Genomic DNA, 57671 nt, shown 5'->3' with positions numbered 1-57671 from the left:
AGTAATTTTCTTCCGTCATAAAATGAATCTACCTGAATCGTATTGTTTCCTACAGTAAGCCCGGTAAAAATTACTTTTGCCCTGGATTGGTCTTTTTCAGACATTTTATTTGGATTCAAAATAGTGTATCCTACTGCATTGCCCAGCAGGATATCTCCATTTTGTAATTTGCAAATGGCATGGCTGTTAAAATAATTATCCATAAGACCATCCTTAACAGAATAATTTTTACTTGAAAAAGTAAATTCTCCGTTTGGTGCAGAAGTAACTGTCAGTATCGAAAGACCATTACTTGTAGTTACCCAAATATTATTAAGATTATCTTCAATTATACCTTTTATTGAATTATCACATAGTCCTTTCTCTTTGTTAATGTAATAAAGCTTATCTTTTGTTTTATTCCAAATGGTGAGCCCTTCGTTACTGCCTAACCATAAAAGGCCTCGTTTATCTTTATAAATATTTGAAACTTGATTATTTTGGGCAAAAGACTGATTTCCTTTTTTATTCCCTTGATAGAAGGTGTCTTTGTAATTTAGGATATCGATGACTATAATACCATATACAGTACCAATATACATTTTATCGCCGCCATCATAAAACATATCCTGAACATAAACTGTATAATCAAATGGTGTAATTACAGAACTAAAATTATCAGAGCCGGATTGCAGCACCTGAATTTTACCGCCTAATGATCCTATCCATACATTTCCATTTCTGTCTTCTTTTAAACTCCAAATATTGTTACTGGTTAATTTACTGTTCTTGGTTGTATATTGGGTTATTTTGCCATTTTCATAACAAAATAGCCCTTTTTGATAGGTCCCAAACCAAATACGTTTTTTCTTGTCTTCGAGTATGGAAATTATTGCCATGTTTGGAAGAGGGAGCTTCCTAACGATTTCTGAGTTTTTTTCTTTTATATATAATCCATTTCCATCTGTTCCTAACCAAATGTTTCCATGATAATCTTCCATCATAGAGCTGACATCCGAGCATTCAGGGTGTCTGAAATTGATGAAATTCCGGAAACTTTCATGATAAAACGAAAGCCCTTTTTTATTATACCCCACCCATATGGTTTCATTATTATCCTTGTAAAGACACGACACACTGTTTGAGGCCAAACCTGTCTCTATCCACGGATTGTATACTACATTTTTAAACAAGTCTTGTTCTTTATCGTACACAAACAATCCTTTGTGGTCTGTTCCTATCCAGATTTGTCCAAATTGATTTTCGCTGATACTGCTTATAGCATTGCTTACCGTTTTTAATCCTGAAATTAATTTATAACTTTTCCACTCTTCATCTGCGTTTTTTTTATAGAAAACCTGTTCGTTTTTATAAGAATAAAGCCATAAACCTTTTTTACTGTCACTATAAATTGTACCATTCGCATTAGCAACGTCTTGCTTTATAAAATTAGGTAAAGCTACAAATGTAAAAACTCCTGTCTTTCTATTCAATTTCAAACAGGTACCTGAATCATCAATTGCATAAAGAAACTCGCCATTATCAGTAATAGAAATATCTTTATTTAAAGAGATTTTTGATTTGAATACAGCTGTTGTTTTTTTCTTGATATTATGAAAAAAAACTTTCTTTTTGTTAAATATCCACAGATTTTTATCTTTATCAACAAAAATTTTAGCGCTATTATCTGACTTTATTCCCAGAGTTAACAACAACTCTTTGGTTCCTGATAAAAAAGAATCTTTATCTCTTTTATATACCATATAGGCATATCCTAAATCAATCCATATATTTCCTAAGCCATCCTCCTGCAATCCTAGTATATCATCAGTAGGCAAAGCATTGGAGACACTGGGATGCATTGCAAAAACCTTAAATTCATATCCGTCATATCGATTTAACCCAGACTCTGTACCTACCCAAAGAAACCCGTAACTATCCCTTAGAATTGTTCTTACATTATTATTTGAAAGACCTTCACTGGTCTCTAAATGATGAAAAACATAAGAGGACTGTCCTATAATACTTTGGAAAGAAAAAATCCAAAATATTACAAAAATATAGGTGTACAGCTTTCTTGTGTGTTTTTTCATTTTAAAATGGTTAGCAGAATTTTCATCTCAGTATCCCACGGTTGAAATCGCGGGTTATAATTCAAATATAATAAATGTTTAGTCTATCTATAATCTCTTTAATGAATTATGGTATCGCTATACTTCATTTCATTGTGAAAGTATAGCGATACCATAATTGCAATTTATTCATCAATCTGCACTTTTATTTCCCTTCTAAAACTACAACAGAAAAAGGCGGGATCGTGACTTCTAAAATATCATTCTTTATAGAAAATTTATTAAAAATAACCGGAGCGATCTTGTCTGGATTCTCAAAAGTATTATAATCCTGAACTTTTGAAGAAGACAGTACTGATCCTTTAATGTTTTTGATTCCTAGTTCTTTTAAATCAATTTTAACTTTGTTTTCTTTCTTTAAATCAATATTCACAAGTGAAATATGAGTTAAACCTGCTTTATCTTTTGAAGCTGAAACAGAAACCGCCGGTAATTCTTTATTATCAAAAACATACTTTGGAGATTCAATTTTTAAAGGAATCAGCTGGGCATCCTGATGTACATTATACATTTTCATTACGTGATAAGTAGGCGTAAGTACCATTTTTTCTTTATCAGTCAAAATTACTGCCTGTAAAACGTTTACTATTTGAGCCAAATTTGCTCCCTTTACTCTATCGGCATGATTGTTAAACACATTAAGGGTTACACCAGCAATCATAGCGTCTCTCATAGTATTTTGCTGATATAATGCGCTTGCTCCTTCCTCGGTATCATACCATCCTCCCCACTCATCAACTATCAAGGCAACTTTCTTTTCCGGATCGTATTTATCCATAATTTCAGTATGTTTTTGAACCAGCTCTTCCATTTTAATGGCCGCTTTCATGGTCTCAAAATACTGGTTTTCATCAAATTTTACAGATGATCCTTTCTTTTCCCAATTGCTAACCGAGTACCAATGTAATGCGACAGCTTCTACTAATCCTTTAGGAATGTCACGCATTAAAACTTCTGTCCAGTGATAATCGTCGCCATTTGCACCCGAGGCTATCCTAAATAGCTTTTTATCCCCTTTTCCATCTGGCATAAAAGTAGCATACTGTCTGTATAAATTAGCATAAAATTCTGCCGTCATATTTCCGCCGCATCCCCACATTTCATTTCCAACTCCCCAAAGAGTGACTTTCCAAGGCTTTTCTCTGCCGTTTTTCTTTCTTAATTCTGACATTGGAGAGCCTGATTCATAATTTACGTACTGAACCCATTCTTCTAGTTCACGAGGAGATCCGCTGCCAACATTTCCTGCCAAATAAGGTTCTGCTCCCAGAACTTCGCACATATCTAAAAATTCATTAGTTCCAAAACTATTGTCTTCTACAGTTCCTCCCCACCAGCGATTTACAATACTTGGTCTGTCTTTTTTAGGGCCAATTCCATCTTTCCAATGATAAGTATCGGCAAAACATCCTCCAGGCCAGCGAAGATTAGGAACTTTTAAGTCTTTCAATGCTTTAATGATATCGTTACGAACACCTTTTGTATTCGAAATATTACTGTCTTCTCCCACAAAAAGCCCTCCGTAGATGCATTTTCCCAAATGTTCTGCAAAATGACCATAAATATGTTTATTGATGATGGTTTTATTTTCTGTTTTGACGATGGTTACCTCTACAGCTTTATTTTGCGAAGAAACATTCTGGAAAATAAAAGATATAAAGGTTAATAAAAAGAGCTTTTTCATATCTGAATTATTGGTTATTGGTTAGTATTTTGTAAAGTTTAAGAGCAAAATATTTTCTTTTTTAATATCTCTCGACAGAAGCTGTCTTATTGTTTCACAAGATTTAATAGGAAAACATCATTTTCATTTATGTCAAAATCTTTGCTGTAACTTCCGTTTGAACCAATTGTTATTTTTTCTGCTGTAATTGGTGAGCCGTCATTTAATTTTTTAAGCTTTTCAGCCTGTTCTCTGGTTAACTGGTTTGGTTTGCCCATAACCAGATAGTCTGCGTAAACATCATTTACTTTGTAACCTACTTTGTAAATTTCTAAATTATAATTTCCCTGCAGAAGATTTGTGATTTCGATTTTAACCCTGCCTTTTGGTTTTGACGGCAGATCTTTCAAATAATACGTTTGATTAAGTTCTTTATCACCAGGATGTGTATTAGTAAAATCCCAAAACAACACCTGAGTATCTCCGTTTGCCTTTTTACTTGCCCATGACATCGGGTCTGTATTTTTAAGTTCGGTCTCTCCTAATTTGTTCATTAAATAATAAGAGAAATAAGCCGGTTTTTTAATTCCCTGCGTATTTACCAATCCAAAACCTCCGTGAAAAGGTGTAAACCTGGGTCCGGCTTCTTCAAAAATATCTGTAAAAACCCAATATGACATAGAATTGGCAGCTGTTCCAATTTGTTTCATTTTTTGAAGAATATAGGCTGCAGAATGATAACTGTCGTGAATTGGGTCAGCAGGTGTATAAGATGTACTCCATTCTGTATAATGCAATTCCAGATTTGGTTTTGTTGAATTTGATATTTGTTTACGGGAATTTAAAACCTCACCGCTAACACTCCATTCATCCTTACTTAAAATTGTACCAGAAGTTCCATATTCATCTAAATAACCATGTTTAACACCATAACTATGGGTTGAAATAAAGTCTATTGGAACATTATTTTTTTCGCAAAACTCAATTGTTTCAGGAACCCAGGCCGCACCGGCAGTTGCGGGTCCTCCAACTTTAAAATCTTTGTTTACACTTTTAATACCTTGTGCAGCATATTTATAAAGTTTAAAATAGTCTTCCTGAGTACCTGTCCAGAATCCTGGCGATAAATTTGGTTCGTTCCAAACTTCAAAATACCATGATTTAACTTCATCAATACCATAACGTTCTGCAAAATGCAGCGTTAAATTATGAATTAAATCTTCCCATTTTTTATAATCTTTTGGAGGTGTTACATTTCCTCTCCACCAAAAAATAGTTTTATCACCGCTGGCAAGTCTTGACGGCATAAAACCCAGCTCTACAAAAGGTTTCATTTTAATACTTACAAGATAATCAAACAATACATCAATATATTGATAATTATAAATTGGATTTCCCTTGTCATCTTCGCTGTAAACAGCCATATCATCTGTTAATAAACCATGCATCCTAATGTACTTAAAATCACAATCTTTCTTAACCATGGCTAGTTGCTGCTGCCAATCGGCACGCAGTCCTTCATTTGCTCTTCCGGCACCAATACACTCCTTAAACATGGTATTTAATGCCCCTGCTTCATTCTTATAATCTATTTTTATAGTGCGGGTATCAGAAGTATTTTTTTTAGGCTTTGAATTTTGTCCAAACAATACAGCATTATTGAGAGACAACAGAATAATAAGTAGTAAAAAGGTTCTTTTCATTTTGTTTTTGGTTTAATAGTTAGGATTTTTTCAATCGCACAAAAAAATACTCTGAGAATAACATTTACATTTTTTTTTAGAATTGTTTTGCCTCCAAATCCTCTTAAACGCAATTTTAAACTATCAGCAGCATTTTAAATTACAACAGTTTATAGCAGTGTGCCTTGTTAAAAAAATTAAACTAGGGATATGCTGCCAGAGTTCCCTAGTTTAAAAGTAAAATTTAAATTAACCATCAATTTAAAAATTGCCATACTCAATATACATGCTCAGTGCATATTAAAGTTCTACCCTGTTTGTGCAATAAAAAAATATCATTGCAAATGTCCTTAAAACTTGATTTTAACATAGTGCCTATTTGTATCAAAGAACTAGCTCATTTGTTGCAATTGTCAAATTTAAATCTGGAGATACCTTTTATTTTTCCAAAAAAACCAGGGCAGCTTTGTAAAATACCGGAAGTTGTAACTGCCTTCTAATTTGCTGCAAAAAGTTAAAGCACCTTCTTGAAAACATCAAGAAAGTTAAAAAGGGGACTTGGTTATTTAATGGTTTTAAAAAACTATTTTATTTCCGGAACTATTATTTGATATTTTCCGCTGAGATGCATTAGACTAAAAAGATACATCAGCCCGTCATAGTAGGGATCAAAATAACCGTCTTCATAAGGCTCCAATTTGGCATTCCAGACAGCATGAACAAAATCCATACTTGCTTTATCTTTATTTACCAGCGATGCCGTAGCTGCAGTCGCCACTAACCCAATTGAATGTCTCAGTTTTTTTACCGGACCTGCCTGAAGAATAAAATCAGGAGTAGAACCATCCAGATTAAACTGATCTTGATAAGTATCTAATCCTTTTGATCTCAGGAAATTTTGAAATCTTTCAGCATAATCTTCCTGCCATTTTTTATCTTTTCCATACCACGTATAATCCATTGCAATATTCATAGGAACGCGCCAGGAATCATAACGAAATCCGGGCGGCATCCAGGGCGTTGGATGCGGTTCGCCGTTAAATTCGGTATAATCTGAATTTAACCCTGTTACAGGATGACAGGCTTTATGTAAAAAATTACGAGAAACATCTGCACATTCTTTATAAAACTGTTCATGGCCGTCTTTGGCATATAATGCCCAGATTTCGTAAAATGCAGGAACATGATAAGAAGGATCTGTCCAGTTGTAGCCGCCTCCTTCCGGTACAAAAGATATTTGCTTGTGTTCGGTATTTATAATATTATAGATATTTCCGGTACCATCTTTTTTCCACATGGCATCTAATATTCTTCTGGCTTCTTTGTAGTAATTTATTCCTGTATCATTGCCCCATTTGTTAGAAGCAAAAAGCAGACTGGTTATATAATATAATTCCCCATCTGAAGCAGAACCGGGAGAATTTTGTTTTTTGGTCTGCGGATTTACACTCCATGCAAAATAAGCTTCTCTTGATCCGTCCTGATGCTGCATGTATTTTACAGACCATCGCCAAAGACGATCAAAAACTTCTTTTTTATTGAGCTGAACAGCAGCCATCATTCCGTATGACATTCCTTCGGTACGGGCATCTTTATTTTTAACATCAGAAACATATCCTAACGAATCTCCTTCTTCAAAATATACTTTGTTTGGCCCTTCAAAAATATCATAGTAAGCTTTTGTTAATTTCTTATCAATATCAATTTGACTATAACCTGCTTCTTTGAAAAGATTGCGGTATTGAGGTTTATCTGCTTTCTTTTTGTTTTGACTAATAGCAAAAGCCGGAATAAGGGTAAAAACGATAATAAAAAGCCGGATTCTAACCAGATATTCATTTGTAATAATTTGATATACAGTCATATTTTCTGAGTTTATTTGTTAGTCTTTTATAATAATTTAAATATACGCAAAAACAACAAATACACAACTGGTTGCATAAAAATAATATCAATAAAAACAAGACATTAAAATAATATATACATTTTAATTTACAGTATTAAAACAACTGGTTGTGTTTTAAATTAATCATTTAATAGATTTACTGAAACTATCCCATGCTTCAAATATGTTAATATAGGCTTCAAAAATGATACACTTTTTTCAACTTTCAAGCTATTTTTACATTAAGCATTCTATATCAGATAGAATGAAAATGAAGTGTTGTTTTTTTATAGAAATACGCCTCAAAAATAATTTGCAATTAAATATGACAGGGTATAAACCCATTAAAGCAACCATTATAATTTATGAGCAATACATCGCAAAAGCTTTCTATACTAGAAAAAATGGGTTACGGTTTAGGTGATTTTGCAGCGAATTTGATTTTTCAGACTCTGCTGACTTTTTTAGCTTTCTTTTACACAGATGTTTATAAAATTCCTGCCGGAACAGCAAGCGTTATTATCTTTACCGGAGGTTTTATTGGTGCTTTTTTTAATATTATCATGGGAGTTATTGCTGACCGTACTCAAACCCGATGGGGAAAGTTTAGGCCTTGGATATTATGGACTGCCTTGCCTTTTGGAATTGCTGCTGTGCTTTCTTTTTTGACTCCGGGTTTTGGAATAACAGGTAAGATAACTTATGCATTGCTGACTTACTTTTTTTTAGTGCTGCTTTATTCTGCAAATAATTTACCGTATGTTGCTTTAAGCGGTGTTTTAACAGGTGATATGAAAGAACGAAACAGTCTTTCCTCCTATCGTTTTGTTGCTGTTATGATAGCACAATTTATAGTTCAGTCGCTTTTACTTCCATTTGTTTTAATTTTAGGAAATGGTGATAAAGCAGTTGGTTTTAAAAACACGATGTTACTATTTGCTTTTATTGGAGTAATTTGTCTTTTAGTTACTTTTTTTACTACCAAAGAAAGAATCATTCCTGCAAAAAATCAGGAATCTTCTGTAAAGCAGGATTTTATTGATTTATGCAAAAACGGTCCCTGGCTGGTTATGTTACTGGTTACTATTCTGGTATTTATAACTTTGTCTTTAAAGGGCGGTATGTACGTTTTTTACTTTAAATATTACTTAGATCCTGTGGCTCAGATCGTTTTTTTGAATGATATTGGTTTTACAGGCTTTATTGAAAGAATAAATAATTCATTAACAGCAATGGGATTTGTAGATTTTCAATGGCCTAAAGATGCTCCAACTTCTGCTTTTAGTCTTTTTAATGGCGGAGGGATTATTTTTATGATATTCGGAATCATGTTTTCAAAACCTCTTGCAGATTCATTTGGCAAAAGAAATATTTACATCACTTTCATTTTTTTATCTGCTCTGAGTTTACTCCTGTTTAATTTTTATAGCAGAACCGCAATTGCAATGGTTTTTTTGACTCAATTACTGCATGGATTTATTTACGGAGTAACTATTCCCTTATTGTGGGCTATGATTGCGGATGTGGCTGATTACAGCGAATGGAAAAATAACCGAAGAGCAACTGCTACTGTTTTTTCAGCTATGATTTTTGGATTAAAAATTGGCATAAGTATAGGCAGTGCTTTAGGTGCAGCTTTTTTATCTAAGTATGGTTATGTCGCCGAAGAAGTCAATCAGGTTCCGGCTGCTGTTGAAGGAATTAAACTTTCAATAAGTATTTATCCGGGCTTTATATTTATTATAAGTGCCATTCTATTATGTTTTAATGTAATAGATAAGAAAATGGAAATTCAAATTGAAACAGATTTGAAGGAAAGAAGAGATGGATTTTAGATTGTAGATTGTAGATTTTAGATTCCAGATTTTAGATTGCAGATTTTAGATTGCAGATTTTAGATTGCAGATTTTAGATTGCAGATTTTAGATTGTAGATTTTAGAATTCAGGTTTCAAGTTTCAAAATCTATAATCTACAATCTAAAATCTAAAATCTAAAATTAATTCTGTTCTTGCCAAAAAAATAAACAGCGCATTATAAATGCACTGTTTATCAAAAAAAATACTAACTTAACTTAACTCAAACTAACATAATTTAATCATTAATAACCCGGATTATTATCGCTTGGTTTTATATTGGGATTAGAAGATGTTTCTCTGTTAGGTATTGGCCATAACTCGCTCTTACCAGCGGTAAAGCCTGTTCCCTGCAATTCGGTATTTGCAATACCCCATCTTATAATATCATCAAAACGGCTTTGCTCACCTGCGAATTCTACTTTACGTTCGTGAATAATTGCAGTGAAAACAGCCTCTTTTGTCGGAGCAATTGCAGTTGTTAAACCTGCACGATCCCTAACTTCTTTTATAAAGGCTATAGCTGCTGTTTGTGAACCGCCTGCCCTTTGGTTTTCACATTCGGCTTTCATAAGCAGTACATCTGCGTAACGCATTACTTTGAAGTTAATACTTGAGCGAGTCGCTTCATCTTCTCTTATGTAATAGTTTTGATATTTTTTCCAGCCTGCTCTTCTAATACCTGCAGAGGTTGTAAAATTACTTGCCAGCATTACCTTCGTTCCTTTCAAATAGCTTGAACCCGGTACATAAAAAGTATCTCCAAAACGTTCATCACCTGCTTCATACGAATCTAACAAATCGTCTGACGGATACACATTATACCAGCTTAGGTTACCATATTCCTGTCCTCTAAGTGTAGACTCTTCAAAACCAGTTCCCTGGCTATCACCAACTGCACCCCATTGATCACCTGTTCCATTTTTCTCGTCAAACTCAATCTCAAAAATGGATTCTTTACCGTGTTCTGTTTCGGCCATAAAGTTGTTGTAAAAACTGCCTTTATCCTCCAGACTGAATCCTGTAACACTATTAAAAGCAACTAAAGCTTCGTCATATTTTTTTTCATATAACAATACTTTCCCCAGATAGGCATAAGCCGCTTCTTTATTAGCTCTTCCTGCTGCTTCTGTTGCTCTTGGCAAAAGATTTTGAGACGCAAATACAAGATCTTCTTCTATCAAGGCATAAACATCTGTTTTAGGGCTTCTTGCATTGCCGATAATAGTCCCTGTTTTATAAATTGGTAAATCTCCAAATCGTTTCACTAAAAGGAAATAATAATAGGCTCTTAAAAAATGAGCTTCTCCTAAATATTTGTTCTTTTTCTCTTGTGATAAAACAGAATTTGGAAGAGCATTTATTTTTGCCTCATTATCCAGTACAAAATTAGCTCTCGATATCCCTATGTAACAGGCTTCCCAATAATATTGAATAATATCATTTCCTCCATTAAAAGAAAAATCCTGAAAAGGTTTTTTATTTCCTTCTAATTGTGGGTTTCCTAAAGCATCATGAGCCATTAGATCCATTGCAAAAGAAAAATTTCTTCCATAAAGTCCTCTTGTCTGTAGACCCGCATAGGATGCATTTACAGATGACTGCACCTGTGATTCACTTTTAAAGAAAGTTTCAGGTGATAAAGTGTTGGGATTAGTTAATTCTAATTCACCAGTGTCACATGAAGTTATGGTTAAAACTCCGGACAGAACTATAAGTATATATTTTATTTTTTTCATTATCTTTTATATATTAAAATGTAACATCAAGTCCAAAAATCACAGATTTTGGCTGTGGATATCTTCCTAAATCAATACCTGCAGAATTTGCATTTGCATCTGCACGTCCAATCTCAGGGTCTAAACCGTCATATTTTGTAACTGTAATTAAGTTTTGCCCGCTTACATAAAATCTTATTTTTGAAAAATAAGCCTTAAATGCATCTCCGGAAAATGTGTATCCTAAGGCTATATTTTTTAGTCTTGTATACGATCCATCTTCAATATAACGCTGATTTGCAGACGACCAGTTGATATCTGCCCCTTGTGCCCTTGGTAAAGTAGCAGATGGATTTGTGACAACACCATTTACAACAATTGCTCTGTCTAATACAGCAGTACTGGCATTAAACAAACGATTCATCCCTTCCAGGTCAAAAGTATTTGCGTTGTAAATATCGTTTCCTTGAACTCCAGAAATAAAGCAGTTAAAGTCGAAATTTTTATAAGCCGCATTAAGGTTTAAACCGTAAGTAAAATCCGGATATGGATTTCCAATATTAGTTTTGTCATCAGAATTAATTATCTTATTACCATCGCGGTCAATAATTTTAATATCTCCTGGTTTAATAGTAGTTTGACCTGGTCCGAAAACGGCATCTACTTCTGCCTGGTTTTGATAAATTCCATTGGTTTGATATCCATAAAAATAGAATAACGGCTGGCCTACTTCTAGTCTCGAAAAGTTTTCAAGACCAGCTCTGGCCGATGGCCCGCCTAAAACACTGGTTACTCCCGGTGCTAAACCGGTTACTTCGTTTTTACTTGTTCCTAAATTAGCTATAGCAGACCATGTGAAATCTCCTTTTCTGTCATTGTAGCCTAGTGATACTTCAAATCCGCTTACTTTTACATCGGCAATATTTTGAATTTGAGTTCCGCCGCCAGCAGATCCTACAGAGGCAGGAAGAGGCACTGCAAAAAGAATATCACTGCTTTTATTGTTGAAATATTCAAAAGAACCTGTGAATTTTTCATCAAATAAACTAAAATCTAAACCTATATTTCTGTCTAGTTTTGACTCCCATTTCAAATCTGGGTTGGAAGCAACTCCTAAAGATACACCAGGTGCATTTGCTCCGCCAATTGGGTAATTATAATTTGCAATTAATGTTGCACTATATTGATAGTTATCTATTCTGTCATTTCCTGTTGTACCAGTACTGGCTCTAAGCTTTAATGTGCTGAAAATAGAATTTTCCATAAAACTTTCTTTTGCAATGTTCCAGCCTAAGGCAACTGAGTAGAAGTTACCCCAGCGGTTATTGGCACCAAAACGAGAGGAAGCGTCTCTTCTGCCGGAAACAGCAAGGAGATATTTCTCATTGTAATCATAATTGATACGGGCAATGTAACCAATGTTTTTTTCTACAAAATTGGCTGAACCTAAACTGCCTTCATTATATCGCAGCTGATCTATTTCGTTTGAAATACTATAACGGCTTCCTGCTGTTAAAGTTTGCGATTTTCCATCAATTTTAGTAATAACTCCTAATACTTCAATATTATGTTTTCCTGCAATAGTAGTTTTATACGTTAAACTATTATCAAATACAATAGTCTGACCTTGTCCATTTGTTTCATTTGTTGTAGAAAATGCTTGTTTATGATAAGAACCATCCTGAAAACTAGGAACAAAAGTATGGTCCTTACTTGTGTAATAATCTAAGGAGACCTGTGACCTGAATTTTAAGCCTTTGTAAATTTCCAATTCAGCAAAGATGTTTCCAATTATAGATAATCCGTTAATTTTTTGATAACCCAAATTGGCTACACGCACAGGGTTTTCTGCATCGTTACCATCAATAGCACTAGGTCCTTGATATCCGCCTAAATTATTTGCATTGTATATAGGGAAATAAGGTGCCATTTTAATAGAATGCTCTAATAATGTTCTACCTCCTGCACTACGCTCCGGATTGGTAGTGCTGAAAGATACTCCGATATTGCTTCCCACTTTAAGTTTTCCAATATCCTGCGTATTATTAGCTCTAAAAGAATAACGTTCAAAACCAGTGTTGACAATAGCGCCTTCTTGTTTCATGTATTCGGCAGAATAACGGCTTGTTGAAGTCTCTGTACCATTTGAAAAACTTAAATTATAATCCTGCATAAGACCAGTTTGAAAAATCTGATCCTGCCAATTGGTATTTATATTTCCAAATTCAGCAGCTCTTGCTGTTAAATCACTCCCTAAGTCTTTTGCATATTGCAGATATTGCTGTGTATTTAATACATCATATCTTTTTGTAACCGTTTGTCCGCCCACATAGGTACTGAAAGTTAACTGCCCCGGACCTTTTTTTCCTTTTTTTGTAGTAACTACAATAACCCCGTTAAAAGCTTTTGAGCCATATAAAGCGGTTGTTGAAGCATCTTTTAAAACTGATATACTATCAATATCATTAGGGCTTAAACCTGAAAGGTTACCTGCTAAAACGCCATCAATTACGTACAATGGAGCACTGTTACCCATTGTGGCTAAACCACGAATACTAACGGCAGGACTTGAACCCGGCGCACCATTTACAACAGTCACACCTGCTGCACGTCCTTGCAAAGCCGACTCAGCATTAGTAATAGGCACAGCAGCAATATCTTTTGAACTTACTGTTGAAATTGCTCCGGTTACCTTGGCTCTTTTTTGAGTACCATAAGCTATTACTACTTCATTTAAATTTTGTGTCGATTGCACTAATGTTACATCAATTATACTTCGACTCCCTACAGTAATAGTCTGCGAAATTAATCCTACATAAGAATATGTAATTTTATCTGTAGGGTTAACTCCTTTTAAAGAGTATTTACCGTCAAAATCTGTTGAGGCACTATTCTGCGTACCTTCTACATTAATACTGGCACCCGGCAGAGGAAACCCTGAGGGATCTGTAATCACCCCCTGTATGGTCTTTGACTGTGCCATCATATTATGACTGCTGATTATCAGCAATGTGATTATTGCATATTTTAATTTTAACATCATTTCAATTGGTTTTTTGATTAGTTTAAATAGTTATTTTGGTTGCAAAGTTTTAATTATTGCAATGCTTATTCTAAAATTTAAAAGTGGTTTTTATGCCTCTTAAATTTTAATAGAAATTAAGGATTCAATGCATCATTTGGTTTTCATTTCATATTGTAATTTTTAAAAAGATTAATACTTGTTTTTTTAGGTTATTTAATTTTTCTTACTTCCAAAAATATAAGCTTAACATAAATTTTGTCTATTAAAAATGATGCAAAAACTATCAATTTTGTAGCATGATAACTACAGAAACAGGCATATTGACGGTTTTTAAGTGATTTATCGAAAAAAACAGAAATAGGATTTTAATAATAATGTTGTTCCTTTTTTAAGCATGAAATAAAAAAAGGATTCAATTACAATTATTCAATAATTACTTAAAAAGGATTTTAAGTGTTAATTACTTTGATTTTTAATATTTAAGGCATTGAAAATCATAAATAAGAAGTCTATTTATTTGAACAAAAAAAAGACGGCATAAACCGTCTTTAAGTCTAATTCAAAATGAATAAATTATTTGCTGTGTGTAGGCAGCTGCCCGTATTTTTCTTTATAACATTTTGTAAAATAAGAAGGAGAACTAAAACCAACCTTAATACTGATTTCGGTTATATTGTCATTGCCCAGCTCTATTAATTCTTTTGCTTTTTCTAAACGAACATTCCGTATAAATTCATTTACAGAAACACCTGTTAATGTTTTAATTTTTCGATACAGCTGGCTTCTGCTTAAAAATACCTTTGATGCCAGAACCTCAACACTCAACTCATATTCATTGATATTTTCATTAATATAATTCAGGACATTTTTTATGAATTCGTTATCCAGTGTTGTAGTTTTTTCTTTTGCCTTTGGAGTAATGCCGTTATAGAATTTATTAAACATAATCTGCCTGCTTTTAAGCAGCTGCACTAAACTGGACCGTAAAATATCCATATCAAATGGTTTGCTCAGATACATATCGGCACCGGAATCTATTCCTTCTAATTTATCTTTGACTAATGCTTTTGCAGACAGCATCATTAACGGAATATGACTGGTTTTTAAATCTGCTTTAATGTTTTTGCATAACTCTAAACCATTCATAACAGGCATAATTACATCGGTCAAAATCAAATCAGGCTGTTTTTGCAAAGCTGCTTCTAAGCCAATCTGACCATTTTCTGCCGTAATTACTTTATATTCTTTTTTAAGTTCATTTTTTAAATAATTCCGTAATTCTACATTATCTTCAACAATCAAAATGGTATAAACACGATCTTTATGTTCCAGATCATCTGGTGATTGAACAGTTTTTTTTTCAATAGTTGGTGTAAAACTTAGTTTTTTCTCCTTTTTAAATTCTCCCTGCAGTATTTCATTTTCATTGAAGAAATCTTTCCCAATCGGGAATATCAATTTAAAAGTGGTTCCGGCTCCTAATGCACTTTTTACTTCAATAACCCCTTTGTGCAGTTCTACAAATCCGCGAACTACTTCTAAGCCTATCCCTGTGCTTCCGTAATACGCTTTATTTAAATTGTTTACCTGATAAAAACGGTCAAAGATTCGCTTAATGTCTTTTTTATCTAATCCCGCACCGGTGTCTTCAACAATAACCGAAAAAGAAGGATTACTATAGGCAGGTTTTAGTAATGGAAAATAAATTAATTCCTCATTGATTACTACTCTTATTGTTATTTTCCCATTATCCGGAGTAACCTTAAAAGCGTTTGAAATCACATTAAAAATAATTTTCTCAAACATTTTGGGATCTACCCAATCGTTTAATGTTTTTTTATCTGATTGAAATTGCAGCTCAATTCCGCGGCTTTGCGCTTCTTCATCAAAATAGCTTACAATTTCTTTTGTAAAACCAACTACCTCTAATTGCTGTACATTCAATGGCATTTTATTAAACTGAAGCTGATTAAAATCCATCAGCTCGTTGATTAATCTTGAAAGTCTGTCAGAACTTTTTTGAATTGTCTGCAGTTTATTCAAAACACCGCCTGAAAGTTCCTGTGTATTGTTCTTGAGTATATCTGCTAAAGGATTTAAAATTAAGGTAAGCGGTGTTCTAAACTCATGCGAAATATTGGTAAAGAATTGTAATTTTTTATCATTTAATTTTTCAATCTGAGCCGCTTTTTTCTGTTCAAATTGTATTAATTGTTTCTGTTTGAACCTATTTTGATAATATTGATTTCCAAAATAAATTGCCGCCAGCACTAACAGCGAATAAAAGAGATAAGCAAATGATGTTTTCCACCAGGGCGGCAAAATTTCAATTTTTAATTCTAATGGCTTCTGGCTCCATGCTCCGTTTTTTTCAGATGCCTTAACCTTAAAAATGTACTTTCCCGGAGCTAAGTTGGTATAAGCTGCAGAGCTTTTACTGCCCACATAATTCCACGAATCTTCAAAACCTTCTAAGTAATAAGCAAATTCATTTCTGGCGGGAAAAGAATAATTTATACCAATAAAATCAATTGTAAATACAGACTGATCATGTTTAAGTATTATTTTTTTTGTTTCTGATATTACTTTTATTAACGGCGAATTTTTTTCAAGCGGCTTTACTGATTTATTGAAAAGTTTCAGATCTGTAAAATAAATGGGAAGCTGTTTTTTGCTTTTTACCAAATTTTGAGGATTAAAACAATTTAAACCTTCGTAACCTCCAAAATACAGTATTCCGTTTTCATCTTTTAGAACCGAATTGTTATTAAAATCATTTCCAAGCAAACCGTCGTAAGTAGAGTAATTGACTGTTGTTTTGTTTTTTAAATCCAGTCTGCTGATTCCCTTTTTTCCGCTTAACCAAATTCGTCCGTCATTAGATTCTATAATTGAGGCTATTGATTTTTCATGAAGCCCATTAAAATTTATATACCATTTTAGAGCATCTGTTTTTTTATTGTAGCTGAACAATCCCGCCCCGTCTGTACCAATCCAGATTTCTTTGTTTTTGGCCTGATATAAAGTATTAATAGTGTGTATGCTTTTATGATTTTTGAGCTTTTCTGACATTTTATCGCGTAAAGAAGTCACAGAGAAAGTAACAAAATCCTTTGTACTGACTTTGTATAAACCCGTTGTTGAACCAACCCAAACAGCATCATCTGAATCTACCATTACTTTTCTAATGTCTAAATTCACCATTCCATTGGCATAAAATGGTTTCTGATTGCAATGATGAAAACGACCATCTGACGGAGTATAATAGTGTAGTCCTTTTGCAAAAGTTCCAATCCATATTACACCTCTTGAATCCTCGGCAATACTCATAATATTGTCTGAGGCTAAATCAGGAGTATTTTTTGTGTTGTAATTAATAAAGTTCCGGCTTCCTTTTTTCAAAAAAAAGATTCCCTCATTCCAGCTCGCCAGCCAGACATTTTGCTTTTTATCTATAAAAACTTTAGTAATGTTATTATTCGTTAATCCCGAATAAAATTGACTGTCAGACTTGGCAATATGTTTAAAGTTTTTGGTTTCCGGATTGTAAACATCTACGCCTCCGCCTTCCATAGAAATCCACAACTGACCTTCATGATCTTTGGCAATCCCGGTAACACAATTGGTTTGCAGTGACTGCGGATTTCCGGCTAAACTCTCAATTCCTATAATCTTATTGTTTATCCTGTCAAAAACACCTAAACCCTTATTATAATATCCCAGCCATATTCTTTTTTCTTTGTCTGCATATAACGACCAGACAGAATTAGAACCTAAACTGCGATTATTGAATTTACTGTTTTCATATTTTTTTTGAACAACACCTTGTTCGTTTACAATGATTAATCCGTCATTTTCTGTTGCGCAAAGAATAGTTTCGGTATCTACTGCCAGAATTGACATAATTCTTTTTCTGGTAATAGGATAAGTAACAGCCTGTTTTTCTTTAGAATATAAATTGGCTTTAACCAGACCTTTGTATCCGTTACCAATCCATAAGTTTTGTTTACTGTCAAAAAACATAGATATAATGGTGCCTGACAGTAATTCATTGTTTTTGGCAATTTTTACCTTTTTTACCTCATTTTTTATAGGATCAACTACTTTTAAACCAGAATTAGTTCCTAAATAAATGGTTCCTTTTTTATCCTTTACTAAACAATGGATCAAATAATTTACTGCATTTGGGGTGTCTAATTTAAGGCTTGTAATTTTCCTTGACTTCACATTCAGTTTTAGCAGGCCGTTGTTAAACGTTCCTAAAAAGAGATTGCCTTTATTGTCTTCAATGATACTTCTTACAGAAATTACAGTTTCTTTTTGGCTTTGTTTTCGAAGGTCGATATTCTCAAAAGTATCCAAATTCCGATTATAAAGACATAACCCTTCATCAGTACCTGTCCACAAGCGGTTCTGCGTATCTACATAAACAGTATAAATTAAATTGCTGTTAATAGAATTACTGCGTTTTGAGTCTTGCTCGTAACCCACATAATTTATTCCATCATATTTATATAAACCTGCACCATTTGTTCCCATCCACATAACGCCAAATTGATCTTGTGTGATGGTATAAATACCGCTTTTTGAAGTCTCTTTATCTACCAGACGAAATTGATAGTTTTCAAATGTATTTTGAGAAAACAAGCTGTTGATTATAAAAAACAAAATAGCAATGGCTCTAAAACATTTTTTTGAAGACATTATAAAATGATTATTAAATTAAAATTCAATTTTATATTGTTTTATAAAACACAATATTGGGGCTGTTTTATTTTGATAAAGAAATTTAAAATGCAATATTTAGTTTATTGAATATCCATTTTAATCATTTTTAAATCTTTAGTATCAGAACTGCTGCCATAATACACCTCGTATTCTCCAGAAGTAATATTCATTGTTCTGTTTTTAGCATCATAAAACTCAAATGAAGAAGCCGGTAAATTGATTGTTACATTTTGTTTTTCGCCAGATTTTAACTCAATTCGTTTAAATGCTTTTAATGTTTTTAACGGCCCGTCTGTGTCATTTAATTTTCGAACATAAACCTGAACAATCTCTGTTCCGTCGCGTTTGCTGCTGTTTTTTATTGAAAATTTTAGCTGCGTATCTTCATTAGATTTTATCTTGCTCTTGCTTAAATTCCCTGCTCCAATATCGAATTTAGAGTAGCTTAAGCCAAAACCAAACGGAAACAAAACATCGGTTGTATAGCGGTAAGTTCTTCCTTTCAGCGAATAATCTTCGAAGTCGCCTAATTTATCTGAGTTTTTATAAAATGAAACGGGCAGTTTTCCCGCAGGGTTATAATCTCCAAAAAGAACATCGGCCACAGCCTGACCACCAGATTCTCCCGGATACCAAGCCTGCAAGATAGCGTCGCAGCTTTCTGTTTCAGGTGTTAAAGCAATGGCAGATCCTGAACAGTTTACAAAAATTACTTTTTTACCAGCTGCTTTAAGTTCTTTTAAACATTTTCTTTGTACGGCAGGAAGTTCAATATTAGTTCGGTCGCCGCCTTTAAAACCTGGAAAGGAAACCGGCATTTCTTCTCCTTCCAGTAAAGTCGAAAGTCCGCCTGCAAAAATTACGGTATCTATGCCTTTTAATTTTTGAATCAGGGTTTTGAAATCAATATCAAACTCTTTTCCAAAATCAAATTCTAAATTAGCCTGCCAATTGTTGGATTGAGCAAAAAGAATTTCGATTTTATATTTTCTGCCTGCTTCAACTGCAAACGGAATTTTGCCGGGAACAATGCGCCAGTTGGTATATTTTGCTATAGATTTACCATCAACAAATAATTCAAAAGCTCCGGCAGCTCCGGTTTTAAAAACAAGAGTATCGGTTTCTTTCGCTGTAAATTCGGTTTCGTATTTTGCCGAAAATCCTTCTAGTTTAACTCCCGAAGCAAATTCATGCTGACCTGCAGTGGTCATTTTTATAGGATTTAAAATTTGCTGCGAAACAACACTATTCCCTTCTCTATTAGGATTGTTCCAATAGGTGGCTTTCATTCCTTTTTTCCCATCAAAGGAGAATTGATCAAAATAAGTATCCGTTACTTTATCCTCGACTAAATCGCAGGATTTATCGTATAGGACTTTATTTTCAGTAAGTTTTCCTTCAATTCCTTTTTTAATGGTAATGGTTTTATTGGGTGTTCCGTTATAATTTCCCCATAACATAGGTTCATTATCTGCATTTGGACCTATAACGGCCACTTTATTTATGCTTTTGTTTAATGGAAGTATATTGTTTTTATTTTGTAAAAGCGTCATTGACTTTTGTGCCATTTCCAGTGCTAACTGCTGATGTTCTTTACTGTTAAGCACCGTTGCCGGAATCTGAGTCCAGGGCACAATCGAGTCATCATCCATTTCGCCCAAATCAAAACGGCCAATTAAAACACGAAGCAGACTTTTATTGATTTCTTCTTCTTTAATTAAATCTTTCTCAACGGCTTCGGGCAATTTTTTAAAGGGGTATTTATCCCAGACACATTCTACATCAGTTCCTGCCAGTACGGCTTTTGATGCGGCATGTACATCATCTGATGAAACTTTATGGGTGGTATAAAAATCAGTAACTGCACCGCAATCTGAAACTACCAGATATTGAAATCCCCAATCATCTCGAAGAATACGCTGTAAAAGTCTTGTATTGCTGCAGCAAGGTTCGTCGTCTAAACGCTGGTATGCACACATTACCTGACGAACATCGGCTTCCTGAACCAATGCTTTAAATGCCGGAAGATAGGTTTCGTATAATTCACGCGGATTTACATTATTCAAATTCAATTCATGTCTGCTCCATTCAGGGCCGGAATGAACGGCAAAATGTTTCGCACAGGCCAAAAGCTTACGATATTTTGCATCAGCTGGTCCCTGAAGTCCTTTTACAACCGAAATTCCCATTCGTGAAGTAAGATAAGGATCTTCTCCATACGTTTCTTGTCCGCGCCCCCAGCGCGGGTCCCTAAAAATATTGACATTTGGCGTCCAGACTGAAAGGCTTAAAAAACGTTTATTTTCATTTCCGTTTTGAATCCATTGGTTGTATTTTGCACGGCCTTCATCAGAAACTGCATCAAATACACGAAAAACCAATTGATCGTCAAACGAAGCTGCCATCCCTATGGGTTCAGGAAAAACAGTAACATTATCATTATTAGCATAACCGTGCAATGCTTCACTCCACCAGTTAAACTTTTTGATTCCCAATCTTGGTACAGCGTCACTCTGATCGCACATTAATGCTGCTTTTTCTTCGAGCGTTAATCGGGAAATTAAATCTTCTGCACGCTTTTTAGAACTTAGCGACGGATCTTTATAAGGATATTGCTGTGCGTTTAAATTGAAAAAGCATACTAAACTTAAAAGATATAGATAATTATTTTTCATGTTTTTTCTTTTGATTAAAGATTTTACTGTTTGTTTATCATTTAATTTTTATTGTCAAGATGGAAATAATCAAAATCAATATAACCTCCTAAATCTTTCTCTGCATAATTAAAAAGGCCAAATCTATAGCCCATAAAATGAGGAAGTGTGTAGGGCATTTTTATTATGTTTCCTATAGCAATCCATTCTTTTCCATCCAGACTATAGTAAAACCTGCCCAAATCTGCTTTGTCTTTAAAATTGCATGCAGCTTTAAAATAGATTTTAGTTCCGGTGAAGGAAACGCTTTGAATTTCTTTTGAAATGCCATCTATGGTTTCAACCATGACAATTCTTTTTGATCCGTTTTCGGCTTTTATGCCTACCAGACCAAAATCTTTTTGAAGTAAAGAAAGCCCTGCAAAATCGCCTTCTTTCATTTTAGAAACTTCCAACAGAGTTATTCCTGAACATTCTGGCCCAAACGTTCTTTGTGTGAGCGTATTTTTAGCCTGTGTAAAAGTGTTTGTTTTTGAAGCTGTCTTTAATCTTAAATAGCCTTTTCTTTCTTTTACTGACCAAAATGAATTATCAGGATTGTGGTTCCACTGCCAGACTAGGGGTAAATCTTTGTCTCCTTTCTTTCTGTCAAAATCATCAGAGTTCACAATCCCCGGAATTAACCCTTTACTTTCAGGTAAATCTAAGTATTGAGATACTTTATTATTTTCGCCCAAAATTGGCCAGCCGTCTTCCCATTTAACCGGAACAAAATAGGGAATTCGCCCTACGCCTCCGTAGTCTCTAAATAAGTACGAAAACCATTTTCCGTCAGGAGTATCGATTAACCCTCCTTGTGCGACTCCTAAATCCTGCAAGCCAATTTTTCCTTCCCACGGCCCCGTAATTTTATCGGCTCTGTGAATAAGCACTGTACGCATTCCGTCTTTTGGCCAGACAATATTAAATAGATAATATTTACCTTTTATTTTATACAATTGAGAACCTTCTGCGCCAAGCATAATAGCATTTCCTGCCGGACTGCTGGCATTTTCTATTAAAACCTGATCTAATCCGTTTTCTTTTATTCCTGATAAATCAGATTTTAATTCTTTGATAAAAAGTCTGCCATTTCCGTACACCATATAAACTCTGCCATCATCATCAAACAAGATACTGTGATCGTGATATGCCGGGCTAAAACTAATTTCTTTCCACGGTCCTTTTTCGATATCTTTTGTCGTGTATACATAAGTCTTTCCGGTAGTCTGGGCAAAAGTGGTTACATAAAATGTATTGTTGTGAAATCTAATATTACTTGCCCAAGAACCCCGCCCATAGTTGTTTTTATCATTATCCAGATTTAGTTCGTCTGTATTTCCTAAAGTATTAGAGGCATAATTTATTATTTTCCAATTAATTAAATCTTTTGATTTCATGATTGGAACGCCCGGGCTCATGTGCATCGTCGTACTGCTCATATAATAATCACTGCCAACTCTGATGATGGACAAATCAGGAACATCTGCAAAAATTACAGGGTTCTGTGCTTTTTGTGCAGCTAATGAAATCCCAAAAAACAGTAATATGCCACTTAAATATTTTTTCATATTCTTTCTAATTGAATTAAAAACGTTTACACTTTTATATTACTTTCGGAGACTTGTAATCTTCTAAAAAGATTTCAATTGAATAACAATGGGGCAAACTTAAATAAATCGTGTCTCCATACCGGCCAGGTGTGTCCGCCCGGATATTCACTATATTTGTATTTAATTCCCATCTCGTCGAATTTCTTCATCATTATTTTACAATTTTCATAAGCGATATCTTCTTTACCGCCCATTGAAATCCATAATTCTTTAATATTTGAATTAATTGTTGCTGCATTGTTTTTCATAAATTCATACTGAGGTTCTGATAAAGCCGAATTATTGGCCCACCATCCTGAACTAAATACACCAATGCTGGAAAACATATCTGAATTTTTAATCCCTGCATAAAGTGTCTGCAGTCCTCCCATCGACAAACCGGCCAATGCTCTGTTTTTAGGATCTTTTGCTGCTTTAAAATTAATTTCTACAAAAGGTACTGCCTCTGTTTTTAATTCATTTTCAAAGGTTTTAAGTGCATTTTCATTGAAGCCTGCACTTCCTGCTACATTTCCGTCAAGCATTACGATCAGCATTGGTTTTGCTTTATTTTCGGCTATTAAATTGTCTAAGATTAAATTTGCTTTACCCTGAGAAGACCATCCTGTCTGATCTTCGCCTCCTCCATGCAATAAATATAAAACCGGATATTTTTCGCTGGCATTTTCATAACCTGGCGGCGTGTAAACATACATTTCACGCCACGAATTGGTTACTTTTGAAAAGTATTGTTTGATTCTTACCTCTCCATGCGGAACGTTTTTTAAGGTATAAAAATCTCCTTCTTTATTGGGAATTTCAATGCCGCTGGCCATACGTCCCATGCCATAAAATGATTTACTTGCCGGATCAGCTACAGCGACACCATCAATAAGTAAAGAATAGTAATTAAACCCTGGATTTATGACATTAGTTGTTACAGTCCATAATCCTTCAGAATCTCTTACCATATCATATTTCTTACCTAAATCAATTTGCAATCTTGAGGCCTCCGGAGCTTTCATTTTAAAAATAACCCTGTTATCCGGTAATATTTGAGGATACTCAGCATTACGAATATTGGTCTGTGCCAGACTGCCTAAAATAGTATAGTCCGCAAATTTTGACTGATCGACAGGCTTAAATAAAAACTGCGAAAACATATATAATCCATTTTTCCAGACTTTAAAATCATGTACTCCCGGTTCGATGTAATAAATATGCGGTACATTATTTTTTGATAAATAATCGTGTGTACGGGTACTGTTTTCTATAAGCCAGTCTTTATCGCCGCATGAAATCCAAAGCAGTTTGAGTTTCTTTTTTGCTTCTTCGGGGTTAGGCAGTAAATCTTGCGGCATCTTAGTATTTGGCGCTGCCGAAAATGCCCCTACCCAGGCAAACTTATCTAAATTCCCTAATCCGAAATTCAAAGACTGTCCGCCTCCCATAGATAAACCGGCAATTGCACGGTGTTCCCTGTCTTTTAAAACCGGATATTTTTTTTCAATAAATGGAATTAAATCATTTAAAAGATCCTGTTCAAAAACACTGAAAGCTTTTACCTTTTCAGGGTCCATTATATTTCCTGTAGCACTGTCATCTTTCATTGCCCTTCCATTTGGCATAACTACAATCATGGGTTCAATTTTTCCTTCGGCGTAAAGATTATCTAATATAACCTGCGGATTTCCTCCGTTCAGCCATTCTTTTTCATCGCCTCCTATTCCATGTAAAAGGTACAGAACCGGATATTTTTTCTTTTTGTTGAATCCCGGCGGCGTATAAATCGTTGCTTTTCTAACAGAACCTACCGTCTTAGATTCGTAAGTTATGGTCTCGATTTTTCCTTCTTTTACATTTGGGTCAGCCACATCAAATCCAAGCGGTGCCTGAACTATAAAAGGTTCTTTGCCATTAGATAATGCATAACCGGATAACGATAACATTTTTTCGGCGTAACGTCGGCCTAATTCTCTGTAACCATCAGCATTAAAGTGCAGAAAATCAGGTTCAGCCTTACATCCTTTTGAAGAAATAACATAGGCGTTTGGTATAACCTGAGGCAGTTTTGCAATAATCTTGTTCATACTGCTGCATTTACCGTTCTGATCTTCATTTACGGTTTCTCCAGAAAGTAACGGTACTTTTTTAGGATCAAGATTTAAGTCTTTTATTAAATTATCATATACAATTTTCACTTTTTGAGGCCAAAGCGTATCGCCTGTATTCGATTCTCCCTGATGCAATAAAATGCCTTTTATGACGCCTTTTTGCTGCGCAATTTTTGCCATTGCTACTAATCTTGCATATGGATTTCCATCATATTCTTTTACAATGTTTTTTAGCCAGTCTGGAGAACCTGCAACATAAGTTTCGAAATTATTTTTATCAAAAAGTTCAATTTTACAGCCTCCAACAGCAACATTTATAACGCCTACTTTTATTTTATCGGGAAGATTAGAAATCATTGTTCTTCCAAAATAATCTATTGGAGTAAGTCCTGTTGTACATCTGCACAAAGGCGGGACTGCTGTGTACCATTTTCCCATTTCACGTCCCATTTCAGGACAGTTAACTGTGGCTAAAACCTGAAAACGCGGATTTACATTTAGCTTATCCTGTGGTTCAATTTTAGCATAACCTTCCATATTGGATTGTCCTAAACTCAAATAAACATGAAAATCTGAGTCTTGTGAATACCCTTTCTGTACTATTAAAAAAAGAATTACGAATTTTAAAAACCTAATTATTGATTTCATTTGTTTTTGGTTTGAAGATTTAAAAAATGAACAACTATTGTGGATGAGCATCATTGGCAGCGGTAGCATATAAACCTATCAACGCTCCGGTAAAACCTCCGGCGATATTGGTTGAAAGAATATCTCCGGAAACTGGTCCGCCTAAGTTTTCAAAATCAACGCCATTGACAGCATAACTAAATTCATAATTGTCTCCTTTGGCTTTTACCCGCAATCGTAATGAATTTGTTATTTTGATTTTAGAACTTGCTATAATTTTTGACTGTCCTTTTTCTGTTCTTTCTAATAAAATAAAAGTATCATTTCCTTTTTTTGTGATTCCAAATACATAATTAGAGCGCTCATTCTGAAGACAGGCAATACCTGCCAAATCTTTATCTGACTGCGGTTTGTAATCAACGGTGGCAGTAAATGAAAATGTGTTGTGCTGCTGTCTGTAAAAAAGTGTAGAAGTGGGTTTAACTTCTTTAATATTTACTTCAAATGGTGTTATTTCTAAGCCTTTTTTACTTAATGAAATAAAATTTTCCCGAGGCCCCCGCAATCCTATCCATCTGTAATCTAATTTTTTAGAGGTAAAATTTTCGGTAAAAGTGAAATTTCCGTTCGGAAAAAAACCGTCTTTTCCTGTTTTATTTGTAACTCCTGCAGGCATTTTTAATTTGGGCTGCAGGGGAATTAATCCGTTTTCAAAAACAGGAAAATCACCAGACCAGTCAACAGGCAGTATAAAAGTTTCTCTCCCTGTATTTACCCTGTTTTGATTATTAGGACGAATCCCTAAAAAAACGCCATAGTATTTATTTTCCGGCCCCTGAATTAAATCAGCATGACCTGCCCAATCTACTTTGCTGCCTCTGTCTTTTGGAAAATAACGCTGTGTGAGTATTGGATTATTTGATGCCGGTTTGAAAGGTCCTTTAGGATTATCACTTACAAAAATAACTTCACTGTGATTGTCTCCTGTTCCGCCTTCGGCACACATCAAATAATATTTTCCGTTTTTTTTATACAAATGCGGGGCTTCAATCCAGATCGGTTTTTTAGAAAGATCAACGCCTCCGTCTACAATAATTTTATCGGTGCCGGGAATTACTTTATCTGTATTGAGATCATACTCCCAAATTTTTATTACACGATGTCCTTCATACAATTGTTTTCCTTTATCAGGCGCATCATTATGAACAATATAACCTTTGCCGTTGTCATCAAAAAATATAGAAGGATCAATGCCCCCAAAATCTAATTTTATAGGACTTCCCCAGCCTTTCACAGGATCTTTAGTCTTCACAATAATATTTCCCAGCCCGCCAGAAAATGCTGTTACAATCATATAAAAGGTATCATTATGGGAATTATAAGTAATCCCGGGAGCATAAACGCCTTCACTAATTCCTGTATCATGCGGATTAAACTCTGCAGCATTATTTAAAACGCCTCCCAAATCTGTCCAGTTGACTAAATCTTTAGAATGGAAAATGGGTACACCGGGAAACATAGCAAATGAAGAACAGACCATGTAGTAATCATCGCCTTTTTTTGTAATGGCAGGATCAGGATAACAGCCTTGTAAAATTGGCGTATAAAATTCATCCGGTTTTAATGGGTTGTCGTAATAAACCTGATCGTCGCCAATATAACTGACATTAGAAAAAACAGCAGTTTTTTTAGCTTGCATTTTTTTCTGGATCGCGCTTTGAGCTGTCCCTTTAAAAAAACACAAAAACAGTGCAGCTGTTAAAAAAAAGATATTTCTTTTAATCATTTTGTATACTCTTTATTTATTAGAAAATATTAAAAGCCGGGAGAATGCCTCCCGGCTTTAACTAACAAACCCAAAACCAGTATAAGGTAACTGTAATATCAACACTCATTACTATAATTAAATTTGTTATATAAGTTAAATAATGCCCGAATTTTAATAACCGCTTTTCGGCAGCTTACGATAAAAATGTTAGTCCTAAAATTGATTTAAATTAAGTCAGAAATCGACTTATTCAATAAGTGTATTTAAAACAAATATAATAAAAAACAAAACATACACAATCGGTTGTGTATTAATTTTATTAATGATATTTAAAAAAATAAAGCGTAAATAATAATTAATTAAATTTTATAGCTAAAATTGTAAATTATATTAAAAAAAATATTTCCCAAAGGATGCTTCATTATCAAATATAAAATGATCCTTTAAAAATTTTAGTAAAAAAACAAAATGTACTAAAAAACATAAAAATTGAGAAAAAATAAATAAAAAAATATTTTTAAATAAGTTATTTCGTATAATTTATTTAAAATTCGTGCATTTTAAAAATAGAAAGCAATATCAGCCAAAACAACAAATTCAATAAAAAATCAATTAAACAATCGGTTGTTATAAAATACTCCGGAAATTAAAATATCAAAATGCATTCTACTTATTACTGCTCTATTTTTTATTTAAAGTAAGTGAAAACATTAAATACAAAATCAGTCTCGATTTTGCTATTTTTTGTTTTTATCTCTTGTAAAGATTACAAATACATCATTTCTATCATATAATGCTTCAAATCTACTATTCTAATTATTACTCCAAAACTACTTTTACAAGCTTGTATTGAAAAACTATCTAGTATAAAACCAAAAACACAATGATGAAAAAACAAATTAAAAGATATGCATTTTTACTGCTGATCGTTTATGGAAGCGGTTACGCCCAAACAAAAAAACATCTTGATACCAGTAAACCAATAGAAGACCGCATTTCACTTTTGATGAAAGAAATGACATTAGAAGAAAAGGTTGGACAAATGAATCAATATAACGGTTCATGGGATGTTACCGGGCCAAAACCGGAATCTGGTACTAACGAAGAAAAATACAATAATATAAAAAAAGGATGGGTAGGTTCTATGCTGACCGTAAGAGGTGTTAAGGAAGTTAAAGCAGTACAAAAAATAGCAGTTGAGGAAACCCGCCTTGGAATTCCGCTAATTTTTGGTTTTGATGTAATACACGGTTACAAAACCCTCAGCCCTATTCCATTGGCAGAAGCCGCAAGCTGGGATTTAGAAGCCATTAAAAATTCGGCACGAGTGGCTGCTCTTGAAGCCTCTGCTTCTGGATTGAACTGGACTTTTGCACCAAATGTTGATATAGTCAATGATGCACGATGGGGAAGAGTTATGGAAGGCGCTGGCGAAGATCCTTATTTGGGAAGTAAAATTGCTGCGGCAAGAGTTAAAGGTTTTCAGGGTGATAATTTCGGCAATACCTCAGTTATAGCTTGCGCGAAGCATTTTGCTGCTTATGGCTTTGTAGAAGCTGGCCGAGAATACAACAGCGTTGATATGAGTAATTCAAAGCTATACAATACGGTATTACCGCCTTTTAAAGCAGCTGTCGATGCAGGGATTCGTACTTTTATGAATTCGTTTAATACTCTAAATGGAGTTCCTGCAACCGGAAACAGTTTTTTGCAGAGAGATATTTTAAAAGGAGCCTGGGGATTTAAAGGCTTTGTTGTTTCAGACTGGGCTTCTATAGGCGAAATGATTACACATGGTTACGCGGCTAATGCAGCCGATGCAGCTAAAAAAGCAGCCATAGCAGGTTCTGACATGGATATGGAATCAAATGTATATGTGACTGAATTAGTTCAATTAGTAAAAAAAGGGTTGCTCAAAGAAAGTGTGATTGATGATGCTGTACGCAGAATTCTTCGCGTAAAATTTGAATTAGGTTTGTTTGACAACCCTTATAAATATTGTGATGAAGCTCGTGAAAAAGCAAACGTTGGCAGTAAAGCAAATAATGATGACGTTCTGGACATGGCCAAAAAATCTATTGTTTTGCTGAAGAATGATAAAAATCTTCTGCCTTTGAAAAAAACAGGTACTAAAATCGCTTTAATTGGTGCTTTGGCAAATGATAAAAACAGTCCGCTGGGAAGCTGGAGAATTGCTGCCGAAGACAATACCGCAGTATCAGTTTTGGAAGGAATGCAGCAATATAAAGACAACTCATTAGTTTATGAAAAAGGAACGGATGTCGCTGTAAACAAACAATCATTTTTAGACGAAGTAAAAGTTAATACAACTGATTTTTCTGGATTTGAAGCTGCAAAAACAGCTGCAAAAAATGCCGAAGTTGTCGTTATAGTTTTGGGTGAAATTGGTTTTCAAAGCGGTGAAGCCCGCAGCAGAACTGAATTAAGCTTACCGGGAAATCAACAGCAATTGTTAGAGGAAGTTTATAAAGTAAATCCTAATATTGTCTTGGTTTTAAATAATGGGCGTCCGTTAACGTTCCCTTGGGCAGCAGAGCATATTCCTGCTATTGTCGAAGCGTGGCAGTTAGGAACCCAAACCGGAAATGCAGTTGCACAGGTTTTATACGGAGATTATAACCCAAGTGGTAAACTGCCAATGTCTTTTCCAAGAAATGTAGGCCAATGTCCTATTTATTACAATTTGTATAATACCGGAAGGCCGACTGATAAAGACCAAAATGTTTTTTGGTCACATTATTCAGATGTAGAAAAAACACCTTTATATCCTTTTGGCTACGGATTAAGCTATACTTCTTTTGCCTATAAAAATTTAAAAATAGCAAAATCTTCTTTTCAAAAAGGAGAAAAAATTGAAATTTCTGTTGACGTTACCAACACAGGAAACTTTGACGGAAAAGAAATCGTTCAATTGTATATAAATGATCCCGCTGCAAGTATTGTAAGGCCTGTTAAAGAATTAAAAGGTTTTGAGCTTATCGAATTAAAAAAAGGAGAAACAAAAACAGTACATTTTACCTTAACAGATAAGGAAATAGGTTTTTATGACAACGATGGCAAATTTTTAGTAGAACCGGGCATATTCAATGTTATGGTGGGCTGGAATTCAAATGAAGGACTTACGACTAAGTTTGAGCTAAAATAAAGTATTTCAAGAAAAAAAATTAAACACATAGAAACATAGGTTTATTATTTATGAGGAAAGAAGTTAAAAAGAAACTCGTTTCTCACACATAGCTATGTGTATTAAAACTAAGTGAAACGCCTTTTTTTAAGTAAACAAAAGCTATGTTTCTATGTGTTAAAAAAACTACTCCAGCAGGTTAGTATATTTTTTTTTACAATTTTATATCCTGAGTACGATAATTCCTTATAAGGTTATTAATTGTACTCAGGATTTTGGCAATATGCCAAATTTGGACAAAAAAAATTAAGTGTTTTATTTACTTTTATTAATATTGCTTCAAATATTCTCAAAAAGAATCAATTACCCATTTTATTTTCAATGAAAATTGATAATAATAACATTAAAATGTAAATGAAAAATATCAAATATATTCTTTTATGCTTCTTTTCACTTATCAACTGCCTGTTTTCTCAAGGAAAATTTGACAGTTACCAATTTAGAAGCATACAGGAAACTACCACAAAAAGAGCTGTTTCTTCTATTATTCAGGATAACAATGGTTTTATCTGGATAGGCACAAACGGTGCTGGTTTGTATCGATATGACGGGGTAAATTATTTTGGATATAAATACGATAAAAAACCCGGATCTGTAAACAGCAACTTTATTTACACCACTTTTATTGATTCTAATAATAATTTATGGGTGGGTACAGATGAAGGATTGTGTTTGTACAACAGAGATTTAGATAATTTTACAAAAATCAATATTGAGGATGTAATTACAAAAGGATATAGTGAACCCATTACCGTAAAAACAATTATTGAAGACAATAACGGCAATTTATTCTTAGGGGCTTATGGTTTTGGATTATTCAAACTTAATATAAAGACTTTAAAAGCTTCGCTGGTTCACTCAAAGGTGTTGGACAAACCTAATTTTCTAATAAAATCTTCGGTAAAAAATAAGCAGGGAATTATTTATTTAGGAACCAGTTATGGTCTTTTAGAGATCGATTTAAACGGAAAAGTTAAACAGGTTTACAAAGACAAATTTAAAAGAGAACCTTTGCTGGACGATATAGAAAGCCTTGTTATTGATAAATTTGGATATCTGTGGATGGGAACGACTGAAAACGGTCTGATAAAAATTAAACCCGAAACTGATAATTATCAATTTGAAAAATACACTATTACCAAAAACAAAATCTTATCGATCGTACAAAGCAATCTGGATTACATTGTATGCGGTACAGAAAATGACGGATTACTGGTTGTAAATTATAAAGGACAAGTCCTTCGAAAATACCTGCACAGTAAATACGATAATTTTAGTTTAAAATCTAATTCCGTTTGGTCGTTATACGAAGACAAAGAAAAACGGCTCTGGTTAGGATATTTTAATAAAGGACTTGGTGTTTTTGATAAACCTAATAACAAATTCAATTCTCTTGAATCACTTGTAAATAATGATAATTCTTTGCAGACTAGTCATGTAACTTCAGTTATAAAAGATAAAAAGGGAAATTTATTAATAAGTAATGAAGGCGGCGGACTCGACATTTATAATCTTACGAATAAAAGTTACATTCACATTAATCAAAATAATCAAAACTATTACTCTGGTTTAGATGCTTTTGATATTCAGACCATATTTGTAGACAGTAAACAAAATATCTGGATAGGAAGCTGGGATCGAGGAATCTATTTTTTAAAAAATGGCACTACCCGATTCATAAACTACAATACTACAAATACTACAGGATTAAAATCGAATCGAATTTTTAGTTTTTCGGAAGATTCAAAAGGCCGAATCTGGATTGGAACTTTTATAAAAGGGCTGCATTATTTTGATAATAAAAGCAGCACATTTGTGCATTGTGACTCTAAACCTTTTTCAGATAATGCTTTAGACAATGCTTTTATCCGTAAAGTCTTTGTAGACTCAGATAATGTGTTGTGGGTAGGAACAATCTTAGGATTATATCAGGTAAGTTTAAAAGACGAATCCGGCTTTAAAGTGGCAAAAATGCGCGATGCAATGTTTAGCGGCATAAATAAGCACAACAGTATTCAAACTATTTTATCCATTTATGAATCTAATGATAAAACGATATGGATAGGAACTGACGGGCAGGGATTATTTAGTTATAATAAAAAAAATAAGGTATTTTCTAATTATGATGATTTTCCGGGTTTTAAAGAAAAATCTGTTCGTGCCATAATTTCAGACAATAACGGTTCATTATGGGTAAGCGGCGGATCTGGTTTAACAAAACTGGATTTTAAAAATAAGAAAAGTACCAATTTCAATAAAGATGATGGTCTTATTGATAACGATTTTAATAATAATGCCGTCTTTAAAGATGGAAACGGAGAGTTGTATTTTGGCGGTTATGAAGGCGTAAATTATTTTAATCCAAACGAAATTAAAAAAACAGAAAAAGCGCCAAGATTGTATTTTAGTGATTTTAAATTATTCAATCGATCCGTAAAACCAAATGAAGAAGCTTCGCCTTTAACCAAAGTAATTTCGCAGACTAAAGAAATTACGCTTAACTACACACAATCTGTTTTTACGATTGAATATGTGGGAATTAACTACAATTATTCTAAAAAAAATCAATACGCCTATTACCTCGAAGGTTTTGAAAAAGACTGGAATTATGCCGGAAATAACAGAACAGCAACCTATACAAATCTTGCGCCGGGCAATTATACTTTTAAAGTAAAATCAGCCAATGCAGATGGTTCCTGGAGCAATAACCAATTAGAACTAAAAATAAAAATTCTTCCCCCGTGGTGGAAAACCTTTTGGGCTTATTTAATCTACGTCACTATTTTAATTTTTCTAATTAGATATATTAATAAGATTTATCAAAATCGTTTTAAAGCGAAGCAGGCCATTATTTTAGAAAAAGAAAAAACCATTCAGTTAGAGAAATTAAACAATAAAAAATTACAGTTTTTTACCAATATCTCGCATGAATTCAGGACACCATTAACGCTGATTATTAATCCGCTGGAAGATATTTTAAGAAGCAAAAAATTGTCTCCAGAAATACATAATAAATTAAAAATTGTACACAAAAGCTCTGACAGGCTTTCCAGGCTTATTAATGAGCTTATGGATTTTAATAAATTAGAGTTTAATAAAATTTCGCTTCAGGCGAAGAACATTGAAGTCGTAGCCTTTACAGAAGGAATTATTGGCTATTTTGATGAAGAAGCCGCTGCCCGAAACATTAAAGTTAATTTTGAGTCATCACAAGATGAACTCGAAGACTGGCTCGATCCTAAGATGCTGGAAAAAATACTTTTTAATATTATTTCAAACGCATTCAAATTTACTCCGGATAATGGTTCTATAACTATTTCTATAGACACATCAGATACAGATAATGCATTGATAATTAATGGAGAAAAAGTTCCTTCGTTTTCAATAACAATTACAGATACAGGTTCAGGAATTCGTAAAAAAGATTTAAACAGAATTTTTGACCGGTTCTACCAGGTCAATAATGTAAATAAAGATTATTACGGCAGCACCGGAATTGGTTTAGAGGTTGTCAAAGAATTTATTGAGCTGCATAAAGGAAAAATTGAAGTGGAAAGTGAAGTTGGAGAAGGCACAAAATTTAAGGTAACATTTCCTTTAGGCAGGTCTTTTTATAAAAAAAGTGAAATAATAGATGAGATTTTTAAAACAGAAAAAAACAAAAATCAATTTTTATTTGACACTGCTGATAATCAAACCAATGAAGATGATTTTACGGATGAAGCCATCGACAACCCTGCAGAAAAAACTGCAAAACCTTATACAGTTTTGATTGTCGAAGACAATCCTGAATTAAGAGGTTATTTAAAAGAGGAACTGAGTAAAACCTACAAAGTTATTACAGCCGAAAATGGTAAAAAGGGCTACGAACTTGCGGTGCAAAAATTACCGGATTTAATAATTACAGATGTTATTATGCCGGTTATGGATGGACTGCAGTTGTGTAAAAACATAAAAGGAGATTTAAAAACAAGTCACATTCCTTTATTAATGCTGTCGGCAAAAGCAATGGTAAAAGACAGATTAGAAGGGATCGATTCTGGTGCAGATATGTATTTAAGCAAACCATTTGAACTGGATATTTTAAAATCAAGCCTGGCACAGCTTATTACAAGCAGACAGATCATGTTTAAGAAATTTTACAGCGGCATTACAAAACAAGGCAAAGAAAAAACAACATCGCTGGATAATGATTTCATTCAAAAAATCCTGCATTTTATTAATGAAAATATCAGCGAACCAGAATTGACTGTAGAACTTTTGTCTTCTAAAATCTTCCTGAGCAGAAGTCAGCTGTATCGAAAAATAAAAACATTAACAGGCATTTCTGTTAACGAGTTTATTAGAAATGTACGATTAGAGAAAGCAAAACAGCTTATTGAACAAGGCAACAATAATATTAACGAAATAAGCTATAAAGTTGGGTTTACTTCTCCCTCCTATTTTGCCAAATGTTATAAAGTTAAATACGGCCATTTACCTAATCAGGAAAAAAAGACAAAAGAATAAACTATACAAAAACAATTTAAAAAAGACAATAATTAACCCGTTGGGTGAAATTAATTTAACACATAGAAACATAGATTTAGAATGCTTAAAAAAGGCGTTTCACTTGTTTAACATAGTTGGCTATGTGTTAGAAACGAGTTTCTTTTTAAGCTCTTTCTTAGTAGAAAAATCTATGTCTCTATGTGTTGAATAAAAAATATATGAATTACACCCAACGGGTAATCATTAATTAGTAAAGAGCTTCGGTTTAAAACTGAAGCTCTTTTTTTGTCAGTCAATTTTTTCAAAAATCGCAGCTTTAAACTTCAAATAAAAATCAACATATAAAAAATATTGCTGCTGTTTTTTAAATAAACAATATTTTTTAAGCAAAAATTTTAGCAATAGCTCAGTACCTGTTTTTAATGCATTAGAAGCTTATTTTACTGATAACAGGGGTTCAGAAGTTTTTTTTGCATCATCTGTTGCACAATATGCATCATCTGTTCTATAATACAACATCTCTACAATTTACTTTCGTTAAGAAAAATTTAAGAAAAAAGTTCTCTTGTCAAAACTCAAAATAATCAACCGGCAAAAGATCAAAATTTTAAATGTTTTTCTAAAACTTAACGATTAACTAATTATTTCAAGTAAACTAACAACCAAATTTTATGCAGAAAAGAACATTAAAAAAACTATTGTGTTTAATAGTATGTATGTGGGGGAATTTTTTCTTCGCTCAAACTGTTAAAGGTAAAGTAACATCAGGCGGAGCCAACCTGCCGGGTGTTAGTGTAATAGTACAAGGAACAAAAAACGGAACAGTTACCGATTTTGACGGCAGCTTCGTTTTAAACAATGTAGAATCAAAAGCTATCCTGCTTTTTAGTTATGTAGGATATAGAAATTTATCACTGCCGGCAGATACAAAATCTGTTATGCAGGTTACTATGGTAAATGACCTGGAGAAATTAAATGAAGTAGTGGTTATAGGATACGGAACTTCCAAAAGAAAAGATATCAATGGAGCGGTTTCTTCTATTAAAGCCTCTGAAATTCAGGACAAGCCCTTTGTCTCTATCGATCAGGCTCTTGTAGGTAAAGCCGCAGGGGTAAACGTTACCCAAAATTCAGGTACGCCCGGAGGTGGAATCTCGGTACAGATTAGAGGAATTACTTCTATTAACGGAAATGAACCTTTGTATGTTATTGACGGAACACCGGTTTTTGCAGATAAAAACAACGATTCTTTTTCATTCAGCGCATTAGGCGGAGGAAGCGGACAAACTAAAAACTCGGCTTTGTCTGGTTTGAATATCTCAGACATCGAAAGTATTGATATTCTAAAAGATGCATCGGCAACAGCAATTTATGGTTCAAATGGAGCAAATGGTGTTGTTTTAATTACAACCAAAAAAGGAAAAAAAGGAAAATCAAAATTTGCATACGAAACGTATTTAGGTACACAACAAGTAACCAATACAGTTGATGTTTTAAACTTACCTCAGTATGCAGCTTATCAGGCAAAAATTTTCAAATTAAATGGTGAACCTGTTCCTTATCAATATCAAAAACCTAATTTATTAGGAAATGGAACAAACTGGCAGGATGAACTTTTTAGAACAGCTACAATGTACAATCATCAGCTTTCATTCTCTGGTGAAAAAGAAGGAACACGTTTTTACACCTCTTTAAATTATTTTGATCAGGAAGGAATTGTTTTAAATTCAGATTTCAACAGATTATCGATGCGATTAAATGTTGATTCTAATGTAAAATCATGGCTGAAAATTGGTAACAGCTTATCAGTAAGTAAGACATCTCAGCAAGTAGTAAGAAACGATGACAGAGGTGGTTTAGTTATGAACGCATTAAGACAATCTCCCGAATTACCTGTAAGGTTTCCTGATGGTTCTTATGCAGGGCCGACTAGTGGTTTAGGATCTTCGGCAAATGAAGCAACTAATCCAATTGCTTTGGCAGAATACAACAATTCTACTACTGAAAGATTTAAAATTAATGGTAATTTATTTGCTGATTTTACCCTTATCAAAGGATTGGTTTTTAGAACAGAATTAGGGTATGATTTGAATTTTTCAAAAAGTGCCACTTTTGTACCTAAATACACTTTAGGAAGTGTAACTGAAACTTTAAACAAATCATTCAAACAGCAGGATCAAAGCTATTATTGGAATATTAAAAATTATTTGACTTATAATAAAACAATAAACGATAATCACAATTTTACTTTCTTATTAGGTCAGGAAGCGCAGGAAAGCCGTTATGAATATTTAAGCGGTTACAGAACAGGTACCTTTTTAAATAAAGATTTTACAAACTTAAACATAGGAGATATTGATACTGCACTGAACGGAAATGGTTCTGGAAGATGGTCAATGTCATCTTATATTACGAGGTTAAATTACAGTTTTTCTGACAGATATTCTTTCTCTGCTTCTTTAAGAGCCGATGCTTCATCAAACTTTGGGCCTAACAACAAATGGGGATATTTCCCTTCATTCTCCGGAGGATGGACAGTTAGTAATGAAGAGTTCTTTCAGCCTTTATCAAACAGCATAAATTACTTAAAATTTAGAGCAGGTTACGGTTTGGTAGGAAATCAAAATATTCCGGCAAACAGATATCAGACTATTTTATCATTGCTTGCATCTCCTTTTGGAGGCGTTTCTCCAACAATTGACAATTTAGGAAACCCTGATATTAAATGGGAATCTCTTAAATCTTTCAATGCTGGTTTTGAATTGGCAACACTTAACAACAGAGTAAAATTAGATTTTGATTATTATATTAAAAATTCATCAGATTTCCTTACTAAACAAATCAATGATGAATCGAATCAAAGTGCCCTTAATTATTACCTGAATACGGGTGAAATTGTAACAAAAGGAATCGAGCTTACATTAAATACAAGAAATATCGTTACTGATAATTTTACATGGGACAGCACGATTATTTTTTCAAAATACAATAATGAGCTGACTAGTTTTCAAGGTCAGGGCAAATCTTTATTAGGAAAAGTACAATTCGATTTATATAACGTTACCAAAACTACAGAAGGACAGCCGGTAGGGCAATTTTATGGATATGTAACAGATGGTTTATTCAAAAATGCTGCTGAATTAGCTGCAGGGCCAGTTCAGGAAACTGGAACAGGAATTGGGGATATTCGTTTTAAAGACCTTAACAACGATGGAAAAATTGATAGTAAAGACCAAACTGCCATAGGAAGTGCAATTCCTGATTTTACTTATTCATTCACCAATAACTTTAAATACAAAAACTTTAATTTATCAGTTGTTTTGACAGGTAGTCAAGGTAATCAGATTTACAACTTTACACGCCATTATACTGATGGGATTTACCCGGGATTTGGCGATAGATTTGGAAATGTCAGCACTCAGGCACTGCAGGCTTTTGAACCTGGAGTAAACGAAAATACTGATGTACCGAGAATTACACTTAATGACCCAAATGGTAACGGTAGAATTTCGAATAGATTCGTTGAAGATGGTTCTTATTTAAGAATTCAAAACGTCTCTTTGAGCTATGATTTACCAAATAAGATATTTGATAACTCTTTTATATCTAAAGTAAGATTGTATGTAAACGTTCAAAATTTATACACGTTTACAAAATATAACGGTTTTGACCCTGCCCTTGGAAATTTAGATCAAAATATAACACTGAGCGGAATTGATTTAGGACGTTATCCTGTGCCAAGAACAACTTCAGTAGGAGTAAATTTAGAATTCTAAGATTGATAAAAAACATATTTAACTTAATGATTCATACTCATTAACATAAAAAAATAGTTATGAAAAAACTTTTTAAACTTTTTATGATGGGAATGCTGATACCATTGCTGTCTTTATTTTCTTGTTCAGATGATTTTTTGGATGCACCATCTGAAAATCAATTAACACCAGCTGATTTACCTGAAGGGGTTACAGCTTTTGACGGAATTGCTGAGAGTTTGTACTTTAAACCGTGGTTTACTTTTAACGATAAATTCCTGATTGCTGTAGGCGATATGTATGCCGGCAACGCTTTTACATTTGACGGTGCTTATGCGCAGTTTAAAGATGCTCAGGTAACCTCACAAAACCCAATCCTTACAGAAGGATACGTTTCGTTATTTTCGGTTGTCGATCAATCTAATAATTTAATGAGTTTAGTAGAAGCCCGAAAAAGCGAACTGCCTGAAGCATCCTATAAAAATGCTATTGCAATATCAAGATTCATGAGAGCAAATGCTTATTTCTATCTGGTAAGAACTTTTGGAGCTGTGCCTATTATTAATAAAGCAGGTTCTGCAGCACAGCCAAAAAGAAATCTTGTTTCAGATGTTTATAAATTCATCAAACAAGATTTAGAATATGCTGTCGCAAATTTACCTGAAAAAGCAGCAAAGAAAGGGTACGTTACTAAATATGCTGCTATGGGGATTCTTGCAAAAGTGCATTTGACTCTAAATGAATATGGAGAATGTGCCGCTTTAACCCAGAAAATTATTGGAAACCAATATACTTTAATTAAGGATTATGGAAACTTGTTCAGCAGTCCGGAAAATAACAACAGTGCAGAGAGTATGTTTGCTTTGCAATGGAAAGCTATTGCAACAGAATGGGGAACACAAAATACAAATCAGGCTTATATAGTTCCCGCAGGTACAGGAATTACAGGCGGTGGTGACGGATGGGGAGTTTACCTTCCTTCTATTTCATTACAAAATGTTTTTGAACCAAACGATACCAGAAAAAAGAGTACTATTATGACCGATGGTGACTTTTACCCTGAATTGTTAAAAGATAATGGTGGTTTTCTTTATAAAAAAATATACTCTTCTACAGCGGCTAATTTTAGAAAATACATTGTAGGTTCTGCTGCTGAAAGAAACGATGTATTTTTTATGAAAACTTCACAAAACACCATCATATTAAGATATTCTGATATTTTATTAATGAATTCTGAGGCGATTTTGGCCGGAGCCGGTTCAACTACTTCCCCAGCTGCTTTAAGTACTTTCAATCAAGTAAGATCAAGAGCAGGATTACCTACTAAAACTGTATTAACAAGAGACGACCTTTTTAATGAAAGAAGAGTTGAGTTTGCTCTTGAAGGACAATATTTCTTTGATTTAAAACGCCGAGGTCTGGCCGAAGCAACAGCAATTATTTCACAGCAGGAAGTTGGTTTTTATTCTGATGATGCCAGAACAGATCTGGTTTCCAGAAAAATAACTCCGGGAAGTAATTATTTTGAACTGCCATTACCGCAGTCTGCTATTGATACTAATCCATCATTATTAGAACCTCCGGTTCCTTTTAACTTTAACTAACTTATATTATGATCAATAAAATAAAATATAGAATTCTAATTCTTTTCGCATTGGCTTCATTTACAGCTTGCCAAAATGACGATGCGGTTACTGCAAACGTAGATGCTATGGTTGCTGAACCCGGAGATTTACTTAATCAGGCCTTTCCATTAAATAAAGTCAGAGTTGAAGGCAAAGGTTTAGAGGGATTAAAAAAGATTACACTGGATAATAAAATTAACATCAGTTTCAATCCAAACTATAACTCAGATAAATCTTTTATTTTCACGATTCCTTTTGATGAAAAACTAGGAAGCAGATTTGGGGTACAGCCTATTACATTTGTAACCGCATCTGGTACGCTGACTAAAAATATTGAAATTTTACAGCCTGTTCCAACGATTACAAAAACAATTCCGGCTGTAGCAACTCCGGGATTTCCTCTGGAAATTGAGGGTACTTGGTTTTATAATATTTCATCGGTAACTTTAGGAGGAAAAGCGTTAAGTTATACTGTAAAATCGTCTTCTTCGATTATTATCGGTTTACCTTCAGATGCAGTTTCAGGATCAGAACTTGTGATTACTACACCCGGAGGTGACGCAAAAAAAACAATAAATTTTGCTACGATCGTTCTTGTATCTGATTTTGACGGAAATGGCGTAAGAAAAGATTGGTTTTCTTATGGTGATGTCGCTTCTTTTGATGCAAATACTGCTGGCGGGCCAACAGGCAATTATGCAACATTTACCTGGTCTGGTGCTACCGCAAATGGCTACAACGGAAGCAGCGCCGGAGGAGGAAGCAGTTTCTTAAGCGCAGGTAATACAGATGCTAAAAAAACTTATATAGATATTGATATAAGTGCGAATGTTGCAGGGGCACAATTTGCCATTCAATTAAATACTATTGATGGTAAAGACTATGCCTATAATTTTAAAATCACCGATGTAAACTGGGCGACCAAAACAATTTCAATAGCCGATTTTAAAGATAATTATGGTTATGGGTCAAATTCAGCAGTTACATTAGATGTTTCTAAAATAAATGAAATCAAAATTGGCGTTATTCAAAATGATACTCCTAATCCAAGTGTAATAAAATACGATAATATTAAAATTCGTTACCAATAATTGATTGGCTTTGTATTCAAACTTAAAAAAAGAGGTTGTAATCAAAAACAGCCTCTTTTATAAAAAGTAAACCAAATAAATAACTATAAATAAGGATATTCTCTCTAAAAAGAATATTCTATAATAAAAAACAGTATGAAAATTAAATTTTTACTAATGCTGACCTGCTTCGTCTTCCTTTTAAATGCCTGCTCAAAAGACGATAACGAAGCTGCTGATACTTTAGAAACCCCAATTGCAAACGCTCCAAAAGATGTAAATGATAATGGTTTTAAAGCAAAATGGAATTATGTTTCCAATTCAAAAAGCTATCTTTTGGATGTTTCATCCAGCGCAGATTTCACCACTTTTATCTCAAATTACAATGCAAAAGAAGTTACTGATTTAAATGAAGTCGTAGCAGGTTTAACCGGAGGAACACAATATTATTACCGAGTAAGAGCCAAAAATGAAACAGAAATTTCAGGTTATTCAAATGTAATTAGTGTTGTTACTACAGGTTCAAGCGGTATTCCTGAAGACCCTGCTTTTTTAAAGGTAAAAGTAAATAAACTAGCCAGCCCATTTTTTGTAGGTATGTCTATAAAAGCTTCGCAATTAACGAATGGAAGTCCTTATGATGTCATTTTAAAAAATGAATTCAGCAGTATTTCTGCCGAATACGAAATGAAAATGGATAAAATTTCTACAGCAAGCGGTGTTTACGACTGGACTGTAGCTGATAAAATTGTGGCGTACGGAAATGATAATGGTATTAATGTTCACGGTCATGCTTTAGTATGGCATAATGCAGTGCCACAGTGGTTAAAAGATTTTTCTGGTACTGATGCCGAATTTGCTGCAGAAGTAAAAAAATACATCACGGCTGTTGTTACCCATTATGCAGGAAAAGTAAAATCCTGGGATGTGGTTAATGAAGCTGTAGATGACAATGGCGGTACTATGAGAAATACTATTTTTCTTAAAAGAATGGGACCTAATTATGTAAAAGACTGTTTTCAATGGGCAAGAGACGCTGCAAATGCAGCTGGCGACACATCATTATTATTATTCTACAATGATTATGCGACTTCAGCTAATACCGCAAAACAAAATAAAGTTTTTAGCCTTGTCGATGATTTAAAAGCAGGCAATGTGATTGATGGTATTGGTTTTCAAATGCACAACACTTATTTAAGCCCAACCAAAGCTCAAATAGAAGCAGATCTTAACAAAGCTGTGTCAAGAGGTTTAAAAATTCACGTTTCAGAATTAGATATACAAGTAAATCAATTTAATGATATTTCTAGTTTTACAAACGAAAGAAGATTAGCCCAAAAAGAAAAATACAAAGAAATGGTGAAAATTTATAATGCGCTTCCGACAGCAAATAAATATGCCTTAACAATTTGGGGAATGAAGGATAATGAATCATGGATTCCATTTAACGCTGAACTGGGCCACCCAGGAAATGACTGGCCATTACTGTATGATTCAAATTTTGCAATCAAAAGTTCGCATACCGGATTCCTTGAAGGTTTAGATTAAATTTTAAAAAGAGGCTGTCTCAAAAGTCAGAGCAGCCCCTATTTATTTTACACGTTTCTTTGTTCCGTAGGAACATTTCATAGGTAGAAATTATATTATTATCATCGTTTACGTTCCGTAGGAACGTTTGATATACCAGATTATTAAAAAACGATGTCAAAATCAAACGTTCCTACGGAACGTAAATGTGGATGACCTCTATTTTTTCTACCTATGAAACATTCCTAATGGAATGAAACCCGAAATCAAAAAATAACAAGTTATATTCTTTGTTCCGTAGGAACATTTCATTTGTAGAAACAAGTTAAGTTTGCTTTAAAACAAACAAATAATTATAGTAAAAGAGCTGTCTTGACCCTTGAGACAGTCTCTTTTTTTTTACTAAGAATCTGCTAGAAACAAAAAACACCACTTGAAAAAGCGGTGTTTTTTTATGCCTATTTTACTTTCTTATTATATCGGCTTCTTATATACCGTAACATCATCTACCCACATCATAACAGTTGTAAACAAATTAATTTTATTAGGGTTTATAAAATTTGAATCATTTGAACCTACATTCAAGTTGAAAATTATATTATGATTCTCAAATTTATTTAAATTAAGATTAGATACGCTGCTGTTAGTATATGTAGAAACTGTTGTATTATCGACCTTTATAGTTACCGTCACCACATTATCTTTCATTCTCCAGAAACATTCATATAAGTGCCATCCATTGTTTCCGTTTATATTAAATCCACCGGGATATTGTCGCTCTGCTGCGTTTCCTAATTGGTTCGCACCCACAGCAGTACCATAAAAAAGATTCGATGTAAAACGAGATGCATTTGGCGCAAAAGAATATCCTTCCATAATATCAATTTCTCCATGTGTAGGCCATCCATTTTCCTGAACAGTCCAGAAAGCGGGCCAAGCTCCATAAGTATCTGTAAATGATCTGTAATTAGCTCCATCCATTGCTAATAATTTAATATTGGCAGACAGCATATATTCGGTGTTATTTTCAGGTTTATATTGATAAACAGACTTAATAAATCCCGATTGGTATTTAGTGGCACTCAGCTTTGTAGTTTTAATTTCCAGACAGTCTCTTCCATCTCTTGATTGTATTGAAGGCACAGAACTATTGTAGTCACAATATCTGGAGTTGTAATCCGTACGCTGTACCTTTGTCCATTTTGAAAGTGAGGAGCCTACATTAAATGTATCTTCGAATTGTTTTATCCAGGGAGCTCCCGCTACTTTACTAGTACTTCTATTAGTACTTATATTATCCGTCATTTTTTCTGTTTCAGAATTTTCAACGCACGAAGAAAACCCTAAAACACATGTTAGCATTAATGTAATCATGTTTAATTTTTTCATAATTTTTTGGTTTAGATGTTAGTATTTAATTGTAATAATTGTTGGCTTTTAATTTCTTTTATATAATCCAGATTGTTTATAAACTGAAGAGCAGCCCCTCTATACAGTAATTTTTACAATACACATTTGGAGGATATTAGTTCGAAATCAACAGCAAAATTATTACTGATAAAAGTAAGTTTATATGAAAAAACTGAATAGTACATTTGACGCAGTTAATAGCATAGATGTTGTATTTTAATGTTATTTCAATAAAATATAACAGCAATTCCAAGTTCTGGACAATTGTATGAACTATGCGTAAATAAAAATGTTTTTTTACGTGTTCTTTGATAACGATTTCGAGAATTGTAAAAAGTCTTCTAAATAATTATCGCTATCTATTATTTACTAACTATTAAATTATTTATTAACCTTTAATTATTAAAAATGAAAATATAACTGTCAAATATCAGTTAAGTTAAATACTAGGTCAAATACGAACAGATATATAGGCGGCAGTCAAGAAATCTTATTAATTAAAAAATAATACGCTATTTAGGGCGAAATACCCAATAAAATAGAGGCTGCTTCACAAATTGTGAAACAGCCTCTTATATTTTGTAAAGAGAACTCTAATTCAACTTCTAATTTCTAATATAAATAATTCAGAGCTGTAACATCATTAGTATTGAAAGCTCCAGTCTCACTTGAAGTGAAACATGCTCTCATATAAGAAGTTGAATCATACCCTGTAGGTGTACCCGGGATATGAATTGCTCCAACACCGGCTGCTCCTTCATTTGAGTTCTGACCACAGCTCTGACGGCTGAAATAGTCTGTATGGCGTAAACCAATACAGTGTCCAATTTCGTGTGCGGCTACGTGTGCATTTACGTTTGTTGAGTAAGAATCTAACCCGGAATATAATGTAACTGAATTATAAGGTGCCCCTCCTGAAGGGAAACCTGCTACCCCGCCGGCAGATCCGGTTTGTCTCCGGACAACAATGTTTGCACCTGAAGTACTTGAACTAAAAGTAAGTGTAAAGTTAATAGACAATCCTAAATTATTATATCTGTTTATTGCAGCTGTCAATCCATTACGCATAACTGTACTAAGAGCTGTTGTACCAGTGCCTGTTAATCCAACAACTTTAATAGTTCTTGGGGCAGATACTAAATTAGTAGTGCGATATTGTTCTGTAGTAATACCTCCGTGAAGATCCATTTTATTTAATTGTTCTTCTGTCACTATAATGTCACCTTCTACCAGGAACGCATCCTCAGTGGTGCCATCTAACTTAGTGTTTTTAATCACTTGAACATCTTTGTTATTTAGTGCAAGTGCATCTATTTTATTTAACACATCTTGTGTTACTTTAAGAGATTCTTGATTTGATTGACCTGCTTCTTCTTCTTTATTACAGGACAATACGACTAGCGCTATAAATGACAACGCTAAAATTGATTTAATTTTCTTCATAATAATAGTTCTTTTTGGTTGTTTAAACAAGTTGATAAATCAGGGGTCTTTACAAAATATTAACAATATTTATATTCAAATTTATATAAATTTTAATCTTAAAATACTTATAAATAAATTATTTAACAAATTTAACATATTTTGTTATATTATTTTTATTAGATTTTTAATAATAATTATCTGATTATTATGGCAAGCCCAATAAAATCGATATTTAAATATAAATCAGCTTGTTAGACAGAATAATCCTGTTTCTAAATTTTATTTTGTTTAGCAGGTATTAAAAAATGATTTTACACTTTTGCATACCGTTTAAAATAAAAAAAGGGCTGCAAAAAGAGAATTACTCTTACAGATTTTGAAGATTTTGAATGAAATAAAAACTAATAAAATTTTTACAAATATTTTAATAACTTTGAATTATCTGCACAGATAAATATTTCAAATAGAAATCATTAAACATTAATTTCATCTTTGCTTTATCTCAATTAAGAAGTAAAAAGATCTGAAACAGTCAATTTTTGAGCGATTGATAACAATGTTACGATTGCCCTAACATTTACAATAAATGAAGAAACCAATTACTTTTCTCCTTTTTATGATAACGACAATCTGTCTCTCGCAAAATGCTGAAAGATGGAAGCAATACATAAAAAAAGAAAACGAAAGAAAATTTGAGAAATACTATTTTACATCTTTAAAAAATGCACATCACAACAAATACAAGGTTGTAAAAAAATTGGACAGTACTTTTTGTATTGTCGAAAATGAAAGTTTAAAATCTAATCGGCCTTTAAAAAAAATTCTACCGGTTAACAATTTATGGAAATTACCCTCAAATTTTTCAAATCATAAGGAAGACAAGCAGTATATAATAGCAGCTGATTCTATCAAAGGGTTAATTATTGACTTGAAATCAATGAACATTTCTGATATCAAAATACTTAATAACCATCTTGTAATCATAAAAAGTGATTCCCAAAAAATTATTGATGAAGTTATAGCTTTGAATAGCGCATCTTCTGTTTCACAGGAATCATTATTGCCAAAAGGTGAATCTAAAATAATAGATCAAAATTTCAGCATCAATTATATAAATAAAGCCATTGTTAATTTCCCTCTTTTAACAGGCGAAAATCAAATTGCATCTGTCAAAGATGATTTTTTTGATTTAAATGATATTGATCTATTAAATAAGCACATTCCTTCTTCAACACAATCTGCTGTTGTATCGAGCCATGCAACGGCTATGGCAACTATAATTTCCGGATTAGGAAACAGTTCTGCATTAGGAAAAGGAGTCGCTCAAAAGGCTAAGATACAATCGTCTGACTTTTTGAATATCTATCCTGATGAAGTAACAACTTTACAAGGTGCTGCCACTCAAAATCATTCCTATGGTACAGAGATTGAGAATTTTTATGGTTCACTCGCTAATGCTTATGATTCTCAGTTATCCTTAAATACTGTTTTAACACATTGTTTTTCCTCCGGTAATAGCGGACTTCAAGGTTATAAATCTATTACCGGTAATTTCAAGCAGTCCAAAAATAGTATCGTATTCGGCTGTGTTGACCAAAACGAAGTAATTATGCCGTTTTCTTCAAAAGGCCCAGCCTATGACGGTCGGATAAAACCAGAGTTAACGGCCTTTAGCACACAAGGAACTTCAAATGCTGCAGCATTAGCTGCAGGCATTATTACGCTTATGAAACAACATTATAAAACTATAAACAATGTTTCTTTGACGAACGCCCAAACAAAAGCAATTTTAATTAATAGTGCAAAAGATTTAGGCAGTAAAGGTCCAGATTTTACCTATGGTTATGGTAATATCAATGCTGATAAAAGTTTAAAAACGATCAGCGAAAACAGAATTATATCTGGCAATTTAATATCTGGAAAGACAAATTCACATATCATAACGCTTCCGGTAAATGCAAAAAACTTAAAAATTACATTAGTGTGGAACGATTTACCCGCTGCAATCAATAGTAATATAAGTTTGGTAAACGATTTAGACATAGAAGTTATTTCGCCAGACAACACTACTTTTTTGCCCTGGATTCTTAATCCTGATGTTCCTGATCAGCCAGCGGTAAGAGGAAAAGATAAAATTAATAATATTGAGCAAGTCACTGTTGAAAACCCTGTATCAGGAATTTATACTATTAATGCTATTGGTTCATATGTCTCGAATACGTCTCAAGAATACAGCATCGCTTATCAATATGAATTGGAAAATCAATTTGAATGGAATTACCCCGTTAAGAATGATAATTTCCCTTATGATGGCAAGACTATTTCCCCTTTCAAATGGAATTCATCTTTTTCCGGTACCTCCGGACAATTGTCTATTAGCTACAATAATGGACAGACTTGGGAAATTATCGCAAATGGCATAAATCTGGATAGTGAACAATTTACTTATACCCCTGCAGGGCAAAAATTTTCAAAGGCAAAATTAAAAATGACCATTGATAATACCGATTATATCTCTGACAGCTTTACGATTTCTTATGATTTAAATATCAGAACCAGCTTAGTTTGTGATGGCACAACAGAAATTAATTGGGACAAACCTGCCGATGTTGCTTCATTTAATATTTATCAGCTGACAGGAGATCATTTAGAATTTAAAGAGCAGACAACAAACACCAATTATATCTATACTGATGGAAAAATTTACACCGTAATTCCTGTATTTGACAATAGCGAAGGAATAAAAAGTGAGTCAACATTACAGTATGCACAAAACTCAAATTGCTATTTCGAGCTGGCTTTTGCGGAAGTTTATGAGGAGAACAAAGTAAAGATTAATGCCAGTCTTTTTAGCTTATTTAATATAAAAAGAATTGACTTAGTAAAAATAATTAATAATGACGAAAATGTTATTAGCGCAATAAATGATATCAATTCAAAAACATTTTCTTTTTTAGATACTGCCCCCATAAAAGGCAGTAATAAATATAAAATAAATATAATTTTAGAAAACAATAATGTAGTAAGTTCTCTAATTCTTGATACTAATTATTTGGGTGATGAGTTGTTTTTTGTCTACCCCACCCTTTTAGGCAGAAATGCAGCATTAAATATTGAAACCCAAAAAGAGGAAAACGCTATTTTCTATTTATACAATATCAGCGGGCAAAATATTATCACTTCCCCATTACTTTCTAAAAACAATAACATCAATCTAAAAAATCCTTCCTCTGGAATTTATCTCTATAAAATAATTACAAGCTTAGGCGAAATTCAAACAGGAAAAATTGAAGTTTTTTAAGCTATCGTTAGATGTTTATTTTTTAGGGCAAGGCAAAGAGCCGTGAAATAGATTTATAAAATAACAGATCTTACAAAATTCAGGTACTTTTGTTCTTCCCTATTTCTACTCAAAAAAATAAATTTTAATTATTGTAAAAGAATAAAAATGGATCAACGGCATATAAGAAATAGGCTTTATATTACTCCTGAAGAACAGGAAACCATAAAAAATACCCCAATATTACTAGGCGGTGCAGGTATTGGAAGTGTTATTGCAGAATGTTTATTAAGATTAGGTTTCGAAACCCTGACCATAATCGATGGAGATATTGTCGAATTATCAAATTTAAACAGGCAGAATTATACTGAAAAAAACATCTCACAACCAAAAGTAGAAGCCCTTAAGGAAAGATTACTTGCTATTAACAGCAACGCAAAAATTACGGTTCATAATTGTTTTTTAACGCCTGAGAATGTTGAAGAGCATATAACAGATTATAAAATTGCAATTAATGCTCTGGATTTTACTTCAGATGTTCCGCTTATGTTTGATTCCATCTGTCAGAAGAAAAAAATACCCGTTTTGCATCCGTATAATTTGGGATGGGGCGCATTGGTATTAGTTATTTCAGATGAAGAAGGACTGGAATCTTTAAGAAAACCAAATGAAAAATTTACCGAAATTAATGTAGTCGATTATGTTTTAGATTATATGAGATTTTGGGAAAAGCCTCAGCGATGGCTTGAAGAGATCCTGGAGCAATACAAAAATGAAGGTAAAAATCTTTCTCCTCCCCAACTCTCCATTGCATCCTGGATAGTCGCCGGAATTTGTACTAATATTGCGTTTGATATCGCTGCTAATAACCCCGTAAAAGTATTTCCTGAGTTTTATTTGACCACTATTAAATAAAAAATTTACAAAATCTGTTTTCATAGTTTATTTTCTCCAATATAAAAGATTTTTCTTAAAAGCTGCTTTCAAAACTCAATTTTGAAGCAGCTTTTTTATTAGTATTTTGAGTTCTATTTTCGATTTTCTTTCCACTTTTTAAATAACTATTGCAAAAAGAAAAGATAAAAACTGCAGCCTTTTTGTCAGTCTATTTGGCAATTCTATATCACATAATGCAAATAATTTTACAATAGCAGAATAATTAGGTCTAATCATAAATTATAAAAAAATGGAATTAACTAACGAACAAAAGGTTTTAGAATCTATTGTAAAAAAAGCATGGAAAGATCCGGTATTTAAGGACAATTTAATAAAGAGTCCTGTTGAGACAATAGAAAATTTCTTAGAACATCCAATCCATTTACCAGAAGGAAAAACATTAGCCTTTGTAGATCAGTCCAATTCTTCTACAATCTTTATTAATATTCCTGCTGAACCAGACTTTGAGGATATGGAATTGAATGAAGAACAACTGGATATAATTTCAGGAGGAGCAGAAGCAGATCATACACCGCCTATTATTGTGAGTGCTAGTAATTATTCCACAGGTATTTTTGGATAAAACCAAATACCGCAGGATAATTAACGTGGAATAAAACGTATGTGCTCGCTATGAACATATGCGTTTTTTTAATTTAAAACTACTATTGTGAAAATCTTGTTTACATATTTATTGTTTTTTTTATTTCTGGTAAACGGAACAGGTCTGGATGCACAATCAAAAATGTCATCTAAACATGCCCTGGAAAATATTCCTGAAAATAAGCAAACTGCTGATAGTTTATTAAACGCTGGAGAAAAACACCAAAATGCCGGGAAATTTTTAGAAGCAATGACTTTGTTCGAAAAAAGTTTGAAAATCTATCAAAAATCAAACAATCAAAAAGGTATTGGAGACAGCTACAATAAAATAGCAACAAACTATTATTATCAGGGAGATTATTTAAAAGCCCTTTCATACTTTACAAAGTGCAAGAAAACGTATGAAAAAGCCAATTTTCATAAAGGAGTTGCCGCAGCATTAAATAACATGGGCGCTGTTTATTATTACTTAGGCAACTATCCAAAGGCATTGGACTTTTACAGCCAGGTAATCAAAATTCAGAAAAAAATAGGCGACAAAAAAGTCATTGCCGCCGCCACACAAAACATTGGAGGAATATACGTTGATATTAGAGATTATACTAATGCGATGGTTTATTCTCAAAAAGCCAATGCCATTTACAGAGAATTAAAAGATTCCATAGGAATTTCTCATAACCTAAATGGGGCAGGTAAAATTTATATGATGCAGAAAGAATATGCAAAAGCCTATGATTATTTCAATCAGGCTTTGGCTATTGCAAATAAAATAGACGATAAACAAAAAACAATAGAAGTACTTTATAATTTGGGAGAACTTTTTAATACTCAGGGCGATCTTACCAAATCCTTGTCGTATTATAATCTTTGTTTGGCCTCTTCTCAAAAAATAAACAGTTTACAATATATAGGCATTACACAAGTTGCTATTGGCAATATATTAAACAAATTGGGAAATACCGACAAAGCGCTCAAAAAATGCAAAACAGGGCTCGATATTGCCGAAAGTCTTGGAGCGTTATCCGTTAAAAAAGATGCCTGCAAATGTCTTTACGAAACTTATAAATCGAGAGGCAACAATAATCTGGCGCTTAATTACTACGAAAAATCAAATGATTATAAAGACAGTTTACAATCTGAAGAAACATCTAACAAGATATTGAATATGGAGTTTCAAAAAGCAATGCTTATTGACAGTATAGCCTATGTTACAAAAGTGCATAAAATTGATCTTAAACATAAAGAAGAAGTTCAGAAGAAAGAAAAACAACGAAACTTAATCATTATCTCTCTTGGCTTTATCATACTGATTACTATCGCTTTATGGAATAGATTAAACTATGTTCGAAGATCCAGAAAAGCATTAACGATAGAAAAAGACCGTTCAGAAAAATTACTGCTAAACATTCTTCCGGAAGAAATAGCCGAAGAACTAAAAGAAAAAGGCTTTGTAAATGCCCGCGATTTTAATCTGGTTTCTATTCTTTTTACTGATTTTAAATCTTTTACACAGACTGCAGAAAAAATGACGCCGCAAAATCTTGTTGAAGAAATAAATGTCTGCTTCAAAGCTTTTGATTTTATCTCTGATAAGTACAACATCGAAAAAATTAAAACCATTGGAGATTCTTACATGGCTGCAGGCGGCATCCCTAATCCAGATAAAAATTCATTAAAAAACATTGTTTCGGCCGCATTAGAAATGCAGGAATTTATGATTCAGAGAAAAATAATCAATATAGCGGCAGATGTTCCGGCTTTTGAGATGCGTTTGGGCATTCACGCCGGACCTATTGTAGCAGGAATCGTGGGAGTAAAAAAGTTTCAATACGATGTTTGGGGAGATACTGTGAATACAGCAAGCCGAATTGAAAGCAACGGAATGGTTGAAAAAGTTAACATAAGCGAATCGCTGTATAATTTAATCAAGGATGAAAAATGTTTTGTATTTGAATACCGCGGTAAAATTTATGCAAAAGGCAAAGGAGAGATCAAAATGTATTTTGTCGAGAAAAGCGCAGTTTCACTGGTAAATACTCCTATAGTATTAGATCACAGCTATATATAAATAATATTTTGTCGGTTTTTTTGGCATTTTTATAATATTTTGAAGGACTAATTTTACATTATACAAAAGGAAATAAATCATGGAACAGAACAAAGAAGAAGAGGTTTTACGATTGGTAATTTCTAAAGCCTGGGAAGATGTTAATTTTAGAAAAAGCTTAATTGCAGATCCTATAAAAGCAATCGAAAATTTAACCGGAGCTAAAATTGTATTACCCGAAGGAAAAACACTTGTTGTAAACGATCAGACAGATAAGTCTAAAGTTTACATGAATATTCCAAGTGAACCCAATATAGAGGATATTGAACTAACAGAAGATCAATTAGAGATTATTGCCGGAGGCGGACAAACAGTTTGGATTGATTTAGTTAATAATTTATTTCCTGCTTTAAAAGATTACATCATAGTTTAAAAATAAAAGGGCAAATTAAATAGTAACCATTTAATTTCTGAACCAGCCCTCTTAAATACTTTAAATCAACGATTACTATTAATCAACTTTAAAAATTTATTATCATGGAATTTACACAAGAACAAAAAATGTACGCACAGATCGTACAAAGAGCATGGGAAGATGCAGATTTTAAAAAAGAATTAGTAGCAAACCCATTAGCTGCAATTGAAAAAGTAATTGGTAAAAAATTGAATTTACCAGAAGGAAAAACATTAGTAGTAAGAGATCAAACTGACGATTCTACAATTTACATCAATCTGCCTGCAAAAGCAAATTTAGATGATGTAGAATTAACAGAGAAAGAATTAGAAGTTGTTGCCGGAGGTTATACAACTCCTGCCGACTTAGCTCTAGAATATATAGCTGTTCCACTTGCTAAATGGCTGTTAAGCTAAAAAACTAACCAATATAAATTTAAGTATCATGGAATTAACTCAAGAACAAAAGATTTACGCAGAAATTGTGCAAAAAGCATGGGAAGACGCTGCATTTAAAAATGAATTAGTATCAAACCCAATAGCTGCAATTGAAAAATTTACTGGTAAAAAATTGAATCTGCCTGCAGGTAAAACATTAGTAGTAAAAGATCAAACCAACGATTCTACTATTTATATCAACATTCCAGTTTCTACAAAATATGCAGATACGGAATTAACTGATGATCAACTAGAAGCTGCTGCCGGCGGTGTAATTGAGGGAGGATGTTTCCCGCCAGATTTTCCAGGCGGAATATGGCACCCAACTCCAACATTCCCAAAAGACATTATTCTTTTCTAAATAAATTAACCAATCTAAAATATTATATCATGGAATTTACACAAGAACAAAAGCTTTATGCAGAGCTGGTACAAAAAGCATGGGAAAATGCCGAATTTAAAAAAGAGTTAATTGCAAATCCTGTTGCTGCAATTGAAAAATTTACAGGAAAAAAATTGAATCTGCCTGCAGGTAAAACAATCGTAGTAAGAGATCAAACTGATGATTCTGTTGTTTACATCAACATTCCTGCTGCGACAAAACAACCAGCAGACGCACAATTAAGCGAAGAACAGTTAGAGTCTGTTGCCGGAGGTGTTTCTATATGGCCTCCAATTGGAACATTCCCTTGGGACCCTACACCAACTTTTCCAACTATTCCAATTGAAACAATCTAATCAACCACTATTCTATTAACAATATAAAAAAATATAAAGATGAAATATACTAAAGAACATCAGGAAAAAGGAGCAGAATTAATGAAAAGTCTTATAGAAAAAGCATGGGAAAGTGCTTCTTTCAAAGATCAATTAATAAAAAATCCTCTGGCAACAATTCAGGAATTTACTAACAAAAGCTTTGTATTGCCAGAAAACCAAAGCATTGTAGTAGAAGACCAAACCAACGAATCAGTAATTTATTTTAATATTCCTGCAGAGCCAAACTTGGACGGTTTAGAATTAACTGAAGAGCAGTTAGAATTAGTTGCAGGCGGACTTACACCAGCAGTTGTTATAGGACTTTATGCATTAGGTGTAGCAGCATTTGCAGCAGGAGTACAACTTTATAATCAATAATTTAAATCTTACAGACATGAAAATTTCACAAGACGCTCAAATACAAGGACAAGAATTATTAAAAACTCTAGTCGAAAAAGCATGGCAAAGCCCTGACTTTAAAAATCAATTATTAACAAACCCTCAAGCAGCTATTGAAGCGGTTACTGGTAAAAAATCATCAAGCAATAAAAAAATTGTAGTTGAAGATCAAAGCAGTGATTCTATCATTTACTTCAATATTCCGGCTGAACCAAAATTAGACGAGTTAGAATTATCTGCTGAGCAATTAGAAATCGTTGCCGGTGGTCTTACTCCTTTAACTTTAGTTGTTGTTGTTGGTACTGTAGCCGGCGGCTTTGGAGCTGCAGCTTTATGGGACTACATTAATTAAGAAATAAAAATATAATGTTAAAATAAAAACCCTTGAACGATTTCAGGTTTATTAAATTTTGAAATTAAAGTTCAAGGGTTTTCTCTAAAATTAAAAAAGATGGAAAAGCAAGGGCAAATATCATTATTCGCAGGGATTTTTTTAGTAATTTCCGGATCAATATTAGTGAGCTTTAAATATAATTTCCTTGGCACAGCCAGTTTTATTTTGGCAATTATAGTACTATTTTACAGCGTTGTTCAGCTAAACAAGAATAAGAAATCGTAAACTTATTCGATTAAAAAATATAATACACCCTGTGTGCAAGCGAAGGGTGTTTTTAATTTTTAAACATTCCTACAGCTTTTTTTTTAGCAAATAAAAAAAAAGCATTACTTCCCTTATCACTCAGCATTCTTTTCACACTAAAGCCCTAGAAAATGAATAATCAATCTACCTGTTTTATCAGCAAAAATTTTGAAACGATTCCTTTCGTGGAAATCATTCTTCCTTATGCAGAATGTTTTCTGGAAAGTCTAAAATCAAAATTACCGGATAATGCCAAAGAAAAACTGCATTTGGAACTGGTAAAAGAGCTGAGCACTTTTTCAGAAATTATTTTACAGCATTCATTAGATTCATTCGTTCTCGAAGGCAATACGGAGATAGAAATTTTTACAGCAAAAATGAATCAATCGTTAGCTGTAGATTTTCCCGTTTTAGATTATATGATGAAACAAAAAACAGCCAATTTTTCTCGTCATATTTCCAAAATCATTGATCGCTTTTATAACGATTATGAAAAGATAAAAGCTGTATTTAAGCTGAGTGAAGTACAAATTACAGATATTGACGCAAGTCTTGGTGACGGTCATAACGGCGAAGGAACTGCTTTGATTCATTTATCAAATAAAACCAAACTGATCTACAAACCCAGAAATGTCAATTTGACCAATTCTTATAATGTACTAATCAATTGGATCAATCAAAAATTAAAATTAGATTTAAAAACATTTCAGGCACTTGATTGCGGCGAATATGGATGGCTGGAATTTGTAAATAACGAAGAAATAACTTCTGAAAATGATTTAGAAGAATATTATCATAAAGCAGGGGCTTTGCTTGCTACGGCCTATCTTTTGGGAAGTAAAGACTGCCATCGCGAAAATGTTATTGCATCTGGAAAAAACCCTGTTATTATAGATCACGAAACCATTATTCAGCCTTTTTTATCAAATGGTCTAATTAATAATTCCTGGGATGACCAATGTAAAATACCTAATTTATCGGTTCTGGAAAACGCTTTGATAGTTAATGACGATACCGGAGTTCCAATACATTTTGCAGGTTACGGTGTTCACAATAACTTACAGGCAACAGAATTGGAAAAAAGAATTATCAACCCAAATACTATAAACTCTAAAAGGGTAACGCGTTTTTTATTCACAAAAATTGCAGAAAACAATATTCCGAAATTTAAAGACAATTACGTATTTCCAACCAATTACAGTAGTAGTTTTCTCGAAGGGTTTTCTATAGTGTATGACCTGTTTTCGAATAATAAAGAAGAATTAAAATCTCTTAATTCACCAATTGAGGTGTTTAAAAATCAAGAAGTAAGGTATGTTTGGAGACCTACTTTTATATATTTTAAGATATTAAAATTTATGCGTACTGCGGCTCTCATGACGAGTTTTGAAGTTTATAATGCCAAACTGGAAGAGTTACTGTCTAAGGCTTACATTGGACAAAATATGGAAAGGTACAAATTTATATTTGATTTCGAATTACAGCAGATGCTTAACGGAGACATTCCTATTTTTAGCCTAAATAGTCTGGATAATGCTCTTAATTGTAATGAATCTTTCAAAATATTCGAATTCAATTGTATTGAAAATATAAAAAGAAGAATTGATGCAATTTCTCCTGAACATAAAAAGGAACAATTAAAATTTATTAATCGCTGGATTAATATTAAAGGAAATTAAAGAGACAATATAGCCCTAAAACGTACTTATTATATCAGCTTATTATTTGTAGCATACGCAATCGCTTCTGTGATACTGGTTACCTCCAGTCTTTCAAATAATTTTCTGCGGTGAAATTTTACAGTATCGGGAGAAACAAATATTTCATCGGCAATTTCGTTTATCGTAAAACCTCTTGTAGAAAGCTGCAAAATTTCTTTTTCCCTTTTTGATAAAGAAACTTTTTTAGATTCTTCCCAATGGTCTTTATCCAGATTATAGTTGTACACTTTATTCTCGCCGTTTTTATGAATTTTAATGTTTCCCGCCTTACGTTCAGATGATAACGAAATAATACAGATCGCTTTCCATATTTTTCCAGTATTGGTTAAAAAAACCGGAGTAAGTTTCTGGTTGATTAAGATTAATTTTCCTTCCTGGTTTTTTAAATGAAAATCATAAGAGATCGTATAGAGAATTCTCTCATTC

General features: G+C 33.3%; 32 protein-coding genes (2 of these 32 cut by a window edge). 18 read left to right on the top strand and 14 right to left on the bottom strand.

What is annotated here, in order from left to right; genetic code table 11:
- The 4 genes from LUU93_RS08350 to LUU93_RS08335 all read right to left on the bottom strand — a co-directional run.
- Positions 1 to 2072, bottom strand: partial view of a hybrid sensor histidine kinase/response regulator gene (locus LUU93_RS08350; protein WP_232680252.1) — the 5' portion only. 1966 nt of this gene lie to the left of the window's left edge; the window shows 2072 of its 4038 coding nt (coding positions 1-2072); it begins with the start codon at positions 2070 to 2072; its stop codon lies off the left edge, out of view.
- Positions 2073 to 2256: 184 nt separating this feature from the next.
- The gene (locus tag LUU93_RS08345) at positions 2257 to 3795 is read right to left on the bottom strand and encodes an alpha-N-arabinofuranosidase (RefSeq protein WP_232680250.1); all 1539 of its coding nucleotides are present in this window, start codon (positions 3793 to 3795) and stop codon (positions 2257 to 2259) included.
- A gap of 86 nt (positions 3796 to 3881) precedes the next feature.
- Positions 3882 to 5477, bottom strand: a complete 1596-nt coding sequence (locus tag LUU93_RS08340) for a GH39 family glycosyl hydrolase (protein ID WP_232680248.1) — start codon at positions 5475 to 5477, stop codon at positions 3882 to 3884.
- Between the two features lie 562 nt (positions 5478 to 6039).
- Complete coding sequence (locus LUU93_RS08335; RefSeq protein ID WP_232680246.1) at positions 6040 to 7320, bottom strand: family 8 glycosyl hydrolase; 1281 nt, start codon at positions 7318 to 7320, stop codon at positions 6040 to 6042.
- 386 nt (positions 7321 to 7706) lie between these two features.
- On the opposite strand from LUU93_RS08335, the gene LUU93_RS08330 reads away from it, so the two are divergent.
- On the top strand, positions 7707 to 9176 hold the full coding sequence (locus tag LUU93_RS08330) for an MFS transporter (protein ID WP_232680244.1): 1470 nt from the start codon (positions 7707 to 7709) through the stop codon (positions 9174 to 9176).
- A gap of 265 nt (positions 9177 to 9441) precedes the next feature.
- On the opposite strand, the gene LUU93_RS08325 is transcribed toward LUU93_RS08330, so the two are convergent.
- From LUU93_RS08325 to LUU93_RS08295, 7 genes are all read right to left on the bottom strand, one after another.
- Positions 9442 to 10935 carry a RagB/SusD family nutrient uptake outer membrane protein gene (locus LUU93_RS08325; protein ID WP_232680242.1) on the bottom strand — a complete coding sequence of 498 codons (1494 nt, stop codon included), beginning with the start codon at positions 10933 to 10935 and terminating at the stop codon, positions 9442 to 9444.
- 13 nt (positions 10936 to 10948) lie between these two features.
- Complete coding sequence (locus tag LUU93_RS08320; RefSeq protein ID WP_232680239.1) at positions 10949 to 13957, bottom strand: SusC/RagA family TonB-linked outer membrane protein; 3009 nt, start codon at positions 13955 to 13957, stop codon at positions 10949 to 10951.
- Positions 13958 to 14512: 555 nt separating this feature from the next.
- Positions 14513 to 18643 carry a hybrid sensor histidine kinase/response regulator transcription factor gene (locus tag LUU93_RS08315; RefSeq protein ID WP_232680237.1) on the bottom strand — a complete coding sequence of 1377 codons (4131 nt, stop codon included), beginning with the start codon at positions 18641 to 18643 and terminating at the stop codon, positions 14513 to 14515.
- 104 nt (positions 18644 to 18747) lie between these two features.
- On the bottom strand, positions 18748 to 21342 hold the full coding sequence (xyl3A, locus tag LUU93_RS08310; protein WP_232680235.1) for a xylan 1,4-beta-xylosidase: 2595 nt from the start codon (positions 21340 to 21342) through the stop codon (positions 18748 to 18750).
- A gap of 41 nt (positions 21343 to 21383) precedes the next feature.
- Positions 21384 to 22931, bottom strand: a complete 1548-nt coding sequence (locus tag LUU93_RS08305; protein ID WP_232680234.1) for a glycoside hydrolase family 43 protein — start codon at positions 22929 to 22931, stop codon at positions 21384 to 21386.
- A gap of 74 nt (positions 22932 to 23005) precedes the next feature.
- Positions 23006 to 25714, bottom strand: a complete 2709-nt coding sequence (locus LUU93_RS08300) for an alpha/beta hydrolase-fold protein (protein WP_232680232.1) — start codon at positions 25712 to 25714, stop codon at positions 23006 to 23008.
- Positions 25715 to 25748: 34 nt separating this feature from the next.
- Positions 25749 to 27392, bottom strand: a complete 1644-nt coding sequence (locus tag LUU93_RS08295) for a glycoside hydrolase family 43 protein (RefSeq protein WP_232680229.1) — start codon at positions 27390 to 27392, stop codon at positions 25749 to 25751.
- 955 nt (positions 27393 to 28347) lie between these two features.
- On the opposite strand from LUU93_RS08295, the gene bglX reads away from it, so the two are divergent.
- From bglX to LUU93_RS08265, 6 genes are all read left to right on the top strand, one after another.
- Positions 28348 to 30627, top strand: a complete 2280-nt coding sequence (bglX, locus tag LUU93_RS08290; RefSeq protein WP_232680529.1) for a beta-glucosidase BglX — start codon at positions 28348 to 28350, stop codon at positions 30625 to 30627.
- A 393-nt stretch (positions 30628 to 31020) separates the two neighbouring features.
- Positions 31021 to 35175: a hybrid sensor histidine kinase/response regulator transcription factor gene (locus LUU93_RS08285; RefSeq protein ID WP_232680227.1), complete on the top strand. Its 4155-nt coding sequence runs from the start codon at positions 31021 to 31023 to the stop codon at positions 35173 to 35175.
- A gap of 653 nt (positions 35176 to 35828) precedes the next feature.
- Positions 35829 to 38933 carry a SusC/RagA family TonB-linked outer membrane protein gene (locus tag LUU93_RS08280; RefSeq protein WP_232680225.1) on the top strand — a complete coding sequence of 1035 codons (3105 nt, stop codon included), beginning with the start codon at positions 35829 to 35831 and terminating at the stop codon, positions 38931 to 38933.
- Between the two features lie 59 nt (positions 38934 to 38992).
- Positions 38993 to 40516, top strand: coding sequence for a RagB/SusD family nutrient uptake outer membrane protein (locus LUU93_RS08275; RefSeq protein WP_232680223.1), 1524 nt, complete (start codon positions 38993 to 38995; stop codon positions 40514 to 40516).
- Between the two features lie 8 nt (positions 40517 to 40524).
- Positions 40525 to 41628, top strand: a complete 1104-nt coding sequence (locus LUU93_RS08270; RefSeq protein ID WP_232680221.1) for a hypothetical protein — start codon at positions 40525 to 40527, stop codon at positions 41626 to 41628.
- Between the two features lie 135 nt (positions 41629 to 41763).
- Positions 41764 to 43155, top strand: a complete 1392-nt coding sequence (locus tag LUU93_RS08265) for an endo-1,4-beta-xylanase (protein ID WP_232680219.1) — start codon at positions 41764 to 41766, stop codon at positions 43153 to 43155.
- A 453-nt stretch (positions 43156 to 43608) separates the two neighbouring features.
- Here LUU93_RS08265 and LUU93_RS08260 read toward each other — a convergent pair whose 3' ends face one another.
- Positions 43609 to 44523 (bottom strand): glycoside hydrolase family 16 protein, encoded by a 915-nt coding sequence (locus LUU93_RS08260; protein WP_232680217.1) that lies wholly within the window; start codon positions 44521 to 44523, stop codon positions 43609 to 43611.
- 633 nt (positions 44524 to 45156) lie between these two features.
- Positions 45157 to 45987 carry a M57 family metalloprotease gene (locus LUU93_RS08255; protein ID WP_232680215.1) on the bottom strand — a complete coding sequence of 277 codons (831 nt, stop codon included), beginning with the start codon at positions 45985 to 45987 and terminating at the stop codon, positions 45157 to 45159.
- 568 nt (positions 45988 to 46555) lie between these two features.
- On the opposite strand from LUU93_RS08255, the gene LUU93_RS08250 reads away from it, so the two are divergent.
- The 11 genes from LUU93_RS08250 to LUU93_RS08200 all read left to right on the top strand — a co-directional run bounded on the left by LUU93_RS08250 (position 46556) and on the right by LUU93_RS08200 (position 57203).
- On the top strand, positions 46556 to 49270 hold the full coding sequence (locus tag LUU93_RS08250; protein WP_232680213.1) for a S8 family serine peptidase: 2715 nt from the start codon (positions 46556 to 46558) through the stop codon (positions 49268 to 49270).
- Positions 49271 to 49417: 147 nt separating this feature from the next.
- Positions 49418 to 50164 carry a HesA/MoeB/ThiF family protein gene (locus tag LUU93_RS08245; protein ID WP_232680211.1) on the top strand — a complete coding sequence of 249 codons (747 nt, stop codon included), beginning with the start codon at positions 49418 to 49420 and terminating at the stop codon, positions 50162 to 50164.
- A gap of 271 nt (positions 50165 to 50435) precedes the next feature.
- Complete coding sequence (locus tag LUU93_RS08240) at positions 50436 to 50768, top strand: hypothetical protein (RefSeq protein WP_232680209.1); 333 nt, start codon at positions 50436 to 50438, stop codon at positions 50766 to 50768.
- 87 nt (positions 50769 to 50855) lie between these two features.
- Positions 50856 to 52856, top strand: a complete 2001-nt coding sequence (locus LUU93_RS08235) for a tetratricopeptide repeat protein (RefSeq protein WP_232680207.1) — start codon at positions 50856 to 50858, stop codon at positions 52854 to 52856.
- A gap of 79 nt (positions 52857 to 52935) precedes the next feature.
- Complete coding sequence (locus LUU93_RS08230) at positions 52936 to 53268, top strand: NHLP leader peptide family RiPP precursor (RefSeq protein ID WP_232680205.1); 333 nt, start codon at positions 52936 to 52938, stop codon at positions 53266 to 53268.
- A 104-nt stretch (positions 53269 to 53372) separates the two neighbouring features.
- Complete coding sequence (locus LUU93_RS08225) at positions 53373 to 53705, top strand: NHLP leader peptide family RiPP precursor (protein WP_232680203.1); 333 nt, start codon at positions 53373 to 53375, stop codon at positions 53703 to 53705.
- 28 nt (positions 53706 to 53733) lie between these two features.
- Positions 53734 to 54087, top strand: coding sequence for an NHLP leader peptide family RiPP precursor (locus tag LUU93_RS08220; protein ID WP_232680201.1), 354 nt, complete (start codon positions 53734 to 53736; stop codon positions 54085 to 54087).
- 29 nt (positions 54088 to 54116) lie between these two features.
- Complete coding sequence (locus LUU93_RS08215; protein ID WP_232680199.1) at positions 54117 to 54464, top strand: NHLP leader peptide family RiPP precursor; 348 nt, start codon at positions 54117 to 54119, stop codon at positions 54462 to 54464.
- Between the two features lie 39 nt (positions 54465 to 54503).
- Positions 54504 to 54863 (top strand): class IIb bacteriocin, lactobin A/cerein 7B family, encoded by a 360-nt coding sequence (locus LUU93_RS08210; RefSeq protein WP_232680184.1) that lies wholly within the window; start codon positions 54504 to 54506, stop codon positions 54861 to 54863.
- Positions 54864 to 54879: 16 nt separating this feature from the next.
- A complete protein-coding gene (locus tag LUU93_RS08205; RefSeq protein ID WP_232680182.1) occupies positions 54880 to 55236 on the top strand; it encodes an NHLP leader peptide family RiPP precursor in 357 nt (118 codons plus the stop codon).
- Between the two features lie 419 nt (positions 55237 to 55655).
- The gene (locus LUU93_RS08200) at positions 55656 to 57203 is read left to right on the top strand and encodes a type 2 lanthipeptide synthetase LanM (protein ID WP_232680180.1); all 1548 of its coding nucleotides are present in this window, start codon (positions 55656 to 55658) and stop codon (positions 57201 to 57203) included.
- A gap of 29 nt (positions 57204 to 57232) precedes the next feature.
- Here LUU93_RS08200 and LUU93_RS08195 read toward each other — a convergent pair whose 3' ends face one another.
- Positions 57233 to 57671, bottom strand: the 3' portion of a protein-coding gene (locus LUU93_RS08195) for a response regulator transcription factor (RefSeq protein WP_232680178.1). 329 nt of this gene lie beyond the right edge of the window; the window shows 439 of its 768 coding nt (coding positions 330-768); its start codon lies beyond the right edge, outside the window — the gene reads right to left on this strand; the stop codon is at positions 57233 to 57235.

It is taken from the genome of Flavobacterium soyae, assembly GCF_021245985.1.
Taxonomy (GTDB): Bacteria; Bacteroidota; Bacteroidia; order Flavobacteriales; family Flavobacteriaceae; genus Flavobacterium; species Flavobacterium soyae.
Note: the sequence above shows the minus strand (reverse complement) of the source record. Positions and strands in the feature narration are given on the sequence as shown.

Coding starts and splice junctions, on each gene's coding strand:
- LUU93_RS08245 (WP_232680211.1), top strand. CDS start 49,418: ATGGATCAACGGCATATAAGAAATAGGCTTTATATTACTCCTGAAGAA.
- LUU93_RS08345 (WP_232680250.1), bottom strand. CDS start 3,795: ATGAAAAAGCTCTTTTTATTAACCTTTATATCTTTTATTTTCCAGAAT.
- LUU93_RS08255 (WP_232680215.1), bottom strand. CDS start 45,987: ATGAAGAAAATTAAATCAATTTTAGCGTTGTCATTTATAGCGCTAGTC.
- LUU93_RS08300 (WP_232680232.1), bottom strand. CDS start 25,714: ATGAAATCAATAATTAGGTTTTTAAAATTCGTAATTCTTTTTTTAATA.
- LUU93_RS08285 (WP_232680227.1), top strand. CDS start 31,021: ATGAAAAATATCAAATATATTCTTTTATGCTTCTTTTCACTTATCAAC.
- LUU93_RS08315 (WP_232680237.1), bottom strand. CDS start 18,643: ATGTCTTCAAAAAAATGTTTTAGAGCCATTGCTATTTTGTTTTTTATA.
- LUU93_RS08270 (WP_232680221.1), top strand. CDS start 40,525: ATGATCAATAAAATAAAATATAGAATTCTAATTCTTTTCGCATTGGCT.
- LUU93_RS08265 (WP_232680219.1), top strand. CDS start 41,764: ATGAAAATTAAATTTTTACTAATGCTGACCTGCTTCGTCTTCCTTTTA.
- LUU93_RS08340 (WP_232680248.1), bottom strand. CDS start 5,477: ATGAAAAGAACCTTTTTACTACTTATTATTCTGTTGTCTCTCAATAAT.
- xyl3A (WP_232680235.1), bottom strand. CDS start 21,342: ATGAAAAATAATTATCTATATCTTTTAAGTTTAGTATGCTTTTTCAAT.
- LUU93_RS08240 (WP_232680209.1), top strand. CDS start 50,436: ATGGAATTAACTAACGAACAAAAGGTTTTAGAATCTATTGTAAAAAAA.
- LUU93_RS08210 (WP_232680184.1), top strand. CDS start 54,504: ATGAAATATACTAAAGAACATCAGGAAAAAGGAGCAGAATTAATGAAA.
- LUU93_RS08225 (WP_232680203.1), top strand. CDS start 53,373: ATGGAATTTACACAAGAACAAAAAATGTACGCACAGATCGTACAAAGA.
- LUU93_RS08215 (WP_232680199.1), top strand. CDS start 54,117: ATGGAATTTACACAAGAACAAAAGCTTTATGCAGAGCTGGTACAAAAA.
- LUU93_RS08280 (WP_232680225.1), top strand. CDS start 35,829: ATGCAGAAAAGAACATTAAAAAAACTATTGTGTTTAATAGTATGTATG.
- LUU93_RS08275 (WP_232680223.1), top strand. CDS start 38,993: ATGAAAAAACTTTTTAAACTTTTTATGATGGGAATGCTGATACCATTG.
- LUU93_RS08295 (WP_232680229.1), bottom strand. CDS start 27,392: ATGCAAGCTAAAAAAACTGCTGTTTTTTCTAATGTCAGTTATATTGGC.
- LUU93_RS08260 (WP_232680217.1), bottom strand. CDS start 44,523: ATGAAAAAATTAAACATGATTACATTAATGCTAACATGTGTTTTAGGG.
- bglX (WP_232680529.1), top strand. CDS start 28,348: ATGAAAAAACAAATTAAAAGATATGCATTTTTACTGCTGATCGTTTAT.
- LUU93_RS08220 (WP_232680201.1), top strand. CDS start 53,734: ATGGAATTAACTCAAGAACAAAAGATTTACGCAGAAATTGTGCAAAAA.
- LUU93_RS08305 (WP_232680234.1), bottom strand. CDS start 22,931: ATGAAAAAATATTTAAGTGGCATATTACTGTTTTTTGGGATTTCATTA.
- LUU93_RS08330 (WP_232680244.1), top strand. CDS start 7,707: ATGAGCAATACATCGCAAAAGCTTTCTATACTAGAAAAAATGGGTTAC.
- LUU93_RS08335 (WP_232680246.1), bottom strand. CDS start 7,320: ATGACTGTATATCAAATTATTACAAATGAATATCTGGTTAGAATCCGG.
- LUU93_RS08325 (WP_232680242.1), bottom strand. CDS start 10,935: ATGAAAAAAATAAAATATATACTTATAGTTCTGTCCGGAGTTTTAACC.
- LUU93_RS08200 (WP_232680180.1), top strand. CDS start 55,656: ATGAATAATCAATCTACCTGTTTTATCAGCAAAAATTTTGAAACGATT.
- LUU93_RS08205 (WP_232680182.1), top strand. CDS start 54,880: ATGAAAATTTCACAAGACGCTCAAATACAAGGACAAGAATTATTAAAA.
- LUU93_RS08230 (WP_232680205.1), top strand. CDS start 52,936: ATGGAACAGAACAAAGAAGAAGAGGTTTTACGATTGGTAATTTCTAAA.
- LUU93_RS08250 (WP_232680213.1), top strand. CDS start 46,556: ATGAAGAAACCAATTACTTTTCTCCTTTTTATGATAACGACAATCTGT.
- LUU93_RS08320 (WP_232680239.1), bottom strand. CDS start 13,957: ATGATGTTAAAATTAAAATATGCAATAATCACATTGCTGATAATCAGC.